General features: G+C 39.0%; 49 protein-coding genes (2 of these 49 running past the window's edge). 27 read left to right on the forward strand and 22 right to left on the reverse strand.

Features of this window, described 5'->3' with window-relative positions; genetic code table 11:
• Both KNQ97_RS11045 and KNQ97_RS11050 read left to right on the forward strand, forming a co-directional pair.
• Nucleotides 1-639, forward strand: the end of a protein-coding gene (locus KNQ97_RS11045; protein ID WP_005111834.1) for a thiamine pyrophosphate-binding protein. It extends 1,002 nt beyond the left edge of the window; 639 of the gene's 1,641 nt are visible here — the last part of the coding sequence; its start codon lies off the left edge, out of view; the stop codon is at nucleotides 637-639.
• A 155-nt stretch (nucleotides 640-794) separates the two neighbouring features.
• The gene (locus KNQ97_RS11050; protein ID WP_253612219.1) at nucleotides 795-1,991 is read left to right on the forward strand and encodes a hypothetical protein; all 1,197 of its coding nucleotides are present in this window, start codon (nucleotides 795-797) and stop codon (nucleotides 1,989-1,991) included.
• Between the two features lie 63 nt (nucleotides 1,992-2,054).
• Here KNQ97_RS11050 and KNQ97_RS11055 read toward each other — a convergent pair whose 3' ends face one another.
• Nucleotides 2,055-3,353, reverse strand: coding sequence for an MFS transporter (locus tag KNQ97_RS11055; RefSeq protein WP_000371741.1), 1,299 nt, complete (start codon nucleotides 3,351-3,353; stop codon nucleotides 2,055-2,057).
• A gap of 234 nt (nucleotides 3,354-3,587) precedes the next feature.
• Between KNQ97_RS11055 and def the strand changes: the two genes are divergently transcribed.
• Together def and KNQ97_RS11065 are read left to right on the forward strand one after the other, a co-directional pair.
• Nucleotides 3,588-4,070: a peptide deformylase gene (gene def, locus KNQ97_RS11060; RefSeq protein WP_000117817.1), complete on the forward strand. Its 483-nt coding sequence runs from the start codon at nucleotides 3,588-3,590 to the stop codon at nucleotides 4,068-4,070.
• Nucleotides 4,071-4,248: 178 nt separating this feature from the next.
• Nucleotides 4,249-5,571 carry a glutaminase gene (locus KNQ97_RS11065; protein WP_000856715.1) on the forward strand — a complete coding sequence of 441 codons (1,323 nt, stop codon included), beginning with the start codon at nucleotides 4,249-4,251 and terminating at the stop codon, nucleotides 5,569-5,571.
• Here KNQ97_RS11065 and KNQ97_RS11070 read toward each other — a convergent pair.
• Nucleotides 5,538-6,326, reverse strand: a complete 789-nt coding sequence (locus tag KNQ97_RS11070) for a helix-turn-helix transcriptional regulator (protein WP_001285119.1) — start codon at nucleotides 6,324-6,326, stop codon at nucleotides 5,538-5,540. The genes KNQ97_RS11065 and KNQ97_RS11070 overlap by 34 nt on opposite strands.
• Nucleotides 6,327-6,432: 106 nt before the next feature.
• Here KNQ97_RS11070 and KNQ97_RS11075 point away from each other — a divergent pair, with 106 nt between their 5' ends.
• Nucleotides 6,433-7,653 (forward strand): MFS transporter, encoded by a 1,221-nt coding sequence (locus KNQ97_RS11075; protein ID WP_253612220.1) that lies wholly within the window; start codon nucleotides 6,433-6,435, stop codon nucleotides 7,651-7,653.
• A 67-nt stretch (nucleotides 7,654-7,720) separates the two neighbouring features.
• Here the strand turns inward: KNQ97_RS11075 and KNQ97_RS11080 are convergent, their stop codons facing one another.
• Nucleotides 7,721-8,866, reverse strand: coding sequence for an aldose epimerase family protein (locus KNQ97_RS11080; protein ID WP_253612221.1), 1,146 nt, complete (start codon nucleotides 8,864-8,866; stop codon nucleotides 7,721-7,723).
• Nucleotides 8,867-9,057: 191 nt separating this feature from the next.
• Between KNQ97_RS11080 and KNQ97_RS11085 the strand changes: the two genes are divergently transcribed.
• The gene (locus tag KNQ97_RS11085) at nucleotides 9,058-9,504 is read left to right on the forward strand and encodes a hypothetical protein (protein WP_032030468.1); all 447 of its coding nucleotides are present in this window, start codon (nucleotides 9,058-9,060) and stop codon (nucleotides 9,502-9,504) included.
• An 11-nt stretch (nucleotides 9,505-9,515) separates the two neighbouring features.
• On the opposite strand, the gene KNQ97_RS11090 is transcribed toward KNQ97_RS11085, so the two are convergent.
• Entirely contained in the window at nucleotides 9,516-10,391 is an 876-nt protein-coding gene (locus KNQ97_RS11090; RefSeq protein ID WP_086223974.1) for a LysR substrate-binding domain-containing protein, read from the reverse strand.
• Between the two features lie 184 nt (nucleotides 10,392-10,575).
• Here KNQ97_RS11090 and KNQ97_RS11095 point away from each other — a divergent pair, with 184 nt between their 5' ends.
• The 4 genes from KNQ97_RS11095 (at nucleotide 10,576) to KNQ97_RS11110 (ending at nucleotide 14,584) form a co-directional block, all read left to right on the forward strand.
• Complete coding sequence (locus KNQ97_RS11095; RefSeq protein ID WP_216147823.1) at nucleotides 10,576-11,325, forward strand: SDR family NAD(P)-dependent oxidoreductase; 750 nt, start codon at nucleotides 10,576-10,578, stop codon at nucleotides 11,323-11,325.
• Nucleotides 11,326-11,402: 77 nt separating this feature from the next.
• Nucleotides 11,403-12,704, forward strand: a complete 1,302-nt coding sequence (locus KNQ97_RS11100) for an MFS transporter (RefSeq protein WP_031962927.1) — start codon at nucleotides 11,403-11,405, stop codon at nucleotides 12,702-12,704.
• 19 nt (nucleotides 12,705-12,723) lie between these two features.
• The gene (locus KNQ97_RS11105; RefSeq protein ID WP_253612273.1) at nucleotides 12,724-13,569 is read left to right on the forward strand and encodes a transketolase; all 846 of its coding nucleotides are present in this window, start codon (nucleotides 12,724-12,726) and stop codon (nucleotides 13,567-13,569) included.
• A gap of 10 nt (nucleotides 13,570-13,579) precedes the next feature.
• Nucleotides 13,580-14,584, forward strand: coding sequence for a transketolase family protein (locus KNQ97_RS11110; protein ID WP_253612222.1), 1,005 nt, complete (start codon nucleotides 13,580-13,582; stop codon nucleotides 14,582-14,584).
• Nucleotides 14,585-14,663: 79 nt separating this feature from the next.
• On the opposite strand, the gene metH is transcribed toward KNQ97_RS11110, so the two are convergent.
• Nucleotides 14,664-18,350, reverse strand: a complete 3,687-nt coding sequence (metH, locus tag KNQ97_RS11115) for a methionine synthase (RefSeq protein ID WP_002060124.1) — start codon at nucleotides 18,348-18,350, stop codon at nucleotides 14,664-14,666.
• A gap of 462 nt (nucleotides 18,351-18,812) precedes the next feature.
• On the opposite strand from metH, the gene KNQ97_RS11120 reads away from it, so the two are divergent.
• Nucleotides 18,813-20,444 (forward strand): inorganic phosphate transporter, encoded by a 1,632-nt coding sequence (locus tag KNQ97_RS11120; protein WP_001087642.1) that lies wholly within the window; start codon nucleotides 18,813-18,815, stop codon nucleotides 20,442-20,444.
• 163 nt (nucleotides 20,445-20,607) lie between these two features.
• Nucleotides 20,608-21,942 (forward strand): D-serine ammonia-lyase, encoded by a 1,335-nt coding sequence (locus KNQ97_RS11125; protein ID WP_253612223.1) that lies wholly within the window; start codon nucleotides 20,608-20,610, stop codon nucleotides 21,940-21,942.
• A gap of 43 nt (nucleotides 21,943-21,985) precedes the next feature.
• On the opposite strand, the gene KNQ97_RS11130 is transcribed toward KNQ97_RS11125, so the two are convergent.
• The 5 genes from KNQ97_RS11130 to KNQ97_RS11150 all read right to left on the reverse strand — a co-directional run bounded on the left by KNQ97_RS11130 (nucleotide 21,986) and on the right by KNQ97_RS11150 (nucleotide 27,814).
• Nucleotides 21,986-23,533, reverse strand: coding sequence for a hypothetical protein (locus tag KNQ97_RS11130; protein WP_000098361.1), 1,548 nt, complete (start codon nucleotides 23,531-23,533; stop codon nucleotides 21,986-21,988).
• A 538-nt stretch (nucleotides 23,534-24,071) separates the two neighbouring features.
• Complete coding sequence (locus KNQ97_RS11135) at nucleotides 24,072-24,236, reverse strand: hypothetical protein (RefSeq protein WP_000854552.1); 165 nt, start codon at nucleotides 24,234-24,236, stop codon at nucleotides 24,072-24,074.
• A gap of 109 nt (nucleotides 24,237-24,345) precedes the next feature.
• Nucleotides 24,346-25,353 carry a formylglycine-generating enzyme family protein gene (locus KNQ97_RS11140; protein WP_253612224.1) on the reverse strand — a complete coding sequence of 336 codons (1,008 nt, stop codon included), beginning with the start codon at nucleotides 25,351-25,353 and terminating at the stop codon, nucleotides 24,346-24,348.
• Nucleotides 25,350-27,026, reverse strand: a complete 1,677-nt coding sequence (locus KNQ97_RS11145; RefSeq protein WP_000875360.1) for an arylsulfatase — start codon at nucleotides 27,024-27,026, stop codon at nucleotides 25,350-25,352. Before KNQ97_RS11145 ends, KNQ97_RS11140 begins: the two co-directional genes overlap by 4 nt.
• Before the next feature lie 170 nt (nucleotides 27,027-27,196).
• On the reverse strand, nucleotides 27,197-27,814 hold the full coding sequence (locus KNQ97_RS11150; protein ID WP_000902937.1) for a rhomboid family intramembrane serine protease: 618 nt from the start codon (nucleotides 27,812-27,814) through the stop codon (nucleotides 27,197-27,199).
• A 157-nt stretch (nucleotides 27,815-27,971) separates the two neighbouring features.
• On the opposite strand from KNQ97_RS11150, the gene nfuA reads away from it, so the two are divergent.
• Nucleotides 27,972-28,610: a Fe-S biogenesis protein NfuA gene (gene nfuA / locus KNQ97_RS11155; RefSeq protein ID WP_000102721.1), complete on the forward strand. Its 639-nt coding sequence runs from the start codon at nucleotides 27,972-27,974 to the stop codon at nucleotides 28,608-28,610.
• Between the two features lie 169 nt (nucleotides 28,611-28,779).
• Complete coding sequence (locus KNQ97_RS11160) at nucleotides 28,780-31,044, forward strand: TonB-dependent siderophore receptor (protein ID WP_253612225.1); 2,265 nt, start codon at nucleotides 28,780-28,782, stop codon at nucleotides 31,042-31,044.
• Between the two features lie 22 nt (nucleotides 31,045-31,066).
• On the opposite strand, the gene KNQ97_RS11165 is transcribed toward KNQ97_RS11160, so the two are convergent.
• Nucleotides 31,067-32,074 carry a hypothetical protein gene (locus tag KNQ97_RS11165; RefSeq protein ID WP_024438469.1) on the reverse strand — a complete coding sequence of 336 codons (1,008 nt, stop codon included), beginning with the start codon at nucleotides 32,072-32,074 and terminating at the stop codon, nucleotides 31,067-31,069.
• Between the two features lie 26 nt (nucleotides 32,075-32,100).
• Nucleotides 32,101-33,126 (reverse strand): alpha/beta fold hydrolase, encoded by a 1,026-nt coding sequence (locus tag KNQ97_RS11170; RefSeq protein ID WP_253612226.1) that lies wholly within the window; start codon nucleotides 33,124-33,126, stop codon nucleotides 32,101-32,103.
• Nucleotides 33,127-33,410: 284 nt separating this feature from the next.
• Here KNQ97_RS11170 and KNQ97_RS11175 point away from each other — a divergent pair, with 284 nt between their 5' ends.
• Nucleotides 33,411-34,025 (forward strand): carbonic anhydrase, encoded by a 615-nt coding sequence (locus KNQ97_RS11175; RefSeq protein ID WP_001141695.1) that lies wholly within the window; start codon nucleotides 33,411-33,413, stop codon nucleotides 34,023-34,025.
• Between the two features lie 32 nt (nucleotides 34,026-34,057).
• On the opposite strand, the gene KNQ97_RS11180 is transcribed toward KNQ97_RS11175, so the two are convergent.
• Complete coding sequence (locus tag KNQ97_RS11180; RefSeq protein WP_253612227.1) at nucleotides 34,058-34,681, reverse strand: arylesterase; 624 nt, start codon at nucleotides 34,679-34,681, stop codon at nucleotides 34,058-34,060.
• A gap of 44 nt (nucleotides 34,682-34,725) precedes the next feature.
• Here KNQ97_RS11180 and KNQ97_RS11185 point away from each other — a divergent pair, with 44 nt between their 5' ends.
• A complete protein-coding gene (locus KNQ97_RS11185) occupies nucleotides 34,726-35,418 on the forward strand; it encodes an ABC transporter ATP-binding protein (RefSeq protein WP_002069598.1) in 693 nt (230 codons plus the stop codon).
• 3 nt (nucleotides 35,419-35,421) lie between these two features.
• On the forward strand, nucleotides 35,422-37,881 hold the full coding sequence (locus tag KNQ97_RS11190) for an ABC transporter permease (RefSeq protein ID WP_253612228.1): 2,460 nt from the start codon (nucleotides 35,422-35,424) through the stop codon (nucleotides 37,879-37,881).
• A 1-nt stretch (nucleotide 37,882) separates the two neighbouring features.
• On the opposite strand, the gene KNQ97_RS11195 is transcribed toward KNQ97_RS11190, so the two are convergent.
• Complete coding sequence (locus KNQ97_RS11195) at nucleotides 37,883-38,692, reverse strand: rhomboid family intramembrane serine protease (protein WP_253612229.1); 810 nt, start codon at nucleotides 38,690-38,692, stop codon at nucleotides 37,883-37,885.
• A 76-nt stretch (nucleotides 38,693-38,768) separates the two neighbouring features.
• Here KNQ97_RS11195 and mtgA point away from each other — a divergent pair, with 76 nt between their 5' ends.
• The 3 genes from mtgA (at nucleotide 38,769) to KNQ97_RS11210 (ending at nucleotide 42,458) form a co-directional block, all read left to right on the forward strand.
• Nucleotides 38,769-39,446 (forward strand): monofunctional biosynthetic peptidoglycan transglycosylase, encoded by a 678-nt coding sequence (gene mtgA, locus KNQ97_RS11200; protein ID WP_000642933.1) that lies wholly within the window; start codon nucleotides 38,769-38,771, stop codon nucleotides 39,444-39,446.
• Nucleotides 39,447-39,550: 104 nt separating this feature from the next.
• Entirely contained in the window at nucleotides 39,551-41,629 is a 2,079-nt protein-coding gene (ppk1, locus tag KNQ97_RS11205; protein ID WP_253612230.1) for a polyphosphate kinase 1, read from the forward strand.
• A gap of 238 nt (nucleotides 41,630-41,867) precedes the next feature.
• Nucleotides 41,868-42,458 (forward strand): SPOR domain-containing protein, encoded by a 591-nt coding sequence (locus tag KNQ97_RS11210; protein WP_065725403.1) that lies wholly within the window; start codon nucleotides 41,868-41,870, stop codon nucleotides 42,456-42,458.
• A 29-nt stretch (nucleotides 42,459-42,487) separates the two neighbouring features.
• Here KNQ97_RS11210 and oxyR read toward each other — a convergent pair whose 3' ends face one another.
• The 4 genes from oxyR to rubA form a co-directional block, all read right to left on the reverse strand.
• Entirely contained in the window at nucleotides 42,488-43,396 is a 909-nt protein-coding gene (gene oxyR / locus KNQ97_RS11215; RefSeq protein ID WP_000729506.1) for a LysR family transcriptional regulator OxyR, read from the reverse strand.
• A gap of 6 nt (nucleotides 43,397-43,402) precedes the next feature.
• Nucleotides 43,403-44,347, reverse strand: a complete 945-nt coding sequence (gene estB, locus KNQ97_RS11220) for an esterase EstB (protein WP_001083350.1) — start codon at nucleotides 44,345-44,347, stop codon at nucleotides 43,403-43,405.
• 54 nt (nucleotides 44,348-44,401) lie between these two features.
• Complete coding sequence (rubB, locus tag KNQ97_RS11225) at nucleotides 44,402-45,583, reverse strand: rubredoxin reductase RubB (protein WP_253612231.1); 1,182 nt, start codon at nucleotides 45,581-45,583, stop codon at nucleotides 44,402-44,404.
• 92 nt (nucleotides 45,584-45,675) lie between these two features.
• On the reverse strand, nucleotides 45,676-45,840 hold the full coding sequence (rubA, locus tag KNQ97_RS11230) for a rubredoxin RubA (RefSeq protein WP_000760495.1): 165 nt from the start codon (nucleotides 45,838-45,840) through the stop codon (nucleotides 45,676-45,678).
• Nucleotides 45,841-46,283: 443 nt separating this feature from the next.
• On the opposite strand from rubA, the gene KNQ97_RS11235 reads away from it, so the two are divergent.
• Nucleotides 46,284-46,721, forward strand: a complete 438-nt coding sequence (locus KNQ97_RS11235; protein ID WP_000449052.1) for an SRPBCC domain-containing protein — start codon at nucleotides 46,284-46,286, stop codon at nucleotides 46,719-46,721.
• 69 nt (nucleotides 46,722-46,790) lie between these two features.
• Here the strand turns inward: KNQ97_RS11235 and KNQ97_RS11240 are convergent, their stop codons facing one another.
• Nucleotides 46,791-47,279: a YqiA/YcfP family alpha/beta fold hydrolase gene (locus tag KNQ97_RS11240; protein WP_000697203.1), complete on the reverse strand. Its 489-nt coding sequence runs from the start codon at nucleotides 47,277-47,279 to the stop codon at nucleotides 46,791-46,793.
• 256 nt (nucleotides 47,280-47,535) lie between these two features.
• Between KNQ97_RS11240 and lysS the strand changes: the two genes are divergently transcribed.
• The 5 genes from lysS (at nucleotide 47,536) to cysN (ending at nucleotide 53,632) form a co-directional block, all read left to right on the forward strand.
• Nucleotides 47,536-49,065 (forward strand): lysine--tRNA ligase, encoded by a 1,530-nt coding sequence (lysS, locus tag KNQ97_RS11245; protein ID WP_002017216.1) that lies wholly within the window; start codon nucleotides 47,536-47,538, stop codon nucleotides 49,063-49,065.
• A 189-nt stretch (nucleotides 49,066-49,254) separates the two neighbouring features.
• Entirely contained in the window at nucleotides 49,255-50,697 is a 1,443-nt protein-coding gene (locus tag KNQ97_RS11250; RefSeq protein ID WP_102760492.1) for a capsule assembly Wzi family protein, read from the forward strand.
• Nucleotides 50,698-50,955: 258 nt separating this feature from the next.
• Nucleotides 50,956-51,087, forward strand: a complete 132-nt coding sequence (locus KNQ97_RS11255; protein ID WP_002011285.1) for a hypothetical protein — start codon at nucleotides 50,956-50,958, stop codon at nucleotides 51,085-51,087.
• A complete protein-coding gene (cysD, locus tag KNQ97_RS11260) occupies nucleotides 51,080-51,988 on the forward strand; it encodes a sulfate adenylyltransferase subunit CysD (protein ID WP_000140408.1) in 909 nt (302 codons plus the stop codon). The genes KNQ97_RS11255 and cysD overlap by 8 nt, the downstream gene beginning before the upstream one ends.
• 30 nt (nucleotides 51,989-52,018) lie before the next feature.
• Nucleotides 52,019-53,632: a sulfate adenylyltransferase subunit CysN gene (gene cysN, locus KNQ97_RS11265; RefSeq protein ID WP_038405502.1), complete on the forward strand. Its 1,614-nt coding sequence runs from the start codon at nucleotides 52,019-52,021 to the stop codon at nucleotides 53,630-53,632.
• Between the two features lie 51 nt (nucleotides 53,633-53,683).
• Here cysN and KNQ97_RS11270 read toward each other — a convergent pair whose 3' ends face one another.
• A complete protein-coding gene (locus KNQ97_RS11270) occupies nucleotides 53,684-54,232 on the reverse strand; it encodes a DUF2239 family protein (protein ID WP_001092988.1) in 549 nt (182 codons plus the stop codon).
• Between the two features lie 221 nt (nucleotides 54,233-54,453).
• Here KNQ97_RS11270 and KNQ97_RS11275 point away from each other — a divergent pair, with 221 nt between their 5' ends.
• Complete coding sequence (locus tag KNQ97_RS11275) at nucleotides 54,454-54,966, forward strand: hypothetical protein (protein ID WP_000462918.1); 513 nt, start codon at nucleotides 54,454-54,456, stop codon at nucleotides 54,964-54,966.
• 47 nt (nucleotides 54,967-55,013) lie between these two features.
• Here the strand turns inward: KNQ97_RS11275 and KNQ97_RS11280 are convergent, their stop codons facing one another.
• Nucleotides 55,014-56,351, reverse strand: coding sequence for a CitMHS family transporter (locus tag KNQ97_RS11280; protein WP_000956799.1), 1,338 nt, complete (start codon nucleotides 56,349-56,351; stop codon nucleotides 55,014-55,016).
• Nucleotides 56,352-56,904: 553 nt separating this feature from the next.
• Nucleotides 56,905-57,671, reverse strand: partial view of a hemolysin family protein gene (locus KNQ97_RS11285; RefSeq protein WP_000051871.1) — the 3' portion only. Its footprint extends 559 nt past the window's final position; the window shows 767 of its 1,326 coding nt (coding positions 560-1,326); its start codon lies beyond the right edge, outside the window; the stop codon is at nucleotides 56,905-56,907.

Consider the following 57,671-nt stretch of genomic DNA (forward strand, 5'->3'; position numbering starts at 1 on the left):
GATGCCGATTACGATGCTGCTGTAGTGGCTGCTAAACAGGCTGCAATTGATGCACTGCGTAAACAAATCGATCAGTACGCTTTAATTTGTGATCACTTACGTGCAGCTTTACCTCAAGACGGTATTTTTGTACGTGATATCACCATGTCGGGTAGTACATGGGGCAGTCGTTTATTCCCGGTACAAACACCAAACCAAAACATCCACTCGCTTGCGGGGGCAATTGGTTTAGGTCTTGCAACAGCAATCGGTGCTTCGATTGCTAACCCTGACAAAAAAGTAATTGGTTTAGTCGGTGATGGTGGCTTAATGCTTGGTATTGGTGAGATTGCAACTATGGTGCAAGAAAACACCAATATGGTCTTAATGATTATGAATGACGGTGGTTATGGTGTAATGCGTGGCATTCAAAATAACTACTTTGGTGGTCGTCAGTATTTCAATGAATTACATACACCTGACTATAAACTCCTTGGTGAATCAATGGGTGTGAAAAGCTGGAAAGTCGGTAGTGCAGATGAGTTTAAAACGGTTATTCAAGAGGCTGTTGCTTTTGAAGGACCAACCGTGATCGAGCTCGATATGAACTCGATTGGACCATTAAACTTCGCGGGTCCACCGCAAAAGAAACTGTATTAACCAGTTTGGATGGTTTAGTACATATGCGATGGGAGCTGCTAAGCCATCCTTTTTTTAGATAAATTTTTTTGTCTAAAAAACAATAAAAACGAAGTTTTACAGGTAAAACAAATAAAGTTCCAGCAGGACGCTGGAACTCAATCAAGGATGTAGAGATGAAAAAGACTTCATTGATCATGGCATTCATTGCACCGCTTACGCTGGGGGTAAGCGTCAATGCATTTGCAAAAGACTCATTGCTTGAATGGAAAAGTGATGATGGCACAGATTCATTAAAGTTAGGTGGGGTGGTTCGGTTAAATCAACGTTATGAAGATTGGGAAGGGCCAAACCGCGGTTTCGGTAAACTCTATTTTGATATTTTCAGGGTAGATCTCAAAGGTAAGTTTGATGATGCCTATATCAACGCCAGCTATCTATTTCAAGACCAACAGAAAACGTCCATTGAAAAAGCGTACGTGGGCTATAACCTAGATGCCAATAATAGCATTGAAGCGGGTTTGGTTTATAAACCATTTACGATTTATCCCTATCCGCAAAATGGCTGGACCTATCATATTCCATTCTTTTTAGGATATGGCAATAACATTGCACCAGGGATCAACTGGAATTATCACAACAAAGATTGGGATGTAAAACTCGGTTATTACCCGCAAATGTTAGAAACCAACTTGCGTTATTCACCTGAAAGTGCAACTTATGATGACTTGCAAGAAAATGCATTTCCATCTCAAAAAGCTTATCAGAATGAAAAACGTCATCAGTTTAATACCCGCATTGTGCGCAAGTTAGAAACTGATTTCGGTAAGCAAGAGTTTGGTGTCTCGGGTGCAATCGCTCAGCTACATAACAAAGTGACTGATAAAGACGGTAAATATTATGCAGTCGGTTTGCATACCGAAAACAACTACAAACGCTTTAACTTACAAAGTTCGGTCATTCACTATCAGTACGATGCTAAAAATCCGGATGGTGTAAATAGTGACATGACCTTAATGGGCAATAATGGTTTTACACCTGCTTATTTCATTGCTTCGGAAGGAACCATTGCCAGTTTAAACCTTGCCTATACGTTGCCTGTGACCAATATGGGCAAGCTAAAAGCCATTAAGTTTTATAATGATTATAGTTATCTTGATAAAAAACGTGATGATTGGTCAGACTCGCAAATGAATACCACAGGAATGATGTTTATTGCTTCACCATTTATGGTTTGGGCAGATTATACCTGGGGGAAAAACTCTAACATTATTGGTGGGGCAACCAACTCAACAGGGTATACCTCTGCAATTTCACCAAACAGCGATAAATGGCTATACCGTATTAACTTTAATATCGGCTTTACTTTCTAAAGTAAGCAATATTAAAAAAACCACGCAATCGGCGTGGTTTTTTTATTTAATAAGTGAAAATTTTTAATACCTGTTTTTTTCAAACTTATTCCAAAACACAAAGGCAGTTACAAAGGCCAAAATTGTTAGCGCGAAAATATAATACATCGCACCAATATCACTATATTGACTGAGCCAATGAACTAAAGGCAGCGTCATACCGCCAACAATTGCATACGATAAATTATAAGAAAATGAAATGCCCGAGAAACGCACAGGCGCGGGGAACATTTTAACCATACTGCTCGACACCATGCCGACAGTACCTGAGCATAGACCTAACAACATATATAAACCAAAAATAGTTGAATGTGCCGCATGACCTAAACTGTTATAAAAAACTGCCGCTGTAAGTGCCACGGCAAGCGCACCGACCATCATGACTTTGCCACAGCCAAAACGGTCAGCAAAATAGCCTGCTAAAATACAGCCCACCATTTGCATGACAATGGCTGCACTTTGCATTTCAAAAGTCTGTGCGCGCTCAAAGCCAAATGAACCAATCAACAAATTTGGCATGGCTAAAATCACCACCACCACACATCCCGTTAAAAACCATGTAAATAACATGCCAATTGCAACGGCTGTTTTATGCGTTTTTAAGACTTGTTTTACAGGCATTTCTTTAGAAATTTCTTTACGGGCCTGCATGGCTTTAAACACAGGGGTTTCTTTCAAATACGTTCTTAAATAAAGTGCAACGAGTCCAAAAATACCACCCACAATGAAAGGAATACGCCACGCCCAGTCATGGATTTGTCCTTCACTAAAATTAAGTGAAATCCATAAAGACATGAGCGCGCCTAGTAAAATTCCTAAAGACAGTCCGGCAGTTAATAAACCATTTGCTAGTCCGATTTTTCTTTCAGGCACGTGTTCAGATACAAAGGTCCATGCAGCTGGAATTTCACCCCCAATCGCAATCCCTTGTACCACACGCATAAGTAACAAAAGTAGGGGTGCCAAATATCCGATATTTTCAAAAGTGGGCAAAATCCCGATAAACAGGGTAGGCAGCGCCATCAGCAAAATAGAAAGCGAAAATAGTTTTTTACGCCCCACCAAATCACCAAAATGGGCCATGACAACCCCGCCTAAGGGCCTAAAAAAATAACCTGCTGCAAAAATGCCATAAGTATTGAGCATGGCCCAAAACGGACTAAGCGTGCTTGGGAAAAAGAGGTCGGAAATGATTTTGGCGTAAAACACATAAATCACAAAATCGTAAAACTCTAAAGCTCCACCCAATGAAGAAAGGGCAAGAGTTCGTTTATCTTCTTTATTAAGATAGTTCGCGTCCTGCAAAGTTAAGTCCTGATCCATTTTTTACTTAATTGTTGTAATTGAAGTTTGGATATTAATGGAAAAGTGAAATAAAAGTAAATGGAGGAAATTTGTTCTATAGGGCAACGCAGATTGGACTTACGCAGATCAAAAAGCTTTAAAACAAAAAACGCTTTAGATAAAACAAAAACAGATGTAGGAATGACTTTTCTTTTGGGGCGTTCAGCGACACAATAAAACTTGTCATAGCCAGTTTAATAAGAGATTCAAAGGATGAGTGTGGTTTTACCTGTCGCGAAGCGTGGTGAAGATATTTTAAAACTAATTGCGGCTCCTGTTTCTGCAAATGAGTTAAACAGTAATTGGCTTTATCAGCTTGCTGATGCTATGCATGCGACAATGCTTGAGCGCAATGGAGTGGGGATTGCTGCACCGCAAGTTTATATCTCTAAACGCGTTATTATTGTGGCTTCTCGACCAAATCCACGCTATCCGGATGCGCCTGAAATGAATGCTGTGGTCATGGTAAATCCAGAAATTTTAGAATTTTCGAGTGAAACGTGTTTGGGCGAAGAAGGCTGCTTAAGTGTACCGGATGAGCGTGGACAAGTTGAACGTGCAGAAATGGTCAAGGTGAAATACTTAACACTTCAGGGTGAAGCAGTTGAAACAATTTTTCACGGTTTTCCTGCTCGTATTGTTCAACACGAGGTCGATCATTTAAATGGAATCTTGTTTGTAGAAAGAATAAGCTAATCTTCAGTTTAAAGTTTTGAAAAACCTATAATGAGCTTGAAATAAATAAGAGAACAGAATTAAAATATTTATATCGTGATTTTTAACTCATTACAAAAGATATAATTTTAATATTATCAGCAGGTTGTGCTGAAATTTTGCGCGATGTTGTAAATCTCCTCATTTAAGGTTACTGACCATGAAAACCCCTCTCCCAGATTATTTGGCAAATGTTATAGAAGCCTGTGACATCGATAACAGCGGTCATCTCGCCGATTATATTCCTGAGTTGGCCAATGCAAACCCAAATCGATTAGCTTTAGCAATGTCTACGGTAGATGGTGAAATTTATTCGGTCGGCGATGATGATGTTGAATTCACCATACAATCGATTTCTAAACCTTTTGTGTATGCTTACGTTTTACAACAACTTGGCATTGATGCAGTTCTTGCGAAAGTAGGGGTAGAGCCTTCGGGGGAAGCATTCAATGAAATCTCCTTGGGTAAAGATGGTCGTCCAAAAAACCCGATGATTAACTCTGGCGCAATTACTGTACATTCCTTGATTCAGGTCAAACATGGTTTGCATAGTGCAGAAATTCTACGCCGTTTTATGAGCGAGCTTGCTGGTCGCGAATTAAGTTTTGATGAGTCTGTTTATGATTCGGAAGTCAAAACCGCCTACCGTAATCTTTCGATCGGTTATATGTTGCGAACGGTGGGAATTTTAGAAACTGACCCAGTCGATATTGTGAATGGTTACATTCGTCAATGTGCGATCATGGTTACAGTTAAAGATCTGGTACGTATGGGCAGTGTACTTGCCAATGGTGGGGTTGACCCTAAAACTGGAAAACGCCTCTTGAACCGATCTGTGGTTAGACAAGTGCTCAGTGTCATGATGAGCTGTGGTATGTACGATGCAGCAGGCGACTGGCTTTCAACAGTAGGCATTCCTGCTAAAAGTGGAGTAGCAGGTGGTATTTTGGGGGTGTTACCGGGGCAGGTCAGTATCGCTGCTTTTTCACCTCGACTAGATGAGCATGGTCATAGTGTTCGAGGTATCGATATTTTAGAGCGATTATCTCGTGACATGGGGCTACACCTCATGGAAGGTACACCTTCTGCACAAACGATTGTACAAAGTCATTACCGCACAGGAAAAGATGCATCATTAAGTGTGTATGTGCTTCGAGGTGTATTGAAGTTTACCGAAGCTGAAATGTTGTTGCGTATTTTACAAGACGAGACCACTGACCAAAGCACAATCGTGATTGATTTAACCCAGATTTCACTTATCCACGATGTGGGTAAACGTATGTTCTTAGAAGGTGTAGATCGTCTGATTGATGATGGTCATACCCTTGTTTTGGTTGATCCTGAACAGCGCCTAGATCATGCGAGAACCGCTAAAGATCGAGAACTTCATGTTTATCATGATTTCGATGATTTATTAGAAAAGCATGAGATCCGCTCTAAAAAAAAGACTTATAGCGACATCGCGGCACTTCTAAATTGTTGAGGTGTTTTTCCTAGATGTCGCTTAAACATTGCACTGAACGCGCTGGGGTTGGTATACCCCAGTGACTCTGAAATTTGGGCAATAGATTCGCCATTCGCGATTTTACTCAAGGCAAGTGCAATATGCATTTGCTGTACCCATGCCCGATAAGACAGCCCCGTTTCTTTTTGAAACATGCGCATTAAAGTTCTAGAACTCGCACCAATATCATCGGCCCAATCTGTTAAATCTTTTGAACTGTCAGGCGTATGTAATAACTCTTGACAAATTTTTAATAATCGTTTGTCTTTCGGCCACGGAATCTGAATAGGCAACAAATTGGCCCGATGGATTTCTTCAAAAATCAAAATTTGTAAAGAACGGGAAAGTTCTTGAGAAGTGGCCGTATTTGGAGCATCTTCTCGTTCAATTTCATTTAAACGTATTAAAAGCTCATGCAACAGGTTGCTTACTCGAATAATAAAGCAATGTTGTCCCATGAGTGCGGCTGCATTTACTTCAACCAACGCCGTATTTAACTTCACGTGACTCAGTGAAATCACACTGTGCTCTACATTTGCCGGAATCCATAACGCACACATGGGCGGCACAATCCAGACATGATTAGGTGTAAACACCTGAATGTTGCCAGTGGACGCATATAAAAACTGAGCACGTGTATGCGTGTGGGTAGGCGTGATTTCTCGGTAAGAATGTTCAGAAGAGAGTCCAATTACCAGTTCAGACAAATCGGACTGAATAAGAGAATCGGACATAAGCTATCCTAAAAGTTGTCACTTATACAATGATTATTGGAAGATAACTTTATAAGCGACAATTTACAATAAGCATCTCATTTAAAAATATTGGAGTTTTTCAGGTATGACGTCTTCAATACAATTGAAAGATGGTATTGCCAATACCGTTGCAAATGATCAGTCTCAAGGAATGATTATTAAAATTGTAGGCGCCGTGGCGGTTGCACATTTACTGAACGATTTAATTCAGGCAGTGCTACCAGCCATCTATCCAATGCTAAAAGCAAACTTTGCGCTGAGTTTTGCGGAGGTTGGCCTGATTTCGTTTGTATATCAAATTACAGGTTCGCTGCTACAGCCTTGGATTGGACTTTATACCGATAAACATCCAAAACCGTATCTTCTCCCACTTGGAATGGTCGTCACATTCTGCGGCATTATCTTGTTAGCCTTTTCGCCAAGTTTTGCCGTGTTGTTATGTGCATCTGCACTGATTGGGGTAGGGTCTGCCACCTTTCATCCAGAAGCTTCGCGTGTGGCGCGTATGGCATCAGGTGGGCGCTTCGGTACAGCTCAGTCGACTTTCCAAGTGGGCGGAAATACAGGTACTGCCATTGGTCCATTATTAGCAGCATTATTAATTGTTCCATTTGGGCAGCATGCAGTTGCGGGCTTGGTGATATTTGCACTTTTAGCGATTTGGGTTTTATTCGGTGTAAGCCGCTGGACAGTAAACCATGCTAAAAGTCAGGTGGTTACACGTGCTACGCAAGCACATACCAAATTGCATGGCCGTAAGCTCATTATCGCCTTGGGCACAATTAGTGTGTTGATGTTTGCTAAATTTACTTACATTGCCAGCATTAGTAACTATTTTACTTTTTATTTAATTCAAAAGTTCCATATTAGTATTCAAACAGCTCAATTACACTTATTTGCTTTTTTGGCAGCTGTGGCTGTAGGTACATTTGCGGGTGGCCCAATTGGCGATAAGATCGGCCGTAAAGCTGTGATCTGGGTTTCATTTGTTGGCATGGCGCCGTTTGCATTAATGATGCCGTATGCAAACTTATTTTGGACAACGGTTTTCTCAATTATTGCAGGTTTGGTGTTGTCATCTGCTTTTGCAGCGATGGTGGTTTATGCACAAGAAGCTGTTCCGGGCCGTGTAGGCATGATTGCAGGTTTAATGTTTGGCCTTATGTTTGGGGTCAGTGGTATTGCCGCAGCGGGGCTAGGGCATTTAGCAGATATTAACGGCATTGAATGGGTATTTGGTTTATGTTCATTGTTGCCATTACTTGGTTTTGCAACTGCACTTTTACCAAACACAAAAGTTAAATAAATGAAAAGACTCTCAGCCATATTCAGCTGAGAGTCTTTTTAATATGAACATAGCCTCATTAGAAAGACTATTTTTGAACACCAAACTTAAATACGGTAACACTGTTATAAGTTTGATTTGGGTTTAAACGTGTAGACGGGAAAGCCGGTTGATTCGGGCTATCTGGAAAATGCTGTGTTTCTAATGCTAGCGCGTCTGCTTGTCGATAGAGCACACCATTTGCGCCAACAATATTTCCTAATAAATGATTGGCTGTATACATTTGGACACTTGGTTCAGTGGTTAAAACCTGCATGGTTCGTTTAGATTTTGGATCAACTACAACAGCCGCAAGATTGAGTTTCCCTTGAGACTTTTGATTAATTACCCAAGTTTGGTCATAGCCATATCCATAGGCCAATTGCTGATTATTCGCTCGAATATCTTTCACAATCGCCTTAGGCGTCCGAAAATCAAAAGGCGTACCTGCAACTGAAGCAATTTCACCTGTTGGTAAAGAGTTTTGATCGGTTACCAATATACGGTCTGCATTGAGTTGTACCACATGATCTAGCACGCCATAAGGATTGTTCCCAGCACCTGATAAGTTGAAATAACTGTGGTTGGTGAGGTTGACGACTGTAGGCTGATCAGTTTTGGCTTTATATTCAATCTTAAATTCATTTTGATCTGAAAGACTGTAGATCACTTCTACATCTAATTTTCCGGGAAAACCTTGATCTCCATTTGGACTGGTTAACTTCAGAGAAGCTTTAACAGTTTCACCTTTAGAAACGAGGGGTTTAACTTGCCAAACACGTTTATCAAAACCAGGATTGCCGCTATGTAATGAGTTCGGGCCATTATTTTTTTCGAGGTTATACGTTTTTCCATCTAAGCTAAATTTAGCATTGCCAATCCGGTTCGCATAACGACCAATTAATCCGCCAAAATGAATGCCTTCCTTGGTATCAGTGACTTCATAGCCTTTTAGATTATCGAAGCCCAAAACGATATTATTTTGTTTGCCTTGGGCATCGGGAGTCAAAATCTGGGTAATTACACCACCAAAACTAATAAAAGATATCGAGACTCCATTGTTATTACTCATGGTGTATAGATCAACTTTTTGGCCGTCTTGAGTCGTACCATATGGTTTTACATTTAACGTTGCTGCATTGGTAAGTTGTGCAAAGCTATAAACCGTAACACCTAAAATTGCTAATTTTTTCATGCTTATACTCTATTTTGTAATAGTAAGACTGGATGAATATAAGATTGATTTTTCATCTTTTTAAAGAGGTTTTTATTATATATAGTGTTAATAATAATCGATCAGTTAATGCTGAGTAGTGAACAGCTGATACCATTTAGGGTTATAAACAAATTAATTTTATTAGCAAACTTCAGCAGTAAGCTATTTTTATGAATCATCCTAATTCAATTTTAAAATTTTCACTTGGTCTAAGTAGTCTCTCGTTTGATGTAGACAGCCAGCACATTCACGTTGAGCAGGGCTTAGGTTTTATTAATTCAAAAAGTATCAGCAATAGTGTTATTGATGAGCTTGCGATTGAAAAGATGATTTATTTTATTGAAGAAATCATCGAGTCACAGCCACTCAGAAATCTCAATATAAATGGTATAGCCGTTACGGCTGATACCGCCATGGCACAACTGAGTAAGTTATTTTTTAGTGCTAAAAAGCAAATCAGCCGTACTGAGCTTGAGCATGGATTTAATGATTTTATTGAACGTTTGAGTTACTACACAAACCAAGTGGTTCCAAATCAGCTTTATATTTTTACCTACTTTGTATTTATTCGAGAGATGATGCATCACTTACGAGTTGAGGAAATTCAGATCCTTTAAGAAATGATTTCTCAGCCTGCCAATTCATCATGAATCCAGTTTAAAAATAACTCAATTTTAGGAATAAATTGGTGGGTTCGTGGATATACCAAGTGATGAGCAGAGATTGGAATCGATAGCTCATCTGCAAAAACTCTAACCAACTTTCCAGATTCTAAATAATTTTGGGTAAGCAAATTACTTTCTAAAACAAAACCTAGCCCGTGTGTGGCCGCCTCAAGTGACATATAAGAGCGGTCAAAACTCAAAGTGTAGGGAAACTCAGGAATGCTTAAACCCTGATGGGCAAACCATTGGGGCCAAGTAACTAAAGTTGAACGCGATAAAATTAGTTCTTTCTTTAATAAATCTTGAGGTTTATGAACTGGACTACGTTCCAGTAGCTTAGGGGACGCAAGCACTTCAAGCTTTTCATTACGAATGGTTCTGATTTCTACCCCTGTCCAGTTGGGTAAACCATGACGAATATCAATATCGATCTTATCGCGGGTAAAGTGCAAATTTTCATACGAACACGATAGGTTAACCTGAATCATGGGGAACTTTTCTTTAAATGACTCGAGGCGAGGGAGCAACCAAAGCAAACCAAAACTTGGAGATGAGTGAATATATAAACTGTCTTTAGGACTTTTATCGGCAGCTTTTTCAGTGGCTAACATCAGGTTATGCAAAATGGTGGTGACATCTTGAAAATAGCGCTCACCAGAAGGGGTAAGCGTCACACCACGCGCACCACGAATAAATAAACTCTGCCCAATCATTTCTTCAAGCTTAGCAATTTGATGACTCACTGCTGAAGGCGTGAGATTCAAATGCTCGGCTGCCTTAGCAACATTGCCGAAACGAGCGGTTTGTTCAAAAGCCTGTAATGTTTTAATTGAGGGCATCTGGTTGAAATTGTTTTCACTGCTATCCATGAAATGATCCGTTTTTATCCCTAAAACTTATTTGAAAATAGCATAGGCGTGAATTTTTTTCATGCCTTGTTGAATTCGACATGATTGCTGGGCTTTGTGAAAAAAGACATTCTAAGTCAGAACTCAGGAAATAAAGCGTAAAAGAGGATTCAACATGTTACTACAAGGAAAAGTGGCATTAATTACGGGTGCAGCATCAGAACGTGGAATTGGTCGAGCAACCGCAGAAATCTTTGCACAACAAGGTGCCAAAGTCATTATTGTTGATTTAGATCTTGCTCATAGCCAAAACGCTGCAAAGGCGCTTGGCGAAGGACATATGGGTCTTGCTGCAAACGTTGCGAACGAAGAACAGGTCAAAGTAGCTGTTGAACAAGCACTACAGCACTATGGCAAGATTGATATTTTAATTAACAATGCTGGTATTACTCAGCCAGTTAAAACCCTCGATATTCAACGCAGTGACTATGACCGTATTTTAGATGTCAGCCTGCGCGGAACACTGATTATGTCGCAAGCTGTTATTCCATCAATGAAGGCAAATGGTGGTGGAAGCATTGTCTGCCTATCTTCAGTTTCAGCACAGCGCGGCGGTGGTATTTTTGGCGGGCCACACTATAGTGCTGCTAAAGCTGGCGTGTTAGGTCTGGCAAAAGCGATGGCTCGTGAGTTTGGTGGTGACCAGATTCGTGTAAATTCTCTTACTCCAGGTCTAATCCAGACTGATATTACTGGCGGTTTAATGAATGATGACCGTCGTCACGACATTTTGGCAGGTATTCCACTTGGCCGTTTAGGTAAAGCGCAAGATGTTGCAAATGCGGCATTATTTTTGGCAAGTGATCTGTCAGCTTACTTAACTGGTGTCACACTTGATGTAAATGGTGGCATGCTGATTCATTAACGCTTGTCATTTAAAAACTAAAAATAGAATGATGGTCACAAGAGGATACTGTGGCCAAATGTAAAGGGATTCGCATGATGGATACAGTATTTTCATCTGAAGTAGATACAACGATTCGTAAATCGGCGTATCGAAAAATTGCATTTCGGCTCATGCCATTTTTAATGCTTTGTTATTTTTGTGCCTATTTAGATCGAGTAAATGTGGGTTTTGCCAAACTCCAAATGATGAGCGATTTACAGTTTAGTGAAGCTGTATATGGGTTAGGTGCAGGTATTTTCTTTATTGGTTATTTTCTCTGTGAAGTACCAAGTAACATCGTACTTCACAAGGTAGGCGCAAGACGTTGGATTGCCCGAATCATGATTACATGGGGCATTTTGTCAGGCTGTTTTGCTTTTGTTCAAACTGAATGGCAATTTTACACCTTACGTTTTTTGCTTGGTGTCGCCGAAGCTGGACTAGCTCCGGGTTTGTTGCTCTACCTCACTTATTGGTTCCCATCTTACCGCCGTGCGCGCATGACCGTACTGTGGTTTATCGCGATTCCAATTTCAGGAATGATTGGTGGACCACTTTCAGGCTTAATCATGGACCGAATGAGCGGCGTACATGGCTGGTTTGGCTGGCAGTGGATGTTTGTAATTGAAGCCATTCCTACCGTACTTGTTGGCCTATTGGTACTCGCTGTTTTAAAAGACTCTGTTCAAGATGCCAACTGGTTAACCCAAGACGAAAAAAATTTGGTGAAGCAAGAGCTTGCTCAAGATAACCAGCATAAAGAAGGCCATGCAAGCGTCAAAGAGTTCATCGCGGATAAACGTTTATGGCTACTCGCAGGTATCTACTTTTGTGTAGTGATGGGCCAATACGCCATTACATTTTGGTTGCCAACTCTCATTCGTAACTCAGGTATTAGTGATAACTGGCATATTGGTTTGCTCACAAGCCTACCTTATATGTGTGCGATTGTGGTCATGATTTTGGCAGGGCGTAGTGGTGACCATTTCCAAGAACGCCGCTGGCACTTAATTATTCCGATGTGTGCAGGCGCTATAGCACTCACATTTGCGACTTTATTCGCTTCAAATCTAACGCTCTCTTTAATTTGCCTTTGCATCGCAGCCTCAGGTGTGCTGACGGCATCTTCTTTATTCTGGATGTTACCGACCAACTTTTTGGGTGGTGTTTCCGCAGCGGCAGGTATTGCAGCAGTGAATAGCTTCGCCAATCTTGCAGGATTTTGCTCACCTTATTTAATCGGTTGGGTCACTACCAACACAGGTTCAAATGCAATCGGTATGTTCTTAATCACAGCAGTATTAATTTTCGGTGCCAGTCTGGTTCTGCGTGTTCCAGCAAAACTGGTTAATCGTTAATAAGGAATAGTAAATGACAATGTTAAATGTTGATAAAGCAGGCCAAATTGCCGAGTTGCAACAACGTGCCTACCACATTCGCCAACATGCTTTACGCATGGGGCAAGTACAAGGTCAAGGTTATGTTGGACAAGCTTTGGGGGCTGCAGATCTACTGGCAGTATCTTATTTTCATGCGATGAAATATCAGCCAGAAAACCCCGAATGGGAAGACCGTGACCGTTTTTATCTCTCTATTGGGCATTATGCAATTGCACTTTATGCGGCCTTAATTGAAGCAAAAATTATCCCGCTTGAAGAACTTGAAACCTACGGTGCAGATGACAGTCGTCTACCGATGTCGGGTATGGCTTCGTATACGCCGGGCATGGAAATTACAGGTGGTTCATTGGGTCACGGTCTTGGAATTGCAGTCGGTGCATGTTTAGGGCTAAAACAGAAAAAGTCGGATGCTTTTGTATATAACTTACTGTCCGATGGAGAGCTAAATGAAGGCTCAACATGGGAAGCCGTGATGTCTGCTTCACATTGGAAACTAGATAACTTGATTGCCATTATTGATGTGAATAATCAGCAGGCAGATGGGCACTCCAGCGAAATTTTAGCGTTTGAGCCAATTGTTGATCGTTGGCAGTCATTTGGTTGGTACACCCAACGCGTAGATGGCAACAACATGGAAGCGTTACTTGAGGCATTCGATCAAGCGCGAAACCATGAGGGAAAATGCCCACGCGTCATTATTTGTGACACCAAAATGGGTAAAGGCGTGTCGTTCTTGGAAAGCCGCGAAAAAACACACTTTATTCGTGTTGATGAACATGAATGGGACGATGCTTTAAATATTTTGACCCACTACGGACAGTAAGGAATATACCATGAGCCAGTTAGCTAATCCTCCTAAGAAAAAACTAACCACTTCTGCAATGATTGCTTCTATTGCTGCCGAGGGCCAACCGACTAAACCAGCTCCATTTGGACATGCACTGAATGCCTTGGCAAAAGAGCGTGACGATATCGTAGGTTTATCAGCAGATTTATCAAAATATACAGACCTACATATTTTTGCCAAAGAAAACCCCGACAAGTTTTTCCAAATGGGCATGGCAGAACAACTTTTGATGAGCGCAGCAGCAGGACTTGCTCGTGAAGGATTTGTTCCTTTTGCGACGACCTATGCTGTGTTTGCATCACGCCGTGCCTATGACTTTATTTGTATGGCAATTGCGGAAGATAACCTGAATGTCAAAATTGTGGCAGCACTTCCGGGGCTAACCACGGGTTATGGCCCAAGTCATCAAGCGACAGATGATATTGCGATTTTCCGAGCTATGCCGAACTTGATGGTTATCGATCCATGTGATGCCTTAGAAATAGAACAGGCGATTCCTCAGATTGCCGCGCATAATGGCCCCGTATATATGCGTTTATTGCGTGGACAAGTTCCGTTAGTGCTCGATAAATACAACTACCAGTTTAAATTGGGTAAGGCACAGGTGATTAAACCGGGTAAAGATTTACTCATTATTTCAACTGGTTTATTGACCATGCGTGCGCTTGAGGCAGCCGAAGAGCTTGAAAAAGAGGGCATTGAGGTTTCAGTGTTGCATGTGCCTACCATTAAGCCTTTAGATGAACAAACTATTTTGGATGAAGTCGCTAAAGGTGGGCGACCTGTTTTAACTGTCGAAAATCATTCAGTGATTGGTGGTTTAGGTGAAGCTGTCGGCTCACTACTTCTAAGAAATGGGCAACATCCTCGTTTTGACATGATTGGTTTGCCAGATGCATTTTTAGATGCAGGGGCATTACCAACTTTGCATGATCGCTATGGTATTTCAACTGAAGCAGTTAAAGAGAAGATTAAATCACATTTGAAGTAGAAAGATTAAACTTTCAAATTGAAAAGGGCGTGATGGAAATTCCTTCACGCCCTATTTTTAAACAGGGTTATTTAAAAATCTAAACAATCGAGTCATCTAAATTCGGCGCTAACCAACGCTTCGCTTCATCCAGTGTCCAACCTTTACGTTTCGCATAATCTTCAAGTTGGTCTTGAGAAATTTTACCCACGTTAAAGTATTCACTTTGAGGATGAGAATAATAGAAACCACTTACCGAAGATGGTGGCATCATTGCAAAATGTTCAGTCAGTTTGGTGCCAATTTTGTCGGTAGAACCTAACCAGTCAAATAATACTGCTTTTTCAGAGTGCTCAGGGCAAGCAGGGTAGCCTGGGGCAGGGCGAATACCGACGTATTTCTCTTTAATCAGTTCTTCATTGCTAAGCTGTTCATCAGCTTTATAACCCCAGAACTCTTTACGAATGCGTTCATGTAAGTGTTCTGCAAAGGCTTCAGCAAAACGGTCAGCCAATGATTGCACTAAGATTGCAGAGTAGTCATCACCTTTGGCTTTGTATTCATTTGCCAGTTCTTCTGCACCAAAAATCGATACAGTGAATCCGCCCAAGTAGTCTTGCTGCTCGCGGTCAGCACGAATGTAATCTGCCAAAGACAAGTTTGGTTTGCCTGTCACTTTGTCAGATTGCTGGCGTAAGTGCTCAAAAGTATGCGTAACATTTTGACCAGCTTCATCAAATACGCTGATGGTATCTGCATCTGTACGCTGAGCAGGGAACATACCAAATACGGCACGAGCATCAAAACGATTGTTGTCGATAATATCTTTCAACATCGCTTGTGCCTGGTTGTAAAGGTCAGTTGCTGCTTCGCCGACCACTTCATCTTCTAAAATTTTCGGGAATTTGCCAGTTAAACTCCAAGAAATAAAGAATGGCGTCCAGTCAAAATAATCCACGAGTGTAGCAAGCGGATAATTCTTTAAAACTTGTGTTCCCAAAAGATTTGGTTTTGGTGGCACGTAGCTTTCATCAATTTTAAAACCATTTTCAACCGACTCTTTATAAGTCAGTTTGGCCGCTTTTGGTTGTTTGTTGGCTAAACGCTCACGAATTTTGGCATATTCAGCACGATGCTCTTCAATAAATGCACCACGCATTTCTTTCGAAAGCAAGGTTGTCGCTACACCAACAGCACGTGAAGCATCGGCAACATAAATTACCGCATCGTTTTGATACTGAGGGTCAATTTTTACTGCTGTGTGGGCTTTAGAAGTGGTTGCGCCACCAATTAATAAAGGAATGTTAAAGCCTTTACGCTGCATTTCTTTAGCAACAAACACCATCTCATCTAAAGATGGGGTGATCAGACCAGATAACCCAATGATGTCACATTTTTCATCAATCGCAGTTTGCAAGATTTTCTCGCAAGGGACCATTACGCCAAGGTCAACAATGTCATAGCCATTACAGCCAAGTACTACGCCTACAATATTTTTACCAATATCGTGTACGTCACCTTTAACCGTTGCCATTAGGACTTTACCTTTAGACTGTCCTTCAGTCTTTTCAGCTTCGATGTACGGGTTGAGCCATGCCACTGCTTGTTTCATGACTCGGGCAGATTTTACAACTTGTGGCAAGAACATTTTGCCTGAACCGAATAAGTCACCGACGACGTTCATGCCGTCCATTAGTGGCCCTTCAATCACATCTAAAGGACGTTTTGATTTTAAGCGAGCTTCTTCGGTGTCTTGGTCAATATAAGTCGTAATACCTTTAACCAAGGCATATTCAAGACGTTTTTCAACTGACTCATTACGCCATTCAAGGTTTTCGGCTTCTTTTGTTGCACCACCTTGTCCACGGTATTTTTCTGCAACTTCAAGTAATTTCTCGGTTGCAGCCTGACCAGACTCACCTTGATTCTGATTTAAAATGACATCTTCAACCGCTTCTTTTAGCTCGGTAGGAATATCATCATAAATAGCCATTTGACCTGCGTTCACAATACCCATGGTCATGCCTTGTTTGATGGCATGGTACAAGAATACAGAGTGAATGGCTTCACGAACTGGCTCATTACCACGGAATGAGAACGAAACGTTAGACACACCGCCAGAAATCATGGCATGCGGTAAGTTCTGTTTAATCCAGCCCGTTGCTTCAATAAAATCGACTGCGTAGTTGTTGTGTTCTTCAATACCAGTCGCAACTGCAAACACGTTCGGGTCAAAAATAATATCTTCAGCAGGGAAGCCTACTTCGTTTACTAAAATGTCGTAAGAGCGCTTACAGATTTCACGTTTACGTTCAGCAGTGTCGGCCTGACCTACTTCGTCAAAGGCCATCACAATAATTGCAGCACCATATTGACGGCAGAGGCGGGCCTTTTCAACAAACTCGTCATAACCTTCTTTTAAGGAAATTGAGTTAACAACCGGTTTACCTTGTACGCATTTTAAGCCAGCTTCAATGATTTCCCATTTCGATGAGTCAATCATGATCGGCACACGTGAAATGTCAGGTTCGGATGCTACAAGGTTTAAAAAATGCACCATCGCATTTTGCGAATCGAGCATCCCTTCATCCATGTTAATGTCAATAATCTGTGCGCCAGCTTCGACTTGTTGCTGTGCAACTTCTAAAGCTTCGGCAAAGTTCTCTTCACGAATGAGACGTAAGAATTTTTTAGAACCGGTAACGTTAGTACGTTCACCAACGTTTACAAACAATGAATCATCATAAATATTAAATGGTTCTAAACCACTTAAGCGGCAAGCAGGTACCGTTTCAGGCACTTGGCGAGGCGCAATGTCTTTTACCGCATTGGCAATAGCTCGAATATGGTCTGGTGTCGTACCACAGCAACCACCAGTAATGTTAATCAAACCGCTTTCAGCAAACTCTTTTAAGAAAGCTGCAGTTTGCTCTGGAGTTTCATCATATTCACCAAATGCGTTTGGTAAGCCTGCATTTGGGTGCGCTGAAACAAAGGTATCTGCGACATCGGAAATAGTTTTTACGTGAGGGCGCATGGCATCTGCACCAAGGGCACAGTTAAAACCGATTGAAAGCAAATCGCCATGACGAACCGAGTTCCAGAAAGCTTCCGCTGTCTGACCTGTTAAAGTACGGCCTGATGCATCGGTAATGGTCCCTGAAATCATAATTGGTAATTCGCGACCAATTTGTTTAAAGACTTCTTTGACTGCAAAAATCGCTGCTTTACAGTTTAAAGTATCAAATACAGTTTCAATCAGAATGATGTCTGCACCACCTTCAATTAGTGCATGAGTCGCTTCAATATAATTTTCTTTTAGTTCATCAAAGCTAATGTTACGAAAAGCAGGGTTGTTCACATCTGGAGAGATTGAACATGTACGAGATGTTGGCCCCAGTACACCTGCCACAAAACGAGGCTTGTCTGGCGTTGAATACTTTTCGCAAGCTGCTTTGGCTAAACGTGCTGCTTCACGGTTAATCTCTGGAACAAGATCTTCCATGTGGTAGTCAGACATTGAAACACGTGTGCCGTTAAAGCTGTTGGTTTCAATAATGTCTGCACCAGCATCGAGGTAGGCTTCATGAATACCTTGAATGATTTGAGGCTGTGTTAGAACCAAAAGGTCATTGTTACCTTTTAAGTCATGTGCCCAATCAGCAAAACGCTCACCACGATAGTCAGCTTCTTCCAATTTATGGCGCTGGATCATGGTTCCCATTGCACCATCAATAATCAGAATGCGTTTAGCAAGAAGCGCTTTTAGGGTGGCAAGCGTAGACATAGAAAACCCCGATCTTTATATGAATTTAAAAATGCGGCGCTATTGTAACAGAATAGCAGCACAAATGATGATCTACGAAGGTCAGGTGTAGCTGACTAAAAAGTTAAAAAAGAGATCGCTTTATGTCAAAAACAAAAGAATTTTCATGAAATATTCATCAAATGATCATGATATTGAAATATTTCATGCTCAATATGCCGAAATATTACAGTTGCTTTGTATGAAAAATAGACACATGGGTCATTTTATTTATTTTTTTGCTGTAAAAATAAGCACAAAAGGAGCTCATAATTAATGGTTTAAATTATTGTATTTTAAGAAAAAAATAAAAACAGTCGGGGAAAGGTGCATCAAATGAGGTCAAAATATAAAAAATTGACTTCATCAGGCGCCTCTTTGTCATATAATTGTCATAATTTAATTTAAGAATACAGAGGATTTTATTATCCTCTTACCATCTGCATGAATTCTAATCTACCCCCTGTTTCGGATTCAAAACTTGCGGCAAACCTGCAAGCAAAATCGACGAATGTACATGTCCCGACACCTAAGTTTTTTATGCCGGTGTTTCTGACGATTATTATTGCAACACTTATTTATATTGGGTTTCAGGTCAGTGCTGATTTAGCGCATGTTCCACCTTTAAGCCTTTATTCAGTTATTCTTTTATCTACTGCACTCTTGATTGCACTAGGCTTTGAATTTGTAAACGGTTTCCATGACACTGCTAATGCAGTTGCAACGGTTATTTATACAAATGCTTTGCCTGCACCGGTTGCAGTCATGTGGGCAGGTTTTTGTAATTTCCTTGGGGTAATGGTCGCAAGTGGTGCTGTTGCGTATGGCATTATTGCATTGCTTCCAGTTGAACTTATTATGAACATGGGCAGTGGTGCTGGCTTTGCAATGGTTTTTGCATTGTTGATCGCTGCAATTCTTTGGAATCTTGGTACTTGGTTCTTGGGAATTCCTGCTTCTAGCTCTCATACCTTGATTGGTTCAATCTTAGGTGTGGGTATTATGAATCATCTGTTGAGTGCATCGACTGGCGTAACGACCAGTGGTGTTGATATGGATCAGGTGATTAAAGTAGGTAAGGCATTATTATTTTCTCCTTTAATTGGTTTTGCTTTTGCGGCAATTGTATTCTTGTTGGTTAAAACTATTTTCAAACGCCAATTAGAATTATTCCAGCCACCTGAAGGGAATAAGCCACCACCAGCAATCATTCGTGCAATTCTTATCTTTACCTGTACAGGTGTGAGTTTTGCACATGGTTCTAATGATGGCCAAAAAGGTATGGGTCTTATCATGCTTATTTTGGTTGGTTTAGTGCCATTAGCTTATTCATTAAATAAAAACCTCGATACACAGCAGGTTCAATCATTCCACCAGCTTTCTTCTCAAACTGCGGTTTTGTTAAACCAAAATCAACCAGAATTGACTGACGAAAAAGCGCGTGCTGTTTTAACTAAATACATTCAAACCAAGCAACAAACGCCTGAAGTTGTACCTGCATTGGCAAGCATGACTGACCATTTGGGTGAGCGTGTTTCTAGCTATAGCAACTTAAAAGATATTCCAGAAGCTGCAATTAGCGAAATCCGTAATGACATGTATTTGAGCACAACGACGTTTAAGCGTTTGGATAAGGCAGAAGCTTTACCAAAAATGGATGACTCACAGAAAAAGCTTGTGAAAGATTATCGTAGTAGCTTGGATTCATTCTTACAATACATTCCAAACTGGGTGAAAGTGGCAGTCGCATTAGCGCTTGGACTTGGTACTATGGTTGGCTGGAAACGTATTGTGGTAACTGTCGGTGAGCGTATTGGTAAGCATCACATGACTTATGGTCAAGGGATGTCTGCTGAACTTGTTGCAATGAGTACAATTGCTGCAGCAGATGGTTTAGGTATGCCAGTTTCAACAACACACGTTTTAAATAGTGCTGTTGCAGGTACTATGGTTGCCAATAAATCAGGCCTGAATTTCAATACTGTAAAAACAATTCTCTCTGCATGGGTATTTACCCTTCCTGCAACCATCTGTTTGTCTGGTGGTCTATACTGGTTGTTCTTACAGTTTGTATAAGCTGTCTGTTTGAATAAAAAAAAGCCACTAGTATGAGTGGCTTTTTTTATTGCTATATTTCAAAAAAAATCTTTTTTTAGGGTAAATTCACTAACAAGTTAATGGCTATCTCGAACGCCTGTAGTAAACGGTTTAGCTTAAAATTTTTATGAAAGGATATAAGATGAAAACGGTTCAACTCGACCAATTAAAACAACAATTTCCACTCATTCAAACATTACAAGACTATCAAGAAACATTTTGGTTTAATCCTCACCGTTATCCTTTAAACGAAGCACTAGCGAAAGTGGGTCTTACAGAACAGGATGTAAAAGAAGCAGAAGCAAGGCTAGCGCGTTTCGCACCTTATTTGGCAAAAGTCTTCCCTGAAACTCAAGCCCAGCATGGAAAAATTGAATCAGCGCTAGTAGAAATTACGGAGATGCAACAAGGTCTATCGCTACAAAAGCATAAGACACTTACAGGGAAACTTTGGCTGAAAAAAGATAGCCATTTACCTATTTCGGGTTCAATCAAGGCACGTGGCGGTATTTATGAAGTATTGGCTCATGCTGAAAAATTAGCCATTGAGGCAGAGCTTCTCAAGCTAGAAGATGATTACAGTAAATTAGACCAAGACTCATTTCGAACATTTTTTTCCAAATATCAAATTGCAGTAGGTTCTACCGGTAACCTTGGTTTATCAATCGGTATTATGAGCGCGAAGCTTGGGTTTAGAGTGTCGGTACACATGTCTGCCGATGCAAGGCAATGGAAGAAAGATAAGCTACGTTCACTTGGTGTAAATGTGGTGGAATATGCCAGTGATTACGGAGTTGCTGTAGAAGAAGGACGTAAGGCAGCCGAACAGGACCCATTTTGTTTTTTTATTGATGATGAGAATTCGACTACTTTATTTTTAGGTTATGCAGTTGCAGGTTTGCGTTTAAAACAACAGTTTGAACAAAAGCAAATTAAAGTCGATGCAGATCATCCCTTATTTGTATATTTGCCATGCGGAGTAGGGGGCGGTCCTGGTGGGGTGAGCTTTGGGTTAAAACTTGCTTTTGGTGAGCATGTACATTGTATATTTGCAGAGCCTACCCATTCTCCGTGTATGTTACTTGGTGTTTATACAGGCCTGCATGATCAGATTTCAGTAAATGACATTGGTTTAGATAACATCACTGCGGCAGATGGGTTAGCTGTTGGCCGTGCTTCTGGTTTTGTCGGACGTGCTATGCAGCAGTTAATTGACGGTTACTACACCATTCATGATGAATGTTTATATGAACTCATTGCGCTTTTAAATCAAACTGAAAATATTCAAGTTGAGCCCTCGGCAGCGGCAGGCATGATGGGGTCATATTATGTGCAAACTACTCCTGATTATTTGGCTTTGCATCAATTGTCAGCTGAAAAGTTACAACATGCGACACATGTGGTATGGGCGACAGGAGGAGGAATGGTTCCACCTGATGAAATGCAGAAGTATTTAACGCATAGCCAACGCAATTAATTGCACAAAAAAGCCCAATTCTAAAATTGGGCTTTCAAGTTCATTATTTTTTAGAAAATTTCCTAAATGGAAGTTTCTCGGCTGCAAAGCCATAGATGGCAGCAAAAGGAAGAGCTGTACGTGCCAAATAAGCCACACGCCATAAACCGCCATGGTTAGCCCCCTCCATCATCAACTCTAGAGGGTGGTCGAGTACGGTTTCAGGGTTTGCAACAGAAGAATCATTTCTTAAGTCATGAATCCATAACGCTGCCATAATGGCATTCGTGGTTTCTGGACTAAATGCCTCTACATCAAAAAGTTCTGCGCCATTAAAAGCAGCTTTAAGGAGCGGATTCTTTGTGACCGAATGAGTTGTGGTAGATGGTGCAATATTAATACTTACACGTTGACCTTGATGACGGGCAAGTGTTGCACGCCATTGTTGAATACGTTTTGCCAAAGCATAGTTTGGTCCTTGTTCAACTACCAAACAGTCTGCAATACCATAAGTTTTGCCATTTTCGCTAGTAATCAAATCTTGATAAGGTGCTTGGAAAAAACGTTTGAGTGAGAGTGTAGAAACACCTTTCACAGCCATTTTTTGTAGTTGTGAACGAGATTTAAATTTCTCTTGAGCAGCTTCTGCAACTTCTTTAGGTACTGCATAAACATCGGTTGGCGTACACATAAACATTAAGCTTGTATCAGGTTTATGTTCACTCACATATTGCATAATACTGTCCATTGCCATAGAAACACGGACATGTTTTTCGCCGTCTAAATAAGCAATAGCAGCCAAGTCTAATTTTTGAGGAAATTGAACTAACCACTGGGCAATTTCTGGTATTTGCGTTAATAAATTGGCACCCAATTTATCTCTCAATGCTGAAGCTTTTGCCGACGAGTCAATTTTTTCAATACTTGGTGCAATAAGCGTTGCGTTTCCTTGCTGGATTGTATTTAGAATTTTCCCCCAAACTCGTGGGTTTGGTAAATCTATTGCAACAATATTCGCTTTCCATTTTGCTAGCCAGGGTAATGGTCCTGCTTCTGAGGCTGCACCAAATAACACCATCGTACGGTCAGATAAATCAAACCATTCAGGATGAGCAGCAGCTTCACGTAAAGCCTTAGCATGGCTTGGTTCAATAATACCTGCATTTTCCCATTTTTGAATTTGGTCAAGTAAGCTTTGCCCGCTCAGTTTTTGGCCTTTATATGGAACATACCATTCTGGTGCAGCTTCACTTTCGCCTTTAAATCTTACTGTATTTAAAGGTGTAGAAGTGGGGATGTGTAGAGCATCTTTTAAAAGATAGTGTTTACCATCGCGGTAATAATCAAAAAGATGATGAGCCTTATGCAATCCCTGTTTTGCAATGGTAATTGGATTATTGCTGTTAGTAATTCCGTGCTTAACAAGTGCCTTAAAGTAAATAGGATAATTTTTTCGCCAATTTTTTTCAGCCAAAATCTGTTGAGCAGTTTTATTATCTACAATAGATAAAGCTTCTGACAAAATCTCTTGGCCTGTAAGAGACGTGCTTTGCTTTTTTATCGAGGCGTGAATCGGAAATTGTAGACCTTCGGCTGGACTCTGGCTGGACATAAAATATCTCGCTTGTACGATAAGGTTAATATACAGGTGTATACATTATCTATGCCAATGAAAAGAAACGTGTGGCAATAACTGCCAAAATAAAATTCAATATTTTTGTGATGAATATAAGATGAGTCATTTTTTATGATAATTACATCGCATTTTACCTTCATTTTTTTTCACATTTTTAGAACATTTTTATAGACTTACGTTACATAAATAGTTATTTTGTATAGAGCGAATTCATCAGGTTTGACCTGAAGGTAAAATGATCAAAATGTATCAATAAAAAGATACAACGATGAGTAAAAAACTAGACTTTTTTTATTAAATGATCAGAAAAGTCAAACGAAATAAGAAAGAATTGGGGTGAAACTAGATAGAAGACAACGTAAGATTGTCTTTTAAAAATCTTGGGGATATGGTGATTTTTTACACCATAATTTTCTAGTTTCATCCCATCTAATTTTGGGCTGGAACCCTCCATTTCGGTATTCAGTTCATCATTTAATAGAAGTCTCTATCTAATGACTTTAAAAGAGTACTTCTAACAACGTCCTTTTTTCGCCTGTCCAGGTGGGCAAAAACCTCCTGGGTGTCCGTAATACGGAGAGTCAGGATCAATCACAATACTACCCTCAGGTGTATGTACTGCACAGGCTGATAATGACATTGTGAAAATTGCTGCGGCACAAAGAAGTAATGTTTTCATGTTGTTCTCGCTTTTTTATCATTCTCCCTTTTACTATAGAAATGTTTTGATTGTATTTCGATCGGTTTTTGGTTAAAAAATATCTTTTAGCAGCTAAATTAAGAAGAAATTAAGGAGAGCGTAAAATCGTTCTAAAACCCACATGGGTGGCAGCTAAATCAAAATCTTGGGGATAGCGACTACTATTACGATAACGTGAACAGTAATTTTCAGCACATAAAAACGATCCACCTTTAATCACATATTGAGTACTGCTCATTTCTTGTTGTCTTAAAGCAGAATAATTACCCATGTGCTGGTCGTGCGCACCTTGATAAGGAGAAGATGTCCACTCCCAAACATTTCCAATCATATCGAATAGTTTAAAACCGTTAGGTTTAAAACATCCGACAGGCGCAATACCAGTAAAATGATCTTGGTTCAGATTTTCAAAAGGAAATGCACCTTGCCAGTAATTCGCTTGTGGATGCTGGTGCTCATCGGTAGGTGCTTGATGTAAAGGAGTATCAGTTGGTGAGTTTGCTTTAGCGGCATATTCCCATTCAAGTTCTGTGGGTAAATCACGTCCTAGCCAAACTGCATAATGTTCAGCATCATTTTTAGTTACGTAGCGTACAGGTTCATGAGGATTAGGAAGAGCACCATTTTTACCGTTTGGTGTTTTCCATGTATATCCTGTCTTAAGTTGCCACCATTGCTGAGGATGATGTGGGCCTGGAGAAAAAACAGCAGCTTGTTTTTGTTTTTCAGCATCGGTGATATAACCAGTTGCCTTCACAAAACTCGCGAACTGAGCAACAGTGACTTCAGTTTGATCAATCCAGAAACCTTTAACTTCCCGTTGTTTTTTTCCAAAGTTAAGTTCATCTGGATAAGCTTTTTCAGAACCAAAATTAAAATGCCCATCTGGAATGAATACCATGCCTGCGGTTGTATTTTTAAGCCAGTCTGTAGGAAGTCCTGTATAGCTCTTACACTGTTCGATGGAACCCAAAGCAGCCGATTGAATGGCATGCTTTGGTAAAACCGTTTTAGCGTCAGCGTTATGTTCAGACTTGCTACAACCTGTGATGAACAACAGGCCGATTGTAGTACTTAAAACCAATTTCAATTTCATTTGGCGTTATATTCCTGTACGCCATTTTGTTCAGTGTATTTTTGATAAACCGCTAATAGCTCTTGAACTTTTGCAGGGTAAAGCTGCGCAACATTATGATTTTCTCCACGATCAGTGGCAATGTTATAGAGCTCCCAAGAACCTGTTCCTAATTCAGGGCGACCTTGAAGTGCAATTTTCCATTCGCCTTGTTTTGCATATTTACTACCATGCAATTCATCGGCAAAACTGAAATTGGCAGGGCGTATCGTTTGTGATTTATTTTCAAGTACAGACTTCCAAGAATAACCGCTTGGCGTATTAATGGTTCGGCCTTTATATTGCCCTTGAGGTACTGGAATATGAGCATAATCTAATAACGTTGGGAAAACGTCGAGTACCGATGCAAAGCTATGATTGGTTTCTTCAGCTTTCTTTTGGTTTGGTAATTTCACAATAGCAGGAGCGGTAGTTGCACCTTCACCAGCTGTATCTTTCCATAAGTGGAAAGGTGCTGCACTGACCTCGGCCCAACGTGGTCCAATATAATGGTAAGAAGTAGGGGTACCTACATTTGCTACAGAATTATCAAAACCTGATTCACTGCCATAGCTTCCGCGAACAAAACCTTCTGCGCCATTGTCAGAAACAAAGAAAATTAAAGTGTTGTCATAAAGGTTATTTTGTTTGAGATATTGAATAATTCGGCCTACATTGGCATCAAGATTTTCTACCATGCCTGCGTAGATTTCCATTTTGCGTGCTTCAAGCGCTTTTTGTTCAGCTGTTAACTCATTCCATTTGCCATATTTTTGTGGTGCATTTTGAGTTGCAATTGGTTCGGCAGCCTCAAAATTTACTGGAATAATTCCAAGCTGTTTTTGGCGTGCAATACGGGCGTTACGGATAGCATCGTAACCAACGTCATAAACGCCACGATATTTTTCACGGTATTCTGCTGGCGCTTGTATAGGCCAGTGGGGTGCTGTATAGGCTGCATAGGCAAAAAATGGTTTGCCACTATTTTTGCCTGACTCTAAGTAGCTCAGCAATTTGTCGGTAAAATAGTTTGTCGAGAAGAAGTCATCAGGCAATGCTGAAACAGGAATAATTTGTCCATCTTCGGTATACGTCGAGTTCCGTTTAAAGGCACTTGGGGCTTGTTTAAAGTGATGGTCTAGACCTTGTAATAAGGTAAATGAATGATCAAAACCTTTGGCATGTGCATTGGTTTCAGGTGTTAATCCCAAATGCCATTTACCGCTAATATAAGTTCGATAACCATTATCTTTGAGCACCTGAGCAATCGATAGTGAGCGTTCATTTAAATAGCCTTCGTAGCCAGGCTGTCCTTTTAAATGATCAGGGGTAAGCTCTGCCATAGCACCTATGCCTGCCAAGTGATGATCAGTACCAGAAATGAGTTGTGAACGAGTAGGCGAGCATGTAGGTGCAGTGTGATAGTCAGTTAAAATTCGACCTTCTTGCGCTAAACTATCAATGTTTGGGGTATGAATTTCACCACCAAAAGCTCCTAAATCTGAATAGCCTAAGTCATCGGCCATAATGAATAAAATATTCGGCTGCTTTGGTGTACTTACCGCAGTTTCTTGTGAATCATTATCGTTACATCCAGCTAAAGATAAGCTAAATAAAGCAATAGAAAGACTAGATAAAAGAGCTTTGTACTTCATTGTATCATCTGAATTATTAAAAGAATTGTGCTTGAGTTTAATCAGATGGTTTTTGCAATCAAAACAAGGAATTGATCAAAGAAAATCAGAAAAATGTCTGAGAATTTATCTTGATAAATAAATGAAAAAAAAAGAAAAGCCCATATTGGGCTTTTCTCAAAAATATGGATTTAAAAAGGTAGGCGAGTAAGTTGATCTAAGAAATGAGGAATCACTCTTGGCTCAATCAAAATCGTTACAATTACGCCGTAAGCCGCACCCCATAAATGGGCACTATGATTAATATGCGTATTGCCACGTTTACCTGCCCAAATGCTATAAGCAACATAGAGAATTGCAAAAATAATAGCTGGCACAGGGATGAAAAATACAAAAATCAGCTTCCACGGCTGAAATAGAATATAGGCAAACAGAACAGCAGATACGGCTCCTGAAGCACCTAGACTTGCCCAGTTTGCATCATTTTTATGTTGTAGGTAGCTTGGCAAGATCGCAAAAATTAATCCGCCTAAATAGAACAGCACAAAACCCATGTCATAAAAATATTGGCGATAAAAACTTTCGATGATGCTACCAAAGAAAAACAGGGTAATCATATTAAAGAGCAAATGAGTACCATCTGCATGAATAAAACCATGAGTAATGAATCGATCAAATTGTCCACGTTGCATTGCAGGCGGCCAGAAGATCAGACGGTTCATGACATTTTGATTGCTAAAAGCAAGTAAAGACACAATGACCGTAATAATAATAAGAGTAATGGTGTGATTAAACGGCAAATGCAACATAAGAAATATTTAAAAATGATCAATACTGATGGCAATAATGCCATTAAAAACACAACTTGAAACCCTGTTGTGTATAAATCCGACAAATTTAGTTGATTTTTTTTAAATCTACCTCATCTTCGGTTAATATAAAGGCATCAGCTTGAGGAATATTGTTATGTCGACTGAGAACACCAACACTGCTGTTGCAGAAGAAATTCCGAACCTTTTGATTACACCATCTGCACAAGAGTATTTGCACGAATTATTGGCGAAGCAAAATACTCCGGGAATTGGCGTTCGAATTTTTGTTGAACATCCGGGTACACCACGTGCAGAGTGCTGTATGGCATATAGTGCACCAGAAGAAGTGGTGCCGACGGATTATAAACAGGACTATCCTGATTTCCCTGCATATATTGATGCGCCGTCTATCCCTTATCTTTTAGACGCTGTTATTGACTACAACAAAGATCGTTTTGGTGGTCAGTTAACTTTCCGTGCACCAAACTCTAAAGTGCCGCGCGTAGGGCCAGATGCATCAATTGAAGAGCGTATTACCTATGTACTTCAAGCGGAAATTAACCCGGGTCTTGCAGGACACGGTGGTAACTGTAGCTTAGTTGAAGTGCAAGATGACCCTGAACATGGTCTTACTGCTGTATTGAAATTTGGTGGCGGTTGCCAAGGTTGCTCAGCAATTGATGTGACTTTAAAACAAGGTGTTGAAACAACCTTGAAAGAACACATTCCTGAACTACAACGTGTGGTTGACCAAACAGACCATACACAAGCAGAAGGCGCTTATTTCAAATAATTAAATTATTTGAAAAGTGAAATAAAAAAGCCTCGGAATGAGGTTTTTTTATTATTCAATATAAATAATGATAATTATTATCAATATCATTTGTAATTTTATTTATCTTTGTTACAATGCGAAACTGAAAATGAGAGATGTTTAATAAATCAATATATTGGGAATACTTATGTCGAAGCGTATTATCCAGTCAGTGCTTTCTGTTTCAGTACTGGCAAGTATGATGTCTATGGCTTTTGCTGCACAAAATGAGCAAGAACAAGCTGAACAAACATTAGAAAAGCCTGCTGAACCTGTGAAATTGGAAACAATTTTCGTAACAGCTGAAGAGCAAGTGAAGCAATCGCTCGGTGTATCGGTTATTACCAAAGAAGATTTAGAAAAACTACCAGTTCGTAATGATATTTCTGACTATGTACGTCGTATGCCAGGTGTCAACCTGACAGGCAATAGTGCTACAGGGCAGCGTGGTAATAATAGACAAATTGATATTCGCGGAATGGGCCCTGAAAACACGCTTATTTTAGTGGACGGTAAACCAATTAACTCTCGTAATTCAGTCCGTTATGGCTGGAAAGGAGAGCGTGATACACGAGGCGACTCAAACTGGGTACCAGCAGAAGCCATCGAGTCGATCGAAGTTTTACGCGGACCAGCAGCTGCTCGATATGGTTCTGGTGCGGCAGGTGGGGTGGTTAACATCATTACTAAAAAAGTGACTAATGAAACTCATGGTTCAGTAGAGTTTTATACTTCACAGCCTGAAGACTCCAAAGAAGGTTCATCAAATCGTGTTGGTTTTAACGTAAGTGGGCCACTAATTAAGGACGTTTTATCTTATCGTTTATATGGTAATTATAATAAAACAGAAGCTGACGATGTTGATATTAATAAATCAATTGGTAGTACCGCAGCTGGCCGTGAAGGTGTTAAAAATAAAGATATTTCAGGCCGTTTAGCTTGGCAGGCAACAGACCAACAAACTGTCTTGTTCGATGTTTCTTCTAGCAAACAAGGTAATATTTATTCTGGCGACTCTCAGTTAAATGCAAACGCAGAAGCAGATGCGATTCTTTCGCAGCTCATTGGTAAAGAAACCAATTCCATGTATCGTGATAGCTATGCATTAACGCACGAAGGTGATTGGTCTTGGGGTAAGAGTAAGTTAGTTGCTCAATATGATAAGACCCATAACAAACGTCTACCTGAAGGCTTGGCGGGAAGTGTAGAAGGAAAAATTAATAATCTTGATGATAAAGCCACTTCGCGTTTAGAAACTCTTCGCTTTAACGGCGAGGCTAATATTCCTTTTGAATACTATTTACCCCAAGTATTAACTGTAGGTACCGAATGGGTTGAAGACAGATTTAAAGATAATGTCTCGACAACTCAAGGTAAAGACAGCAGTGGTTCAGGTTATGGCGATCAATTAGCGAAAGGTGATCGTAGTAAAATGGAGTCACGTATTGCTTCTGCATATATTGAAGATAACCTGAAAGTTACAGACAGCACAGATGTTGTATTAGGTTTACGTTTTGATGACCATAGTAAATCTGGTTCTAATTGGAGTCCAAGCTTAAATATTACTCAAAAACTCAATGATAATTTCACTTTAAAAGGTGGGGTAGCAAAAGCTTATAAAGCACCAAATATGTATCAAAATGCCGAAGGGTATTTATTAAGTACAAATGGCAATGGCTGTCCTACTAATATTGAGTCGCGTTGTTTATTACAAGGTAATGGTGATTTAAAACCTGAAACATCGGTAAACAAAGAGCTCGGTATTCAGTTCCAAAAAGATATCGTGAATGCGAGCTTAACTTGGTTCCGTAATGACTATAAAGATAAAATTGTGGCTGGTACAAATGTTGTCGGAACAGTTGATGGTTCAAGTACGAATGCAAATACAGGAGCTGTGACGAATACGAAGTGGAATATTCTGCGTTGGGAAAATACGCCTAAAGCCTTAATTCAAGGTTTTGAAGGAAGTTTGGGATTAGATTTCGGTGATATTCGCTGGACTAATAACTTTACCTACATGATGGACTCGAAAGACAAGCAAACTGGGAATCCATTATCTTTAGTTCCAATCTATACAATTAACTCGATTTTTGATTATGACATTACTGATCAATTGGATGTAAATTTTGTATTTACTCAATATGGTCGTCAAAAATCACGTCAATTTGCAGAGAATAGACTTGAATCCGGTATAGGTTCAGGAGGTGCGAATTCTGCGCTTAAGCCAAGTACGGTAAAAAGTTATAGTACCGCTGGTATTAATGTTGGTTATAAGTTTTCAGACCAAATTAGTACGCGTGTTGGTGTGAGTAATCTGTTTGATAAACAAATTTTAAGAGACAGCAATTCTATTAGCCAAACTTATAATGAGCCAGGTCGAGCTTATTACGCATCTTTAAAATATTCTTTTTAATCAATAAAATAATAAAGGCGCTTTAAGCGCCTTTATTATTTAAAATCTCTAATGCTTTTTCAGAATAATAAAACTTCTCTAAGTACACACGGGCACGACGTCTTAAATGTCCTGTTGTGACTAATTGTTGAAGTACGGGTACAAGCAATTCGGTGAGTTCATGCTTCACTAAATTTTCGTCTATATTAAGATCACGGAGCAACAAATCAAAATTACGTTCCTGATTACGTACATACCAAGTATAGATACCATCATGTACTTGCTGTTTTAGATAATCAGTTTGACGAATGTGGTCCCAGATTTCATGTCCTAGGCCAACGGTTTTTGTTAAATCTTGAACTTCTATATAGTTTTTTAAAACAGAAAGTGGTGAGGTTTTAACTTTATGCCAAACATTTGCCTGAAAATGGTAGAGCTTATCATTGTCAAAATGTTGGTTTAAAACACGCTCACTCATCTGGCTGAGTTTTAAAATATTCTTTTGCAAGTAATGGTTAATGGTATTGTCAAGATTAGAGTCGGTTACTGTTTCTAATACAGATTTGCCCATCTTCATAAAACGACCTACACCGGGTACGCGTTTTGACATAGATTCATCTAAATAATCATGCATTGTTTGCTGAATCAATTGAGTCAACAGTGCTGAAAAGGCAGGGTTATTCACAATTGTTTTAATGAGTTTTTTACGGTGCTCTTCTTTACTGGCAACGTATTGTGCAATTCGATCAATGGTTAAAACAGGAATAACATCTTCAACAGTTGTTGTGTCATTTGCAGGATGAATCAGTGCAAAGCGGATATGCTCAGCAATCTGTTCAATAAGAAAATCCGAAGCGGGTGTGTCTAAAATCTGCTTTTGAATGAGCTGTTGAACCTGTTCAAACGTCCAAAGGTGCTGTAATTGTCGACTCCCCAACCAATGATAAAACTGCTCAAACTCTTGTTGGATCACCTGAGCCTGAGCAAACTGCTCATCTAAAAAATCTAGATGAGCTTCAATAAGTTTTTCAATAATGGGTTGGGTAGACATAAGGTCTCACAAGTCGGAAGTTTTATTTAAAGTGTTGTCGTTTTTGACGACTGGTTTGTTTCTACTTTCAGTAAAAATGGTACGTATTGTTGGATAACCAACTGTTCAGCTTCCAAAATTGGCATATGACCTACGTTTTCTAAGATAACTGGAGGCTGGGCATTTTTTAAAAGCCGTTTTAGCTCGTTTGCTACTTCTACATTAATAATTTTATCCTGTTTACCCCATAAAATGAGTGTAGGGGCGTCAATCGTTTTAGTAAGTACGGCAAAAGAATCTGGGGTATAGACTTTATTGAGTGCGATCAATTGATCAACCAGTTTCTGGGTTTGAGGTGCTTGATTAATCATCAGTTTTTCTTGAGCTTGCAGGAACTCTTTCGGAATAAACGGAGGATTAAACATGGTTTGTTTTAATAAATAATTAAAATCACCTTTTTTAGAGACTAAAAGTTGTTTTAGATAGGTTGGATCTTTTAGATAAATTGTGTTGGCAGAACGGAAAATACCACCGCTATCGACTAAAAATAGACTTTTGGTTTCAAATGGATATTGTCCAGCATAGAGTAGGGCAATAGATCCGCCGAGTGAGTGCCCAGCAATATGAATTGGGCCTTTTAAATTGGCGGCTTCAACAAAGCGACGTAATTTTTCAGCTAAGTTTGGAACTGAATAATCAAAGTCGTGCGAGACGATAGTTTCGCCACTGCCCGGTAAGTCAGGAATAATAACGTGATAATTTGTCGTGAGATAATGGGCAACTCGGTTCCAGTTATCTCGACTGCCCGCTAGGCCATGAATGAGTAGTAAAGTTGGCTTTGTGCTAGAGCCACCTTCACTATATGACCAAGTGATATCACCCACCTTTAGGCTTTTGCTTTGCAGTCCTGCCCAGTTACGTTCTTGCTGTAATATTGTTTGAAAGCTGACATCAATATTATCGGCTGCCTGCGCTTGAGAAATGCTCATGACTGACAATAAGCTACAAGCCAAAGTCAGTGCAGTAGCAGTTTTTTTCATAGAGGCTTTAATTGGGGCGGACAGCCTTGTCATAGATTTCATCCTTGATGCTTAAGCGAGTTTGAAAAATTATTGAAAAACTTTGCCAATGAGTCATTTGCCAAACGTTTGGAATCAAGAAAATTATAGTCAATCTATAAACTAAAGTATGTCTATTTTTTCACTAAACAGTAGGTAATTGTGCGGTGATCTTCCTTATAAAACTAATCAAAGTTTTAAAAAATTTTCCTGAAAAAGGATTTATTTTTTGTCAGTGACATTCAAATTTTGACACATTAAAATGATTTCTAACCTTGAAAAAACAATGGAAATATAAAATGCCTACTGCGCAAGAAGTTTTAGATCGTTTGAAAGCAGGTAATCAACGATTTGTAAATGGAAATACTTCCCTTGCAAAAACCTTATCACATCATGAACGCGCTGAAATGGCAAAGGATCAAAATCCATTTGCAATTGTATTAGGCTGTTCAGATTCTCGTGTACCAGCAGAAATGGTATTCGATCAAGGTCTTGGTGACTTATTCGTAATCCGTGTTGCTGGTAATGTTGTTGCACCTTCACAAGTTGGTAGTGTTGAGTTTGCGGCAGAACGTTATGACTGTCCGGTTGTAGTTGTATTAGGACACAGTCATTGCGGCGCGATTCAAGCGACAATTGATACCTTGATGAACCCCGAGCACCCGCCATCTTCTAACTTAATGTCGATTGTGAACCGTGTTCGTCCATCAGTTGAGATTTTAATGCAGACTGATTTAAAAAATGACTTGAAAAAACTCTCATGTCATGCGGTGCGTTCAAACGTTTTTGCTTCGGTAAACCAATTACGTCATGGTTCGGCTGTATTAGAAAATCTAATTGCAAAAGGTGAGTTGATTGTCGTTGGTGCTGAATATTCGCTAGAAACTGGTGAAGTTACTTTCTTTGACTTCTGATCATAATAAAAATATTTAAAACTAAAAGGTGCCTATAGGGCACCTTTTATGTATGGGTAAGCTAAATTCAGTAATTTTGATTGTGCTTGGGCATTTGGATGAATCAGGTCATTTTGCATTAGTTGTTTTTGCCCAGCGACGCCATCAAGAAAAAAGGGTAGCAATTTCACCTGATATTTTTGACTTACAGTTTTGTAGTTATTTTCGAATGCTTTGCTATAAGCCGTGCCATAATTGGGCAGAATCTTCATACCAAAAAGAATAACCTTGGCTTTTTGCTTCTGGCTTAATTGGACGAGCTGAGACAGATTTTTTTGAATCATTTGTGGTGGTTGACCACGTAAGCCATCATTCCCGCCTAATTCAATAACAACTACCTCGGGTTTATAAGTTTGTAAAAGTTTTGGTAATCGTGCCAAAGCACCGCTAGTGGTTTCCCCACTCACACTTGCATTGACCACTTTATGTTGTTTGGGATACTGTTGGTCTAAACGTTTTTGTAGTAATTGTACCCAACCTTGTTTAGGGTCTATTCCATAACCGGCACTGATACTATCTCCTAAAATTAAAATAGTTTTTGCCGAGACGAACATGGGCAACATGCTCAATGAGATGAGCAAGAGACTTTTAGAACCAAACAAATAAGATTTATACATTTGTGTTTCGACCCGAATACTCAATATATAGGACTGTTCACATCATGCCACAACCTATCATTGCTGCCCATCAAGTTACACAAACTATTCAGATTAACCAAAATCAATTTACGATTTTAAAAAATATTGATTTAGAGATTTATGAAGGGGAGCAGGTAGCAATTACAGGACGTTCTGGTTCAGGAAAATCAACTTTACTGGGTATTTTAGCGACTTTAGACCAACCCTCTGAAGGTGAGGTGTGGTTATGTGGTCAGGCGGTTCATGAGTTAACAGAAGAGCAGCGCGCTCAAATTCGAATGCAGCATATTGGTTTTGTATTTCAGTCTTTTCAGCTTTTGCCACAGTTAAGTGCACTTGAAAATGTGATGTTACCGCTTCGGTTACGTAAAGACTTTGATTATAAAATTGCTGAGAAAAAAGCTTTAGATTGGTTGCATCGGGTAGGATTAAGCCGTCAAGCTGAACAAACGCCTAAGGTCTTATCTGGCGGCGAGCAACAGCGTGTGGCGATTGCTCGGGCCCTCATTGCCGAGCCACAAATTATTTTTGCCGATGAACCCACCGGAAACCTTGATGGCCAAACCGCCCAAGAAATTGAAACCCTTCTTTTTGATTTAAATCGAGAGCTTGGTACCACCCTTATTTTGGTCACACATGATCGTAACTTGGCAGCACTTTGCCAACGACATGTCGAGTTAGATGATGGCCGACTAAAGACGGTACAGGGTGGTTAAATTATGCGTAATCTTCTCAAACCACTTTTGCTACAAAGCTTTCGTACCGGAGGCTTATATTTACTTATTATTGCGCTTTCACTTGCGATCAGTGCAACCACTGCTCTTAAGTTTAGTAATGACCAAGTTAAAAATGCGGTAAGTCTACAAGCAGCGCAAATGTTAGCAGCAGATTTGGTTCTGTCGAATAATGAACCTATAGACGCAAAATGGCAAAAAAGGGCAGATCAGCTTGGCTTAAAGCAGACTAATGTGACCATGTTTAGTTCAATGGCACATACTCAAGATCAGTTTGTCATGGTCAATGTAAAAGCAATAGAACCTGCATTCCCATTAAGAGGAAAGCTTGAGATTGAACCTATAGCGCGTGGTATCCAACCAGGTGAAGTATGGTTGAGTCAAAGGGCAGCCGATTTACTTAAAGTTAAACTAGGCGATATGGTATCTATTGCAGATGCGGCATTTCGCTTTAGTGGCGTGATTGTGCGAGATTCAAATCAAGAACTTGGTTTTTCTGGTTTTTCGCCTACTGTCATTATTCATCAAGCAGATATTGCTAAAACTCATGCAATTCAAACTGGTAGTAGAATCGATTATCGACTGTTAATGTCTGGTCAGCCTGAACAGGTTCAGTCATTTTCAAGGCAATTTAAGCAACAGCATCAACCTGCAAATGAACAGGAAGAAACCATAGGGTTACGTTTACGCGATGCCAGTGAATCAAATAGCAGATTATTACGTCCGTTAGAAAATCTAGATACCTTTTTGCAATTGGCCAATATTTTAACGATTTTATTGTGTGGTATCGCCATTGCTTTAACGAGTCAAAGATATGTTCAGCAAAACCAAGATCACATTGCTTTAATACGTTGTTTAGGTGCGAGTAAGTTTCAAATTTTATGGGCCTATATCGGGTTACTTTGTGTAGTCAGTGCAATTTCGATTGTAATCGGTAGTCTCTTAGGAATAATGATGGGCTATGGCTTGCTTGAGCTCATGCTACAACTGATTCCACAACTAGAGTTAAGTTTCTCTGTGGTTGGTTTTTTACTTGGTCCCTTACCAATTGCCATTTTTACCAGTGTAATTGTGCTACTTGGATTCATTTTGCCAAGCATTTGGGAGTTGTTAAATACTCCTCCCATCCGTGTTATTCGGGAACAGGCAAAATCCCGAAAATCGTTATTCTTTATGTTCTTTGCTGGTATTACCAGTCTTGTTATTTTTAGCTTAGTTTTAAGTGAAAATTTAATGCTCAGTATTTGGGTGCTAACAGCGATTATTCTGCTTTGCATTTTACTTTACACCACTGTCTGGCTATTGCTTCGTGCTTTAAAAAAGATGAAAACCCGTTTGTCTTTTTATATTCGTTCAGCATCGCAAAGTGCCTTACAAATTACAGCACTGGCTTTGGGTTTAAGCCTCATTACCGTGTTAAGTGTATTAAGAACAGATTTATTAGAGCGTTGGCAACAGCAATTACCAGAGGGTACACCTAACCAGTTTGTTTATGGCCTACCACCATTTGATTTAAAAGCTTTTGAGCAACAGTTAAAGCAAAATGGTTGGCAAAGCACACCGTTATATCCAAACATTCGTGGGCGATTAGTTGCCAAGAATGATGTTCCTTTTTCAGAAGAAGCTATAAAACAAAATAACGCTCTACGCCGCGAATTAAATTTAACTCAGTCGAGTGCTTTACCAAATGACAATGTCATTACAAAAGGTCAAGCGGAATTTAATGCAGTAGGCCAAGTTTCAGTTGAGAGTAAAACAGCAGAAAGTTTAGGAATCCAGATTGGTGACAGGCTTACTTTTAGTCTGCCAGAAGGTACCTTGCAAGCTAAAGTTATAAATTTTCGGAGCGTTGAGTGGGAAAGCTTTAGTCCTAATTTTTTCTTTATTTTTTCGCCTAAAACTTTAGATGAAAATGCTGGTAGTTACTTGGGTAGTTTTTATGTGCCTAAGCAAGATCAACCTAAAATGATCCATATGATTCAGCAATTCTCCAATACGGTTTTTATTGATGTTGATCGAATTTTAGATGAAGTAAAGCGCTTAATGAATGTTCTAGTCAAAATCGTGACTGTGCTTGCAGCGTTAGTTGGATTTTCTGGAATACTTGTTTTAATTGCTTGTTTAAATCTATTAATGGATGAACGCCGTCGAGAAGTGGCTTTGTTGCGTTCATTTGGTCTCTCTAAAAATAAAATGAAGCAGATGCTCAGTCTGGAAATTGGTTTTTTAGGTTTGTTAGCAGGCATTGTTGCCTGCTGTTTTGCCGAGGTAATTAGCGCTATTGCAAGTTATAAAATGAATATGGCTTTACAGTGGCATATTGAAATATGGTTGATTTTACCACTTGCTATGATGTTGCTTTGCGCTCTGATTGGCCGATATAGACTCGGTTATCTTTGTAATTTGCCACCACTACAAAGTTTAAGAGAGTTGAACCAGATTTAAGTTAGGGCAGTATTTCTGGATTCTGAATTAAAACCTCATGCCAAAGTGGAAGTAATGGTGAGTTAAGCTGATTACAGTAAACATAGAAGCCGACAGTCATGAAAAGTCCTCCCAATAGACCTAAAAATTTTACGAGACTTTTAAATGGAGTGTGATAGCTTAAATACCAAATTAGCGCGAGTAAGGCACCTATAATCATACCGCCGACATGTGCAGCATTATTAATACCTGTTGCGACAAAACCGAAAATAAGGTTAATCACCATAATCATTAATAATGATTTCTTATCAAGTATATAAGCTTGATGTGGCAAGGGTGGAAATAAAGAAAGAACGGTTAACGCTGCACCTAATCCCATCACAGCGCCCGAAGCACCAGCACTGACATGAGGAAGTAAGCTTTGATCAAAATGTTGTAGTAATTCATGTCCATTTTGAATATTGATATAACTACTCAAAAGACTACCAAATAAACCTGCAAGTAAATATAGACCAATAAAATATAAGCGACCAAATAATGCTTCAGCGACATTACCAAAAATATATAAAGCCCACATGTTGAGCATAAGGTGAATAATACCAAAGTGAAAAAACATGCTGGTAAATAAACGTTCTGGCTGCCCGGAAAAAGTAAGTGGTGTAAAATCTGCACCCCAGTGAAGTGCATCTTTTATAGCTGGGTCACTAATGTCCACTCCAGATATAATTTGCCAGATGAACAAACCTACATTAATCGAGATCAGTAGGGCGGTCAGCCACCAAGCTTGTACATTGAGTTTACGATTAATGTGCGGAGGCTGATATTGAGTCATGCTATGCTTTTGTTATATATGAACATGCTTTACAGCTTAACATGAAAAAAGTTGAATACAGGAGATCAGGACGAACATGAAAGCCTTTATTGTTCGCGTGTTGTTAATTTTTATTGGGGCAATTCTCCTTATTCAGCTTTGGATCTTCTCAAGTTTGGTTTGGTGGCGTACGCATGAAGTTGATACCACCATGTTTATGCGAATTGATTATTGGTCAGATCCATCTGAGCCGATCATCCATGAATGGCTTGACTATGATGATATTAGTGACAATTTCAAACATGCAATTTTAGCAGGGGAGGACGCAAAATTTATTCATCATCATGGTTTTGACTGGGATGGTATTCGTTTTGCGCTAGAGCGTAACAATGAGCAAGGAGAGGTTGTTGCTGGTGGTTCTACCGTATCTCAACAACTTGCAAAAAACTTGTTCTTATATAATAAACGTTCATTTATTCGTAAAGGCCAAGAAACTGTAGCGACATGGATGATGGAGCGCATGTGGTCGAAACGTCGAATTCTTGAGGTGTATATGAACTCTGTTGAATTTGGCAAAAATTTGTATGGCGTTGAAGCAGCGGCCCAATATTATTATGGCAAAAGTGCCAAAAGCTTAACTCGCGAACAAGCTGCTTTTTTAGCCGCGTTATTGCCTGATCCGAAATATTATCAAGATCATCGCAACGATCGTAAACTACAATATCGAAAACGCGTTATTTTACGTTATATGAATAGCACCCAAATTCCTGAATAACACTGTCTTAAAGATGTGTTATTTTTTTAGTTTTTATCAAATTGACATAATTTTGCAGCATACTATTTTGCAGAGATTTTGGTTGGAAAGAGATTAGGTTAGACATGAATACAGCGATTACAGCAACGACCCCAACAGAATATAGTTATAATGACCGTTATATTAATCGTGAATTGTCTATTCTTGACTTTCATTTGCGCGTATTGGAACAGGCCGTCGACCCTTTACATCCATTACTGGAACGAATGAATTTCTTACTCATTTTTTCGCGTAATTTAGATGAGTTTTTTGAAATTCGTGTGGCAGGTGTTATGGAGCAATTCGCTCTAGGCAATGAAAGTCGAAGCCCGGACGGTTTAACGCCAAGACAAGTCTTACAAAAAATCTCTGAAACTGCTCATGCTGCAATTGAGCGCCAATATCGTATTTTAAACGAAGAAATTTTACCTAAGTTACGTGAAGAAGATATCTGCTTTTTACGTCGTGGTGAATTAACACCAGCTCAATCAGCTTGGGTAAAAAAATATTTTCAGGAACAGGTTGCGCCTGTTTTAACTCCAATCAGTTTAGATCCAGCCCATCCATTCCCGCGTTTAGTCAATAAAAGCCTTAACTTTATTGTGACTTTAGAAGGTAAAGATGCGTTCGGGCGACAAATTGATTTGGCTGTTGTACCAGCCCCACGTTCATTGCCACGTGTTGTACGATTACCAGATGAGTTAACGGGTGGTAAAGAACATCACGTCATGTTGTCAGCAATTATTCATGAACATGTTTCAGACTTGTTTCCGGGCATGACTGCAACTGGTTGCTATCAATTCCGTGTAACTCGTAATGCCGATTTGGCACTTAATGAAGACGTTGAAGATTTGGCAAAAGCGTTAAAAGGTGAGTTAAGTTCACGCCGATTTGGTCGTGCAGTACGCTTAGAAGTAACCCAAAATTGTCCACAGCATATTTATGAATATCTACTTGAAGAGTTCGACTTAAACGAAGAACAATTATATAAAGTTGATGGCCCTGTAAACTTGGCTCGTCTGGTTTCGAACTTTAAACGTCCTCATTTGCGTTACGATTCACACACGCCAGTCGTACCAAAAGTGTTTAAAAAGACCGAGAGTATTTTCTCGGCTATGCAAAAGCAAGATATTTTACTTCATCACCCATTTGAGTCTTTTGCACCTGTTATTCAATTACTCCGTGAAGCAGCACGTGACCCGCAAGTACTCGCAATTAAACAGACACTTTATCGTAGTGGTGCAGACTCGGAAATTGTTCAAGTTTTAGCAGAAGCTGCGCGTAATGGTAAAGAAGTGACAGCGGTAATTGAATTACGTGCCCGTTTCGATGAAGAGTCGAATATCGAAGTGGCTAACGTTTTACAAGAAGCAGGAGCAGTCGTTGTTTACGGTATTGTAGGTTATAAAACCCATGCCAAAATGATTATGGTGGTACGCCGTGAAAACAACAAACTGGTGCGTTATGTTCATTTAGGAACGGGTAACTACCATGCTATGAATGCTCGCATTTATACGGATTACGGTCTAATGACCACCGATAAAGACTTGTGTGAAGACGTACACCGTATTTTCCAAGAGCTCACGGGTATGGGTAAAATGGCAAAACTGAAAAAGTTACTCCATGCACCTTTTACTCTGCATACTCAGCTCATCAACTTTATTGATGAAGAAATTGCCAATGCAAAGGCTGGTCGTAAAGCCCAAATTATTGTCAAAGTGAATGCTTTAACTGAAGTTCAGCTTATTAATAAATTGTATGAAGCTTCTCAAGCAGGGGTGCAGGTAGATCTCATTATTCGTTCGATTTGCTGTTTACGTCCGGGATTACCAAATTTATCGGAAAATATTCGGGTACGTTCAATTGTAGGTCGTTTCCTTGAACATACTCGAGTTTATTACTTTAGTAATAACGGTGATGCTCGTATTTACTGTTCAAGTGCGGACTGGATGGATCGTAACTTATTTAATCGTGTTGAAGCATGCTTTCCAATTGAAGATCCTGCTTTGAAAAAACGTATTTATCAGCAAGGACTCCTTAATTATTTACAAGATAATCAGCAAGCTTGGTTATTACAGGGTGATGGTACATGGATACGTGCCCAGCCTGCCGAAGGAGAAAAATTGCATAATGCTCAAAGAGAATTATTAGAAACTTTTAAATAAAAAATTATTTTTAAAAAGCCGACATCATGTCGGCTTTTTAATTAACTGAATTTCATAATAATTTAATTAATTTTTCTAAATGGTTGTACGATAAACGGCAATAATTTGAATTAAGGCAATATGTTTGAAAAATATGTGATTCTTTACATAAAACTTTGAATTTTAAAAATATACAAATCACAAGAAATCTACTTTAATACGCCGCATTAAATATACTTAACTTTGGTAAGTGAATAATATGCAAGGCTTTATTAAAAGTTTATTTATTAGAATATTTTTGGGGTTAATGCCAGTGACTGCTTATGCGGATCAGAAGTGCTATGGAGATATTATTGTATTTCAGAAATTTGATGATCAAATGATATATCCTTATTTTATACATCCTTCTAGAGAGAAAAATAAGAAGAATGACACACCAAATAAGACAATCGTGATTCAGAAAAGAAAACTTACTCAAGAGGAATTGTTAGCACAAAAGAAAATTGACGATAATCAGTTAAAAAAAATTGAAGAAAAGAAAAATATTGAGAAGAAAAAGCAACTTGATGCAGCGGTCGCGAAAGAAATTTTAGAAAACGGTGAAAAAAAATGGATGGTGCAAGTTGCTTTGGTACCTAATCAAAATAAAGCAAATATGATTCAGTCCCAATTACAGGCTAAAGGGTATAAAGTTGTTACCAGCCCAACTACCAAAGGAATACGGGTCATGGTCGACCCTGCTAATGACTATGCAATTGCACAAATTATTCGAGAAAAAATAATTGCAGATGATAGCTTGGATTTGAGATCGGCTTGGGTATTTAAATGGGCTTCTCTAACAGTACAGTAAAATAAAAAGGAGTCCGAAGACTCCTTTTTTTATTCATGTAAGTTTGTGGTAATTTTCTGCATGATTTGCAGAAGAACATCAAACTCACTTTGCAACGGCGTACTTTTACGAGTAACAAGTGCTAAAGTACGGCTAGGTGCGTCTTCAATTGGTTTTGCAGTAATCTGATCATTAAATTTGATCATACTATTTTCAATTGCGATTTCTGGTAAAAGAGTAAAGCCTAAATCGGAAGAAACCATTTCAACCAATGTTGGTAGAGAACTTGCTTTTAAGCGGTTATCGTTTTTACGCTCACCAATTGGACAGGCGCTTAATACGTGGTCACGTAAACAGTGGCCTTCTTCAAGCAAAATGAGACGTGATAAATCGAGATCATCAAGTGAATTTGCTTGAAGTGCATTTGTATCTTGCTTACTACAAACAAGATATAAATTTTCTTTTGAAATTTCAGCTACTTTTAAACTTCTTGTATCAAAAGGTAGGGCAAGGACAATCATGTCCAAATTACCATGTTCTAGGCGCTCTACAATCTTCTCACTTTGAGCTTCATGTAAATGCAACTGAATCTTCGGTAATTGTTGATGCACTTCATCAAGTAACCGTGTCAGGATAAAAGGTGCAATTGTTGGAATAACACCCAAATGAAGATCACCTGTTAATGGTTCACTCATTTCACGGCTTAAACGCATTAAATCCTGAGCATCTGCTAGCAATACACGGGCTCGAGCAACAACTTGCTCACCTAATGGCGTTAAACGCACATTCTGACGGTCACGCTCAACCAGAACGCCACCTAGTAGCCTTTCCAGCTCCATAATGCCGCCCGATAAAGTCGATTGGGTAACAAAAGAGCGACGTGCTGCTTCAGTAAAATGCAAAGTTTCCGACAACGTAACTAAATATGATAGCTGTCTTAGTGAGGGTAATGCAGCCATAGTGTCCTAGTATGATGATTTAAAATGATGCGCAAATAAACCGCTAAGCTGTGGAATAAAATGGGCAGGGATATCATGCCCCATTCCATCAATTAATTCAAACTTAGCACCGGAAATTGCTTTTGCTACGGCCTTACCGTGACTCGGTGGAAGTAAGCGGTCACGAGAGCCATGCAAGACTAAAGTGGGTTGCTTAATTTCACGGTCCAGTTGCAGTAAGGAACCTGTACATAATATTGCTAAAAACTGTTGAAGTACACCAGCAGGATAGTAGCTACGTTGATAAAGTTTTCTTGCAGTTTGAACGGCTTCAATATGGTTAATATAACCAGGAGAACCAATCAATTGGAATAATTTTAAACTGTGATTCACAATTCCTTCTTCATCACGTGATTCTGGCTTGCCAATCAAGCTTAAAAGTTGCTTAGGGAACGGTGGCGGTAAAAACGGTTGATTATTACTGGTAAACATCAAACCTAATTTTTCTACTTTTTCCGGATATTTTGCAGCGAGAATCTGGGCAATCATGCCACCCATTGAGGCACCAATCACATGTGCTTTGCTTACTCCTAAACGGTCGAGAAGCATAGAAACGTCATCTGCCATATCATAGAGCGTATAAGGCGCCCCCTGGTTTCTTAGCCCTAAAGCAAAACGTCCCATCAATTTCATGGTATTTAAACGTTTACCTTGATGGCGGACTTTTGAAGAAAGGCCAATATCACGGTTATCAAAACGAATAACACGAAAACCTTGATCAATGAGTGATTTGCAGAAAAAGTCCGGCCAAAATAGCATTTGGGCACCTAAACCCATAATCAGCAAAATAGTCGGATGTTCTGGTTTTCCACCTACTTCTACATGTAACTCGATACCATTGCCTAAATTGACTTTGGTTTCCTGCATAAATGGAGTGTACGGTGAAATACTAAATTGTAAGGCGCTATTCATGTTATTCATTCCTTGAAGGAATACTCAAGATCATGAGTATTCCCAATTTAAACCTTATGCTTGGGCAGGAATAAGATCTGGAACAAGCTTAGTTAAAGTTAAACGTTGCTTGCCTGCTGTTGCACCTAACAATACGAAACCACGCAATGTTCCTTCATTGTCAATTGCTTTGGCAAGCATACCATCGTCGAATTCTTCAGTTTCCCAATTCACATCCACATCAACCGGTGCCGGTAAAACTGTAAGCGGTGCAGCCGGAGTTTTTACCGCAACCGGCATAGCAGGGTAATGTACATTTGTTTGTTGACCACTTAATGTTTTTGCTAGAGCACGGGCTTGTTGCATAATTGGCATTACATATGGAAGTAGGGTACCGTTAACTTCCGCACAGTCGCCAATCGCATAAATATCTGCTTGATTGGTTTCAAGTAAACTATTGGTAATCACACCACGGCTGGTTTGAATATTTGCGCTTTGAGCCAGAGAAATATTCGGCTGTAAGCCAATCGCTGAAAGCACAATATCAGCGATCAAAGTCTGACCATTTGCCAATGTGACTGCGTAATCTTCACCGTTATTGATTTTACTTACTTTTTCAACGGTTGTGCCTAAGGCAAATTTAACACCTGCTTCTTCAAGATTTTGCTGGAATGCTGAAGCAATGTGTGAAGGTAATAAACGGCCTAATGGTTGAGGCGCTAAATCAATTACTGTTACATCATATTCGCTATGAAGTAAGTCATTGGCAAATTCACAACCAATTAAACCTGCACCCAAAATCACAACACGTTTATCTTTGCGCTGAGCTAGATTTTCTCGGAAAGAACGATAGTCAATGAGTGAGTTAACCACATGGATCTCATCACTACCATCACCAGCAATAGCAAGGCGAATCGGGTTAGCACCGACAGCTAAAATTAATTTTGAATAGGGTTGCTGAGAAATAACGCCGTCTTTTTCTAGAACAAGTTCATGACGCTCAGCTAAAATTTCTTTCACCCAAGTAAAAGGTTCAATACGCATATTGAGTTGGGCACTCATTTTTGCAGCATCACCTAATGGAATCTGTTCTGGGGCTTTTTTTCCTGCAAAAGCATTGGATAAGGTTGGTTTTGCATAGTTCACCGCATCATCCGCACAAATCATCACAAGTTCTTGCTCTGGGTTAAGCTTACGGAATTCACGTGCTAAGGTATAACCCGCCATGCCTGATCCGATAATGACGATTGGATGCATTTTTTTCTCCAGAATTAGAATTTTTAATTTAAAACGGTGATTGGTGATATATAAAAAAGACCATGTAAATCATGGCCTTTTAATTTAAGACATTAGATTTCGATCATTTCGAAGTCAGCTTTTGAAACGCCGCAATCAGGGCAAGTCCAGTCATCAGGAATATCTTCCCATTTTGTTCCAGCTGCAATGCCGTCTTGTGGCCAACCTTCTGCTTCATCGTAAATCCATCCACAAACGATACATTGATATTTTTTCATGAGACTCTCCGCACTGATAAGTTTGCTCAAAGCTGCCTTTCAGTAAAACTATTCCATCTATTAATAATGTAACTACGATCCGCTCAATAATAACTAATGTCGCTTTGATCGGATATCAAATTTTTACGCAGTTCTACATTTAAAGTAAAGCATATAAGGGAGTTTAATCATTCATAAGCAAAGATGAATGGCATATCGAGACAAATAAATGGTTATTTAGGCAAAACTTCAACATAAACACATAATAAATCATATATTTTTATAAGTTTATTCATGCAAGGAGACGGTGAGTGATATGAAGGGTTACAAAAAGAGCAAAGCATTTATATAAATAAAGTTCTTAAAAAAGTAATCTGGTTAATAAATGGACAAATAAATTAATGTTTATATAAAACAGAAAAGTTTATGGAACACTTAATTAACGGAGAATAAGGAAGTCGAATATGGAAACTCTAATATATGAAGTAGAAATTAATGCCCCTATAGAAAAAGTATGGGACGTACTCTGGAATAGTGAGACCTATAATGCATGGACGAAATTCTTTGCTCCAGATTCTTCAATGCGCACAGATTGGAAAGTCGGTGGTAAAACATATTTTCTAGATGGAGAAGGAAATGGAATGGTTTCGACCATTGAAGAAATGAAAAAGCCTGAAGTACTAATTTTTAAACATTTAGGAATGATTAAAGACGGGAAAGAAGACTTGGAAAGTGAAGAGGTGAAAAGCTGGAGTGGTTCGCTAGAAAAATATTTTTTAAGTCAAAATGGGGATACTACAACGGTAAAAGTAGAATTAGCCACCTTACCTGAGTATATCGGTATGTTAAAAAGTGGCTTCGTTCAAGGCTTTGAAGCTGTAAAACAAATGGCTGAAAAATAAGTTTCTGTAATTCAATTTGTTATCTTTTTACATAATAAGTTTTTTGAAAATTATGTGTCATACGTAAATTCAAGCAAAATATTTTTTATGAATTTTGGTAATGAGATCATTAAGACGAGAAGGATAAGCAAGACGATGATGGCCTCCGTCATAAGTTTCTATTGTCATATATGGTGACAGCTTTTCCTGTACTTGATACATATCAAGTTGCTCGTCTCCTAACTCTAAATAGGCCATTTTAGGGTTAGAATGGTCAAGATCTTCGTCACAAAGGTGGGGGTAATCATTACGAAAATTAGGTGTAAGGCTTGGGTTGGCAACAATAACAGCTAATTTATGTTGAGCAGCAGTTTTCAAAGCCCAATAACCGCCAAGGCTATGACCGACTAACAAATCAGGTTTAATTGTTTCAATCGCTTGATGATAAAAGTCTTTAACTGAAGCATAACTTAGGTTGCGATAATCAACATCAATACAAAATTTTTCAGGATGTAAAATGGCATGAAATTTTGTTGATTCACGAGAAGAATCCAAGCCATGTAAAAATAGAATTTTCATTATTTACTACACAATCTCATAGATAAAATAAAAGGCAAATAGGGCCTTTTCAAATCGAGGTTATTTGGATTTTTTTATATTTTACTCAAACCTAAAAAAAATGAACTTAGCGATTGGTCTAAGTAATTTTTATCATTCAATGCCCACTCAGATTGACGGCTTGGACTTTTTTCGTTTTTGTTTGATTGAAATCGTTCGAAAAACCTCAGCAATCTGTTAAGCTATGCCACTTCATTTTTACTTAACCGAGGCAGAGATGACGCAACAAAACGCTCAATCGACTTCTGAACCAACTATTTCCGAAAACGATTTAATTGCACAGCGTCATGCCAAATTAAAGCAAATCCAAGATGTTGCAAAGGAAACTGGAAAGAGTCCTTGGCCAAATACATTCAAACGTGAACATTACGCTGCTGATTTACAAGAACAATTTAAAGATCAGTCTAAAGAACAAATCGAAAGCGCTGAACATGTTTATGTAAAAGTTGCTGGCCGTGTCATGTTAAACCGTGGTTCTTTCATGGTGATTCAAGACATGACTGGTCGTATCCAATTATATGTTGACCGTAAAGGTTTACCAAAAGATACGCTTGAAACTATTAAAGGTTTAGACCTTGGCGATATTATTGCTGCTGAAGGTTATATCGGTCGTTCTGGCAAAGGTGACTTATATGTACACCTTGAAGGTTTTGAACTTCTTACAAAATCGCTTCGTCCATTGCCGGATAAATTTCATGGTTTGAACGACACAGAAGTTAAATATCGTAAGCGTTATCTTGACTTAATTGTGAATGAAGAAACGCGTAAGACTTTTGAAATTCGTGCCAAAGTCGTTGCAGGTATTCGCGCATTTTTAACCAATGAACGTTTCATGGAAGTTGAAACGCCAATGATGCATGTGATTCCGGGTGGCGCGTCTGCACGTCCGTTTGAAACGCATCATAATGCTTTAGATATGCCATTATTCTTGCGTATCGCACCGGAGCTTTATTTAAAGCGTTTAGTTGTTGGTGGTTTTGAGCGTGTGTTCGAAATTAACCGTAACTTCCGTAATGAAGGGGTATCAACACGTCATAACCCTGAATTTACCATGATCGAGTTTTATCAGGCATATGCTGATTATAAAGACTTGATGGCTTTGACTGAAAACATGCTTGAAAAGCTAGCAATTGATATTTTAGGTACGACTGATGTGCCTTACCAAGGCGAAGTGTTTAGCTTTAAAGGGCCATTCAAGAAAATCTCTATGTTTGATGCGATTTTGGAGAATAATCCGCAGTTCACGCCTGAAAATGTAGGCGATCGTGAATTCCTTGCAAAATTTGTTCGTGAGGAATTAAAAGAAGAAGTTAAACCTGGTTTTGGTTTAGGTAAGCTTCAAACAATCGTATTTGAAGAAACGGTTGAGACTAAACTTCGTCAGCCTACTTTTATTACTGAGTACCCAGCAGAGACTTCTCCACTTGCTCGCCGTAATGATGATAATCCGCACATTACTGATCGTTTTGAGTTCTTTATTGGTGGCCGTGAATTGGCAAACGGCTTTAGTGAGTTAAATGATCCGATTGATCAAGCTGAACGTTTCCAAGCGCAAGTTGCTGAAAAAGATGCTGGTGATGATGAAGCAATGCATTACGATGCAGAGTTTGTTGAAGCACTTGAATATGGTTTACCTCCAACAGCGGGTGAAGGTATTGGTATTGACCGTTTGGTTATGCTTTTTGCAGATGCACCAAGTATTCGTGATGTGATTTTGTTCCCGCATATGCGTCGTAAAGAAGGTTAATTTAATCTTCAATACAGAAAAAGGCAGTTTATACTGCCTTTTTTATTAACTATTTATATATAAAAAATACTTAAGTTATAGAAAACTTAAAACACCGTTAAAAAATGTAATTGCACAGTTTAACAATTGCAAATTTGCGATAAAAAAATTAATGTGTTGCTCATAAATAACTTTGAGAATTGTGCTGACATGTTTTTAAGAAAAACACTTTCGATTGCATTATTAGCAACTGCTTCATCGGCTGTTTTTGCACAAGGTTTAGTGCTTAATAATGATGATTTACGTACCGACTTAAACTGGTTGAATCAACAAGGTGTTATTAACATCAGCACTTCTACTTGGCCATTAAGTGGTGATGAAATTCAAAGAGCTCTCTCTCAAGCTAAAGTGACTCATCCAGCACAGCAAAAAGTTATTAATTCAGTTCTCAATGCATTAAAGGCAGATAACGATACAGTTAAAGTGGGTGCTTTTGCTGAAACTGATATCAAAAATATTCCTCAAGCATTTGGTGATAACCAAAAATCGCAGTACCAAGGTTCATTAGAGTTTAATGCTGGTGGTGAAAATTGGGATGCAAAAATCCGTGTAAACGCAGAAAAAGACCCTCAAATTGATAGTGGGCATGACGTTAACGTTGAGGGTTCATATGTCGCTGGTAAACTCTGGAACCAGTGGCTTGTTGCAGGTCAAATTCCAACATGGTGGGGACCTGGACATGATGGTAGCTTAATCCGTGGCGATGCAAGTCGTCCTGTGTATGGCGTGACGGCACAAAGAGCTGTACAAAATGCTTTTGAGACAAAATGGTTATCTTGGATTGGACCTTGGCAATATCAAGCTTTTGCAGGCCAATTAGATGATTATAAAGCGGTTCCTCATGCGAAATTATTAGGCTTACGTTTAACTGCAAGACCTTTACCCTATTTAGAACTAGGTGCTTCTCGTACTTTAGAATGGGGTGGTGAAGGACGTTCTGAAAGTTGGGATTCTTTGTGGAATGCAATTAAAGGGAATGACAATGTGTATGATTCTGATGAAGATCGTTCTAACCAAATTGCAGGTTTTGATGCTCGTTTAAATCTACAATCTCTTATAAATGCTCCTGTTGGTATTTATGGTCAATATGTTGGTGAAGATGAAGCTGGACTACTTCCTTCTAAAAAAATGTATTTAGCAGGAGTCGACTATTCTTCTAGCTATAATAATATGCCATATCAACTTTATGCAGAATGGGCTGATACCCGCACTAATAATGATGTGAAGGGTATTTCCTATAATCATTATGTTTATAAAGATGGTTATTACCAACATGGCTTCCCATTAGGACATGCGATGGGTGGCGATGGACAAATGTATTCTGTGGGTGGTGATATCCGCTTTGACGTGATGAACCGTTTAAGCGGTCGTGCTATGGTGGTTAAAGTTAACCAATCTAACTTGGCAATTAATAAAGCATTCCCTAAAGATGATGAAATTAAAGCGCTTGATCTAACTTGGACACATTACATCAAACCTGATCTTCCATTAAAAATTAATGGTTGGGTAAGTGATTCTGACTTAGAAGGTAATGATGCGGGTGCATCAATTGGAGTGGAAATTCCTCTAGAGCGTAAAATGTTTGGTTTCTAATTTTTAGTTAACCTTATAATAAGAAAGAGAGGCTACAGAGGTTTCTCTTTTTTTATGGTTTTTAAAGAAATCTAAAGACTAGAACATGATTTGCTTAAGTCGACTACACAAGCTAGGATTACAAAGTTGTATAAGTGAATCAGCATATTACATGTATATGATGAATTTGAATATCAATATGAAAAAACAAGCAAAAGGAATCGGTTTTAAATCACTATAATGCATAACTAATGCTATAAGCCATATAAAGGCTTGTGGTTGGACTATTTATCACGAAAAATTGGAGTTGTTATGGCACTCGTTCCTCCACATGGTCTTCTAAGTGGTGGTGTAATACCGCTTCTAGATTTTATGGGCAAAATGGATAGAGAAGGGCGTGTTCATGACTGAATCAAGACTTACACATCTCAAGCAACTTGAAGCTGAGAGTATTCATATTATCCGTGAAGTAGCCGCAGAATTTGAAAATCCAGTCATGCTTTACTCAATTGGTAAAGACTCGGCTGTGATGCTTCATCTTGCATTGAAGGCATTTTATCCTGCAAAACTTCCTTTCCCTTTATTACATGTAGATACAGGCTGGAAGTTTAAAGACATGATCGCGTTTCGCGATAACATGGCAAAAACACATGGTTTTGATTTAATTGTTCATCAGAATAAAGAAGGCCGTGAAGCAGGAATCAACCCATTTGATCATGGCAGTTCGAAATATACGGATATTATGAAAACCCAAGCTTTAAAACAGGCTTTGGATAAATATCAGTTCGATGCTGCTTTTGGTGGGGCGCGCCGTGACGAAGAAAAATCACGTGCGAAAGAGCGTGTGTATTCATTCCGTGATAGTAAACATCGTTGGGATCCTAAAAACCAACGTCCTGAACTTTGGAATCTTTACAACGGTAAAGTGAACAAAGGCGAAAGTATTCGTGTATTCCCGTTATCAAACTGGACAGAGTTGGATATCTGGCAATATATCTATTTAGAAAATATTCAAATTGTTCCTCTTTATTTCTCTGCTGTTCGTCCTGTGGTTGAGCGTAGTGGTACGCTAATCATGGTTGATGATGAACGTATGCGCTTAAAAGAGGGTGAAGTTCCACAAATGAAGTCTGTACGTTTCCGTACGCTTGGCTGTTATCCATTAACAGGTGCAGTTGAGTCTGAAGCTGATACATTGCCAGAAATTATTCAGGAAATGCTGTTGGCAACAAGTTCTGAGCGTCAAGGTCGTATGATTGACCATGATGAAGCAGGCTCAATGGAAAAGAAAAAGCAAGAAGGCTATTTCTAAGACAGTTTCTAAATTTGTGGAGTTTGAGCAATGTCCCATCAATCAGACTTAATCAGCCAAGACATTCTGGCGTATTTAAAACAACATGAACAAAAAGACCTTTTGCGCTTTTTGACTTGCGGTAACGTAGATGATGGTAAAAGTACCTTAATTGGTCGTTTACTTTACGATTCAAAATTGATTTATGAAGATCAATTGCAAGCTGTAACACGTGACAGTAAGAAAGTGGGCACAACAGGTGATGCACCAGACTTGGCACTACTTGTAGATGGTTTGCAGGCTGAGCGTGAGCAGGGTATTACCATTGATGTTGCTTATCGCTATTTTTCGACTGAAAAGCGTAAATTTATTATTGCTGATACACCGGGCCATGAACAATATACTCGTAACATGGCAACAGGTGCATCGACTGCTGATCTTGCAATCATCCTGATCGATGCGCGCTATGGTGTACAAACTCAAACTCGTCGTCATACGTTTATTGCGAGTTTGCTTGGAATTAAAAATATTGTTGTTGCCATTAATAAAATGGACTTGGTTGAATATTCATCTGAACGTTTTAATGAAATTCAGGTTGAATATGATGCGTTCGTGAGCCAATTGGGTGATCGCCGTCCAGCCAATATTTTATTTGTTCCAATTTCTGCTTTAAATGGCGATAACGTTGTAAATCCATCAGCTCATACTCCTTGGTACAAGGGGCAAACCTTAATGAGTATTCTTGAGTCTGTGGAAATCAACCGCGAGTCAAGTAAACATGAATTCCGTTTCCCTGTTCAATATGTAAACCGTCCAAATCTCGACTTCCGTGGCTTTGCGGGTACAGTTGCATTAGGCGAAATTAAAGTTGGTGACGAGATTGTGGCGTTACCTTCTGGTAAGCGTTCTACAGTTAAGGAAATTGTTACTTTTGACGGTAACTTTGAGCAGGCAGTTGCTGGTCAAGCAGTCACCTTAACGTTAAATGATGAAATTGATATTAGTCGCGGTAATGTCTTAGTACGTGCAGGCGAGCAACCATTAATTTCAAGAAGTGTTCGTGCTTCCGTGGTATGGATGAATGAACACCCACTTGTAAAAGGTAAGTTGTACAATATCAAGATTGGTACACAAACTGTTCCAGCAAAAGTGACTAATATTAATTATCGTGTAAATGTGAATACACTCGAACACACTCAGGTAGAAGAGCTTGAGTTAAATGCGATTGCAGATGTTGTGGTTGAGTTTGATGCTCCAGTCGTGTTTGACCGTTATCAAGATTCACGTTACACGGGTTCATTTATTTTTATTGACCGTTTAAGTAACGTAACTGTTGGCGCGGGCATGGTAGAAGCCGCGGTAGAGTGGACGGCTCATAGTAATCCTGTTACTGCTGAAGATCGTGCTGCTCGTTTAGGTCAAAAACCTGCTGTTATTGGTGTTTCTGCACAATTAATTGAAAAATCTCAAGCTTTAGAAAGTTTGCTGATTCAGCAAGGTGTAGTTGCGATCGCGAAAACAAGCTTAACAGCTGAGCAATTGGTTCTATTGCGTGAGACGGGTGTTGTCATTATCACAACTTCTGTGGATGGTACAGATACCGAGATAACTGCTGAAACGGTAGAAGAAGCAGTAGAGAAAATTGTGGAATTAGTTCGTCTTTAATAGATTGAAAATAAGTTCTAAAAACCCGCGTAAGCGGGTTTTTTATTGAATTTAGAAAATATTTTGAGCTTTTAAAGTTAAATATTCCCTTACATCTTTGGGATAGCTCTGAATCATCTTTAAAAATATATCTCGATCACCTTGATATAAGGCGCGTGTTGCTTCCTCATAATTTGGCATATTGCCTAACATAGCAGACATAAAGCGGTCGATAGCTTGTTTGGCTAGCATAATATTGCCTTCAGAATTTGGGTTATTTAACTCTTTATCAATTAACTTGCGAATCACTGCTGATGCACTCGCGCTTTGCTGATCTAACCAATCCCAATGTTTTTTCTGTAAAGTGATTTCACGTGAAATTACTCCAAGTTTAGGTCGTCCAACTTTTTTAATTTCTTCCGGTTCAGCATAACGTTGTTGAAGTTCTTGTTCTGAACCAGAAAGATCAAGATCAATTTGTTGACCTGTTTGATCATTAAAAATCAGAATATTTTCTGTTGTTTTAGGAAGAGCTTTTAGTTTCTTTGCAAGTTCAACAAGGGAGTCACTCGCAATAAGCGTGCTTCCAGTGAAAGCAGTATAGGTGATTTTAGTATTCATTTTAGCCGCATATTTTTATCAGGGTAAAATAATATTATCAGGGTAAAATTAATTTGGCAAATGGTAAAATCATAACCAAAGAATTAACGGATTTTATGAGTGTAGTCTCTGAGATTAGGACTATAAAAATAGTCAAGATAATATGCTATTAAAAATTTTACTCTGCTTTAGTATCGCTTTTATGAGAGAATACGCCTTTAGTTGTATGTATAGAGACTCCTATGTTTGAGCAATCTCCTGAATCTTTAAGCGATATCGAAATTTTAGACATTTTACAGTCGATGAAAAAAGATAAGCTAGATACGGAAGCCAATGAGATCATCCGTAACGGGGGAAAAGCAGGACGTCAGGAAGCACATAAGCAGGCTTTGGTGGCACTAAATACAAATTTTGAAGAGAAGTTTGTAGAGGCAGTTACTCTTGCACTAGGTTTAAATGCAGCTCAAGCTAAAAAAATTCGCTATAAAAAAGATCGAATTCGTATTTTAAAAGCGCGTGGTATTGATTATCTTGCTGTTGATGGCGCAGAGACAGCGCAAGTTTTGGCACAAATTTCACAAGCAATTGTTCGAGAAGATGCAATAGTTACTCATGATTTGCATAATATTTTCCCATTTTGGAAAGAAGGCTTTCCAATGGTGCAATTTGATAATGCTTATAAAATTTTACAAGAAGATATTAGCTTGCACTTTCATGCGTTCTTAGATGCCATGATTGAGTATGTAAATAAATAAAAAATAAAAGCCCCGATAGGGGCTTTTATTTTTATAGTAGAGCAGAATTACATCGTACTAAAAAGTGGGAAAACACCAATCACTAAAGCTGTACCCATCAATACCATACAAGTGATAAATGCCCACTTAAAAGTGAACTTTTGATGGTCTGCAAAGTCGACTTTAGCAAGACCACATAACAAGTAGGTTGATGGAACGAGAGGTGATAACAAATGCACTGGCTGACCTACAATTGATGCACGAGCAATCGCTTCTGGGCTAATACCATAATGTGAAGCTGCTTCAGCAAGAATTGGCAATACACCATAGAAGAATGCATCATTTGACATAAAGAACGTCAATGGCATACTCACCAGAGCAGTAATTGGCGCTAGATATGGCCCCATACTTGTAGGGATCATTGCAACAAATTCTTTAGACATGGCTTCAACCATGCCTGTACCAGATAAAATACCTGTAAAAATACCTGCCGCAAAAATTAAACCTACAACAGCCAAGATACTGTCTGCGTGCATAGCGATACGCTTTTTCTGCATATCAACATCAGGGTAGTTGATGAGCATTGCAATACAGAACGCCAGCATGAATAACACTGACATCGGTAAAATGCCTTTGATCAATGCAATCATAAGAAGAATGGTGAGTACCATATTTACTTTACGTAAATGTGGACGAGTTGCTTCTGGGTCTTTTGAAACTGTAATGTTATCACCATGGTGACTTTCAAGCTCAATCACGCCTAAACGTTTTTGCTCATAGCGACCATATAAATATGCCAAGAAGAATAACCAGCCAATACTAATCACCATTGGAAGAATCATTGGTACAAAGATATGACTTGGGTCAACTTGGAGTGCACTTGCTGCACGCGCAGTAGGGCCACCCCATGGGGTCAGGTTCATTACACCACTACATAACAACATAAGTGCTGTCATGATCAGTGTATTCATACCGAGGCGTTGATAAAGAGGGAGCATGGCTGCCACGCAAATCATGTAAGTGGTTGAGCCATCGCCATCAAGAGAGACTAATGTAGTTAAAAAAACAGTCCCTAATGTAATTTTTAGGGGATCACCTTTAACTTTTTTCAAAATCCATTTAACCGGAGGATCGAAAAGACCTGCATCGATCATTAAGGCAAAATATAAAATTGCAAATAATAGCATTACGCCAGTAGGCGCAAGTTTTTTGATGCCATCTAGCATCATTTCACTGAGACCTTTAAGCTCGATATGGCTCAAGCTTTCAAAGTAGTGACCAAGGCCCCAGGCAATAAGAGAAAAAATAAATGGGATGAGAATTAAAGCAATAATAGGGCTTAAACGTTTGGACATGATTAAATACATGAAGCATAAAATCATGCCAACACCAAGTAATGTCAGCATACAATCAATCCTTTGCCTTTAGTTTTACTGAACAAGTTTATTCAAAAACTCTGACCTCGATTATTCTTATGAATTTTTATTAAAAAGACAAATAATATATTTAGTTTATTTGGTTAATATATATTCACTTGGAAAGGTATATTTTGAAGAAATACTGAACATATATAATAATGGTATAGTCTATTTATAATGTATAGTGCTTATTATATATACTTATAAAACCTTTATCATGTTTGAAATTATCATGTATTTTTAAAAATTATATTCTGTTTGAATACTGAAATGAGAAGTATACCCATTTACAAAGCTTCTACTCCCTAAGTTACATAACGAAAGTGAATCTGTAAATCTTTTATGTGCAAAATTTTATTTTAATTCAATTTAATTTTTTTATTTTAATGAATGAGTTAATTTATATATTTGAAATTGTGATTAGGATAATTAATTTAACTTTTAATATAAAATTATTTAAAAATAATAATTATCTTAAAAGGAATAAATTATTTATCGAAAAAATATCCTGCATTTGCAGGATATTTTGCACCAAAATAAATCAATTTTCATCAGGTGGAGATGGTAAATCATTTTTTTCTAATACACGTGTTACTAATAGCTGATCAATTTTAAAATGGTCTACGTCAACAACTTCAAATTTATAACCACCAAATTCAACAAAGTCGGCTGGACGAGGAATTTTGCGTAAACGGTACATCATGAAACCAGCTAATGTTTCATAATTCTCTTCATCAGGTAGTTCATCCATTTCAAGCGCGTGCTTAAGATCTTCAATAGGTGTACTACCATCAATCAGCCAAGAATTATTATCACGTTTAATAATTTGCTGTTCTTCTTCCATAGGGGTAACCCAATCCCCCATAACAGTAATCATGATATCGCTTAGCGTAATTACCCCAACGACAAGCGCATACTCATTAATTACAACAGCAAACTTTTCTTTTGTTGAGCGGAAGCGATCGAGTAATTCTGATAGTGTTAAAGTATCAGGTATCATTAGAACCGTACGAATAGTTGATTCATTGAGCTGGGTTAAAGATTGGTTGTTTAAAATACGTACAAGAATATCCTTAGCATCTACATAGCCAATCACTTGATCAATATTTTCATTACAAACCAGAAATTTGGAATAAGGATATTCTGCCAGTTTTTGGCGAATGCTATCTTCATGCTCGTTAAGCGTAAAATAAACAACATTTTCACGTGTTGTCATACTTGATGGGACTGTACGTTCTTCAAGCTCAAATACGTTTTCAATAAAGTGATGTTCTTGTTTTTGTAGTACACCTGCTTGAGCACCTGCAT

It is taken from the genome of Acinetobacter sp. UC24323 (genome assembly GCF_024151445.1).
In the GTDB taxonomy this organism is placed as follows: Bacteria; Pseudomonadota; Gammaproteobacteria; order Pseudomonadales; family Moraxellaceae; genus Acinetobacter; species Acinetobacter baumannii.

Bases quoted from the DNA above. Each gene is read 5' to 3' on its own strand.
- KNQ97_RS11050 (WP_253612219.1), top strand. From the start codon at position 795: ATGAAAAAGACTTCATTGATCATGGCATTCATTGCACCGCTTACGCTG.
- KNQ97_RS11055 (WP_000371741.1), bottom strand. From the start codon at position 3,353: ATGGATCAGGACTTAACTTTGCAGGACGCGAACTATCTTAATAAAGAA.
- def (WP_000117817.1), top strand. From the start codon at position 3,588: ATGAGTGTGGTTTTACCTGTCGCGAAGCGTGGTGAAGATATTTTAAAA.
- KNQ97_RS11065 (WP_000856715.1), top strand. From the start codon at position 4,249: ATGAAAACCCCTCTCCCAGATTATTTGGCAAATGTTATAGAAGCCTGT.
- KNQ97_RS11070 (WP_001285119.1), bottom strand. From the start codon at position 6,326: ATGTCCGATTCTCTTATTCAGTCCGATTTGTCTGAACTGGTAATTGGA.
- KNQ97_RS11075 (WP_253612220.1), top strand. From the start codon at position 6,433: ATGACGTCTTCAATACAATTGAAAGATGGTATTGCCAATACCGTTGCA.
- KNQ97_RS11080 (WP_253612221.1), bottom strand. From the start codon at position 8,866: ATGAAAAAATTAGCAATTTTAGGTGTTACGGTTTATAGCTTTGCACAA.
- KNQ97_RS11085 (WP_032030468.1), top strand. From the start codon at position 9,058: ATGAATCATCCTAATTCAATTTTAAAATTTTCACTTGGTCTAAGTAGT.
- KNQ97_RS11090 (WP_086223974.1), bottom strand. From the start codon at position 10,391: ATGCCCTCAATTAAAACATTACAGGCTTTTGAACAAACCGCTCGTTTC.
- KNQ97_RS11095 (WP_216147823.1), top strand. From the start codon at position 10,576: ATGTTACTACAAGGAAAAGTGGCATTAATTACGGGTGCAGCATCAGAA.
- KNQ97_RS11100 (WP_031962927.1), top strand. From the start codon at position 11,403: ATGGATACAGTATTTTCATCTGAAGTAGATACAACGATTCGTAAATCG.
- KNQ97_RS11105 (WP_253612273.1), top strand. From the start codon at position 12,724: ATGTTAAATGTTGATAAAGCAGGCCAAATTGCCGAGTTGCAACAACGT.
- KNQ97_RS11110 (WP_253612222.1), top strand. From the start codon at position 13,580: ATGAGCCAGTTAGCTAATCCTCCTAAGAAAAAACTAACCACTTCTGCA.
- metH (WP_002060124.1), bottom strand. From the start codon at position 18,350: ATGTCTACGCTTGCCACCCTAAAAGCGCTTCTTGCTAAACGCATTCTG.
- KNQ97_RS11120 (WP_001087642.1), top strand. From the start codon at position 18,813: ATGAATTCTAATCTACCCCCTGTTTCGGATTCAAAACTTGCGGCAAAC.
- KNQ97_RS11125 (WP_253612223.1), top strand. From the start codon at position 20,608: ATGAAAACGGTTCAACTCGACCAATTAAAACAACAATTTCCACTCATT.
- KNQ97_RS11130 (WP_000098361.1), bottom strand. From the start codon at position 23,533: ATGTCCAGCCAGAGTCCAGCCGAAGGTCTACAATTTCCGATTCACGCC.
- KNQ97_RS11135 (WP_000854552.1), bottom strand. From the start codon at position 24,236: ATGAAAACATTACTTCTTTGTGCCGCAGCAATTTTCACAATGTCATTA.
- KNQ97_RS11140 (WP_253612224.1), bottom strand. From the start codon at position 25,353: ATGAAATTGAAATTGGTTTTAAGTACTACAATCGGCCTGTTGTTCATC.
- KNQ97_RS11145 (WP_000875360.1), bottom strand. From the start codon at position 27,026: ATGAAGTACAAAGCTCTTTTATCTAGTCTTTCTATTGCTTTATTTAGC.
- KNQ97_RS11150 (WP_000902937.1), bottom strand. From the start codon at position 27,814: ATGTTGCATTTGCCGTTTAATCACACCATTACTCTTATTATTATTACG.
- nfuA (WP_000102721.1), top strand. From the start codon at position 27,972: ATGTCGACTGAGAACACCAACACTGCTGTTGCAGAAGAAATTCCGAAC.
- KNQ97_RS11160 (WP_253612225.1), top strand. From the start codon at position 28,780: ATGTCGAAGCGTATTATCCAGTCAGTGCTTTCTGTTTCAGTACTGGCA.
- KNQ97_RS11165 (WP_024438469.1), bottom strand. From the start codon at position 32,074: ATGTCTACCCAACCCATTATTGAAAAACTTATTGAAGCTCATCTAGAT.
- KNQ97_RS11170 (WP_253612226.1), bottom strand. From the start codon at position 33,126: ATGACAAGGCTGTCCGCCCCAATTAAAGCCTCTATGAAAAAAACTGCT.
- KNQ97_RS11175 (WP_001141695.1), top strand. From the start codon at position 33,411: ATGCCTACTGCGCAAGAAGTTTTAGATCGTTTGAAAGCAGGTAATCAA.
- KNQ97_RS11180 (WP_253612227.1), bottom strand. From the start codon at position 34,681: ATGTATAAATCTTATTTGTTTGGTTCTAAAAGTCTCTTGCTCATCTCA.
- KNQ97_RS11185 (WP_002069598.1), top strand. From the start codon at position 34,726: ATGCCACAACCTATCATTGCTGCCCATCAAGTTACACAAACTATTCAG.
- KNQ97_RS11190 (WP_253612228.1), top strand. From the start codon at position 35,422: ATGCGTAATCTTCTCAAACCACTTTTGCTACAAAGCTTTCGTACCGGA.
- KNQ97_RS11195 (WP_253612229.1), bottom strand. From the start codon at position 38,692: ATGACTCAATATCAGCCTCCGCACATTAATCGTAAACTCAATGTACAA.
- mtgA (WP_000642933.1), top strand. From the start codon at position 38,769: ATGAAAGCCTTTATTGTTCGCGTGTTGTTAATTTTTATTGGGGCAATT.
- ppk1 (WP_253612230.1), top strand. From the start codon at position 39,551: ATGAATACAGCGATTACAGCAACGACCCCAACAGAATATAGTTATAAT.
- KNQ97_RS11210 (WP_065725403.1), top strand. From the start codon at position 41,868: ATGCAAGGCTTTATTAAAAGTTTATTTATTAGAATATTTTTGGGGTTA.
- oxyR (WP_000729506.1), bottom strand. From the start codon at position 43,396: ATGGCTGCATTACCCTCACTAAGACAGCTATCATATTTAGTTACGTTG.
- estB (WP_001083350.1), bottom strand. From the start codon at position 44,347: ATGAATAGCGCCTTACAATTTAGTATTTCACCGTACACTCCATTTATG.
- rubB (WP_253612231.1), bottom strand. From the start codon at position 45,583: ATGCATCCAATCGTCATTATCGGATCAGGCATGGCGGGTTATACCTTA.
- rubA (WP_000760495.1), bottom strand. From the start codon at position 45,840: ATGAAAAAATATCAATGTATCGTTTGTGGATGGATTTACGATGAAGCA.
- KNQ97_RS11235 (WP_000449052.1), top strand. From the start codon at position 46,284: ATGGAAACTCTAATATATGAAGTAGAAATTAATGCCCCTATAGAAAAA.
- KNQ97_RS11240 (WP_000697203.1), bottom strand. From the start codon at position 47,279: ATGAAAATTCTATTTTTACATGGCTTGGATTCTTCTCGTGAATCAACA.
- lysS (WP_002017216.1), top strand. From the start codon at position 47,536: ATGACGCAACAAAACGCTCAATCGACTTCTGAACCAACTATTTCCGAA.
- KNQ97_RS11250 (WP_102760492.1), top strand. From the start codon at position 49,255: ATGTTTTTAAGAAAAACACTTTCGATTGCATTATTAGCAACTGCTTCA.
- cysD (WP_000140408.1), top strand. From the start codon at position 51,080: ATGACTGAATCAAGACTTACACATCTCAAGCAACTTGAAGCTGAGAGT.
- cysN (WP_038405502.1), top strand. From the start codon at position 52,019: ATGTCCCATCAATCAGACTTAATCAGCCAAGACATTCTGGCGTATTTA.
- KNQ97_RS11270 (WP_001092988.1), bottom strand. From the start codon at position 54,232: ATGAATACTAAAATCACCTATACTGCTTTCACTGGAAGCACGCTTATT.
- KNQ97_RS11275 (WP_000462918.1), top strand. From the start codon at position 54,454: ATGTTTGAGCAATCTCCTGAATCTTTAAGCGATATCGAAATTTTAGAC.
- KNQ97_RS11280 (WP_000956799.1), bottom strand. From the start codon at position 56,351: ATGCTGACATTACTTGGTGTTGGCATGATTTTATGCTTCATGTATTTA.